45 protein-coding genes and 1 tRNA gene (2 of these 46 cut by a window edge) are annotated in these 57,671 nt (G+C 65.7%); 34 read left to right on the top strand and 12 right to left on the bottom strand.

The window, feature by feature from the left end:
• On the bottom strand, positions 1 to 1,691 hold the beginning of the coding sequence (locus tag QP413_RS04460) for a multifunctional oxoglutarate decarboxylase/oxoglutarate dehydrogenase thiamine pyrophosphate-binding subunit/dihydrolipoyllysine-residue succinyltransferase subunit (RefSeq protein WP_284780804.1). The gene continues 2,008 nt to the left of window position 1, outside the view; 1,691 of the gene's 3,699 nt are visible here — the first part of the coding sequence; its start codon is at positions 1,689 to 1,691; its stop codon lies off the left edge, out of view.
• A 118-nt stretch (positions 1,692 to 1,809) separates the two neighbouring features.
• Positions 1,810 to 5,400 (bottom strand): ABC transporter ATP-binding protein, encoded by a 3,591-nt coding sequence (locus QP413_RS04455; protein ID WP_284780803.1) that lies wholly within the window; start codon positions 5,398 to 5,400, stop codon positions 1,810 to 1,812.
• A 166-nt stretch (positions 5,401 to 5,566) separates the two neighbouring features.
• Between QP413_RS04455 and QP413_RS04450 the strand changes: the two genes are divergently transcribed.
• Positions 5,567 to 6,394, top strand: coding sequence for a hypothetical protein (locus QP413_RS04450; RefSeq protein ID WP_284780801.1), 828 nt, complete (start codon positions 5,567 to 5,569; stop codon positions 6,392 to 6,394).
• A 153-nt stretch (positions 6,395 to 6,547) separates the two neighbouring features.
• Complete coding sequence (locus QP413_RS04445; RefSeq protein WP_284780800.1) at positions 6,548 to 7,855, top strand: FAD-dependent oxidoreductase; 1,308 nt, start codon at positions 6,548 to 6,550, stop codon at positions 7,853 to 7,855.
• A 101-nt stretch (positions 7,856 to 7,956) separates the two neighbouring features.
• Here QP413_RS04445 and QP413_RS04440 read toward each other — a convergent pair whose 3' ends face one another.
• Positions 7,957 to 9,387, bottom strand: coding sequence for an amino acid permease (locus QP413_RS04440; RefSeq protein ID WP_284780798.1), 1,431 nt, complete (start codon positions 9,385 to 9,387; stop codon positions 7,957 to 7,959).
• 191 nt (positions 9,388 to 9,578) lie between these two features.
• Here QP413_RS04440 and QP413_RS04435 point away from each other — a divergent pair, with 191 nt between their 5' ends.
• The gene (locus tag QP413_RS04435) at positions 9,579 to 11,930 is read left to right on the top strand and encodes a DEAD/DEAH box helicase (RefSeq protein WP_284780797.1); all 2,352 of its coding nucleotides are present in this window, start codon (positions 9,579 to 9,581) and stop codon (positions 11,928 to 11,930) included.
• A gap of 178 nt (positions 11,931 to 12,108) precedes the next feature.
• Here QP413_RS04435 and QP413_RS04430 read toward each other — a convergent pair whose 3' ends face one another.
• The 3 genes from QP413_RS04430 to putP all read right to left on the bottom strand — a co-directional run bounded on the left by QP413_RS04430 (position 12,109) and on the right by putP (position 14,954).
• Complete coding sequence (locus QP413_RS04430; protein ID WP_070759262.1) at positions 12,109 to 12,594, bottom strand: hypothetical protein; 486 nt, start codon at positions 12,592 to 12,594, stop codon at positions 12,109 to 12,111.
• A 46-nt stretch (positions 12,595 to 12,640) separates the two neighbouring features.
• The gene (locus QP413_RS04425; RefSeq protein WP_284780796.1) at positions 12,641 to 13,195 is read right to left on the bottom strand and encodes an HNH endonuclease family protein; all 555 of its coding nucleotides are present in this window, start codon (positions 13,193 to 13,195) and stop codon (positions 12,641 to 12,643) included.
• Positions 13,196 to 13,379: 184 nt separating this feature from the next.
• Positions 13,380 to 14,954, bottom strand: coding sequence for a sodium/proline symporter PutP (gene putP, locus QP413_RS04420; protein WP_284780794.1), 1,575 nt, complete (start codon positions 14,952 to 14,954; stop codon positions 13,380 to 13,382).
• 260 nt (positions 14,955 to 15,214) lie between these two features.
• Here putP and QP413_RS04415 point away from each other — a divergent pair, with 260 nt between their 5' ends.
• Genes QP413_RS04415 through QP413_RS04400 form a run of 4 tightly spaced genes read left to right on the top strand, consistent with a single transcriptional unit; the run spans position 15,215 to position 23,512 of the window.
• Positions 15,215 to 18,394 carry a DEAD/DEAH box helicase gene (locus QP413_RS04415; protein ID WP_284780793.1) on the top strand — a complete coding sequence of 1,060 codons (3,180 nt, stop codon included), beginning with the start codon at positions 15,215 to 15,217 and terminating at the stop codon, positions 18,392 to 18,394.
• Positions 18,391 to 19,323, top strand: coding sequence for an SWIM zinc finger family protein (locus tag QP413_RS04410; protein WP_284780791.1), 933 nt, complete (start codon positions 18,391 to 18,393; stop codon positions 19,321 to 19,323). The genes QP413_RS04415 and QP413_RS04410 overlap by 4 nt, the downstream gene beginning before the upstream one ends.
• Positions 19,324 to 19,336: 13 nt before the next feature.
• A complete protein-coding gene (locus tag QP413_RS04405; protein ID WP_284780790.1) occupies positions 19,337 to 20,605 on the top strand; it encodes an exonuclease SbcCD subunit D in 1,269 nt (422 codons plus the stop codon).
• 12 nt (positions 20,606 to 20,617) lie between these two features.
• Positions 20,618 to 23,512 carry an AAA family ATPase gene (locus QP413_RS04400; protein WP_284780789.1) on the top strand — a complete coding sequence of 965 codons (2,895 nt, stop codon included), beginning with the start codon at positions 20,618 to 20,620 and terminating at the stop codon, positions 23,510 to 23,512.
• A gap of 64 nt (positions 23,513 to 23,576) precedes the next feature.
• Here the strand turns inward: QP413_RS04400 and QP413_RS04395 are convergent.
• Positions 23,577 to 23,649 (bottom strand) — tRNA-Arg (locus tag QP413_RS04395).
• A gap of 123 nt (positions 23,650 to 23,772) precedes the next feature.
• Between QP413_RS04395 and argS the strand changes: the two genes are divergently transcribed.
• The 4 genes from argS (at position 23,773) to thrB (ending at position 29,287) form a co-directional block, all read left to right on the top strand.
• On the top strand, positions 23,773 to 25,437 hold the full coding sequence (argS, locus tag QP413_RS04390) for an arginine--tRNA ligase (protein ID WP_284780788.1): 1,665 nt from the start codon (positions 23,773 to 23,775) through the stop codon (positions 25,435 to 25,437).
• Positions 25,438 to 25,449: 12 nt separating this feature from the next.
• Positions 25,450 to 26,838 carry a diaminopimelate decarboxylase gene (gene lysA, locus QP413_RS04385; protein WP_284780786.1) on the top strand — a complete coding sequence of 463 codons (1,389 nt, stop codon included), beginning with the start codon at positions 25,450 to 25,452 and terminating at the stop codon, positions 26,836 to 26,838.
• Between the two features lie 182 nt (positions 26,839 to 27,020).
• Positions 27,021 to 28,361: a homoserine dehydrogenase gene (locus QP413_RS04380; protein WP_070760904.1), complete on the top strand. Its 1,341-nt coding sequence runs from the start codon at positions 27,021 to 27,023 to the stop codon at positions 28,359 to 28,361.
• A gap of 5 nt (positions 28,362 to 28,366) precedes the next feature.
• The gene (gene thrB / locus QP413_RS04375; RefSeq protein ID WP_284780784.1) at positions 28,367 to 29,287 is read left to right on the top strand and encodes a homoserine kinase; all 921 of its coding nucleotides are present in this window, start codon (positions 28,367 to 28,369) and stop codon (positions 29,285 to 29,287) included.
• 15 nt (positions 29,288 to 29,302) lie between these two features.
• Here the strand turns inward: thrB and QP413_RS04370 are convergent, their stop codons facing one another.
• A complete protein-coding gene (locus QP413_RS04370) occupies positions 29,303 to 30,355 on the bottom strand; it encodes a ThiF family adenylyltransferase (protein ID WP_284780782.1) in 1,053 nt (350 codons plus the stop codon).
• 173 nt (positions 30,356 to 30,528) lie between these two features.
• On the opposite strand from QP413_RS04370, the gene QP413_RS04365 reads away from it, so the two are divergent.
• Both QP413_RS04365 and QP413_RS04360 read left to right on the top strand, forming a co-directional pair.
• Positions 30,529 to 31,056, top strand: a complete 528-nt coding sequence (locus QP413_RS04365; protein ID WP_284759402.1) for a molybdopterin-binding protein — start codon at positions 30,529 to 30,531, stop codon at positions 31,054 to 31,056.
• Between the two features lie 28 nt (positions 31,057 to 31,084).
• Positions 31,085 to 31,339, top strand: a complete 255-nt coding sequence (locus QP413_RS04360) for a MoaD/ThiS family protein (protein WP_284780780.1) — start codon at positions 31,085 to 31,087, stop codon at positions 31,337 to 31,339.
• A 77-nt stretch (positions 31,340 to 31,416) separates the two neighbouring features.
• Here QP413_RS04360 and QP413_RS04355 read toward each other — a convergent pair whose 3' ends face one another.
• The 4 genes from QP413_RS04355 to QP413_RS04340 are packed head-to-tail and all read right to left on the bottom strand — an operon-like array spanning position 31,417 to position 36,270.
• Positions 31,417 to 32,094, bottom strand: coding sequence for a molybdenum cofactor guanylyltransferase (locus QP413_RS04355; protein ID WP_284780779.1), 678 nt, complete (start codon positions 32,092 to 32,094; stop codon positions 31,417 to 31,419).
• An 18-nt stretch (positions 32,095 to 32,112) separates the two neighbouring features.
• The gene (locus tag QP413_RS04350) at positions 32,113 to 33,411 is read right to left on the bottom strand and encodes a molybdopterin molybdotransferase MoeA (RefSeq protein WP_284780777.1); all 1,299 of its coding nucleotides are present in this window, start codon (positions 33,409 to 33,411) and stop codon (positions 32,113 to 32,115) included.
• A gap of 1 nt (position 33,412) precedes the next feature.
• Complete coding sequence (gene moaA / locus QP413_RS04345; protein ID WP_284780776.1) at positions 33,413 to 34,456, bottom strand: GTP 3',8-cyclase MoaA; 1,044 nt, start codon at positions 34,454 to 34,456, stop codon at positions 33,413 to 33,415.
• A gap of 44 nt (positions 34,457 to 34,500) precedes the next feature.
• Positions 34,501 to 36,270: a long-chain fatty-acid--CoA ligase gene (locus QP413_RS04340; RefSeq protein WP_284780775.1), complete on the bottom strand. Its 1,770-nt coding sequence runs from the start codon at positions 36,268 to 36,270 to the stop codon at positions 34,501 to 34,503.
• A gap of 539 nt (positions 36,271 to 36,809) precedes the next feature.
• On the opposite strand from QP413_RS04340, the gene rho reads away from it, so the two are divergent.
• From rho to QP413_RS04235, 21 genes are all read left to right on the top strand, one after another.
• Complete coding sequence (gene rho / locus QP413_RS04335; protein ID WP_284758700.1) at positions 36,810 to 38,534, top strand: transcription termination factor Rho; 1,725 nt, start codon at positions 36,810 to 36,812, stop codon at positions 38,532 to 38,534.
• 62 nt (positions 38,535 to 38,596) lie between these two features.
• On the top strand, positions 38,597 to 39,712 hold the full coding sequence (gene prfA, locus QP413_RS04330) for a peptide chain release factor 1 (RefSeq protein WP_070760888.1): 1,116 nt from the start codon (positions 38,597 to 38,599) through the stop codon (positions 39,710 to 39,712).
• The gene (locus QP413_RS04325; protein WP_284780774.1) at positions 39,713 to 40,723 is read left to right on the top strand and encodes a HemK/PrmC family methyltransferase; all 1,011 of its coding nucleotides are present in this window, start codon (positions 39,713 to 39,715) and stop codon (positions 40,721 to 40,723) included. It abuts the gene before it with no gap.
• Positions 40,724 to 40,812: 89 nt separating this feature from the next.
• The gene (locus QP413_RS04320; protein WP_148812465.1) at positions 40,813 to 41,472 is read left to right on the top strand and encodes an L-threonylcarbamoyladenylate synthase; all 660 of its coding nucleotides are present in this window, start codon (positions 40,813 to 40,815) and stop codon (positions 41,470 to 41,472) included.
• A 15-nt stretch (positions 41,473 to 41,487) separates the two neighbouring features.
• Positions 41,488 to 42,669 carry an MraY family glycosyltransferase gene (locus QP413_RS04315; protein WP_148812463.1) on the top strand — a complete coding sequence of 394 codons (1,182 nt, stop codon included), beginning with the start codon at positions 41,488 to 41,490 and terminating at the stop codon, positions 42,667 to 42,669.
• A complete protein-coding gene (locus QP413_RS04310; RefSeq protein ID WP_284780772.1) occupies positions 42,662 to 43,174 on the top strand; it encodes a hypothetical protein in 513 nt (170 codons plus the stop codon). Before QP413_RS04315 ends, QP413_RS04310 begins: the two co-directional genes overlap by 8 nt.
• A gap of 347 nt (positions 43,175 to 43,521) precedes the next feature.
• Positions 43,522 to 44,322, top strand: coding sequence for a F0F1 ATP synthase subunit A (gene atpB / locus QP413_RS04305; RefSeq protein ID WP_012359961.1), 801 nt, complete (start codon positions 43,522 to 43,524; stop codon positions 44,320 to 44,322).
• 100 nt (positions 44,323 to 44,422) lie between these two features.
• On the top strand, positions 44,423 to 44,665 hold the full coding sequence (locus QP413_RS04300) for an ATP synthase F0 subunit C (protein ID WP_012359962.1): 243 nt from the start codon (positions 44,423 to 44,425) through the stop codon (positions 44,663 to 44,665).
• Positions 44,666 to 44,813: 148 nt separating this feature from the next.
• Positions 44,814 to 45,374, top strand: coding sequence for a F0F1 ATP synthase subunit B (locus tag QP413_RS04295; protein WP_012359963.1), 561 nt, complete (start codon positions 44,814 to 44,816; stop codon positions 45,372 to 45,374).
• Positions 45,375 to 45,379: 5 nt separating this feature from the next.
• Positions 45,380 to 46,198 (top strand): F0F1 ATP synthase subunit delta, encoded by an 819-nt coding sequence (locus QP413_RS04290; RefSeq protein WP_284758696.1) that lies wholly within the window; start codon positions 45,380 to 45,382, stop codon positions 46,196 to 46,198.
• A 57-nt stretch (positions 46,199 to 46,255) separates the two neighbouring features.
• The gene (gene atpA, locus QP413_RS04285; RefSeq protein ID WP_070759289.1) at positions 46,256 to 47,893 is read left to right on the top strand and encodes a F0F1 ATP synthase subunit alpha; all 1,638 of its coding nucleotides are present in this window, start codon (positions 46,256 to 46,258) and stop codon (positions 47,891 to 47,893) included.
• Between the two features lie 64 nt (positions 47,894 to 47,957).
• Entirely contained in the window at positions 47,958 to 48,935 is a 978-nt protein-coding gene (locus tag QP413_RS04280; RefSeq protein WP_070759290.1) for a F0F1 ATP synthase subunit gamma, read from the top strand.
• Between the two features lie 2 nt (positions 48,936 to 48,937).
• A complete protein-coding gene (gene atpD / locus QP413_RS04275) occupies positions 48,938 to 50,386 on the top strand; it encodes a F0F1 ATP synthase subunit beta (RefSeq protein WP_012359967.1) in 1,449 nt (482 codons plus the stop codon).
• A gap of 11 nt (positions 50,387 to 50,397) precedes the next feature.
• Positions 50,398 to 50,772, top strand: a complete 375-nt coding sequence (locus tag QP413_RS04270) for a F0F1 ATP synthase subunit epsilon (RefSeq protein WP_070759292.1) — start codon at positions 50,398 to 50,400, stop codon at positions 50,770 to 50,772.
• A 252-nt stretch (positions 50,773 to 51,024) separates the two neighbouring features.
• On the top strand, positions 51,025 to 51,456 hold the full coding sequence (locus QP413_RS04265) for a DUF2550 domain-containing protein (protein ID WP_141759456.1): 432 nt from the start codon (positions 51,025 to 51,027) through the stop codon (positions 51,454 to 51,456).
• 294 nt (positions 51,457 to 51,750) lie between these two features.
• Positions 51,751 to 52,491 carry an endonuclease NucS gene (nucS, locus tag QP413_RS04260; RefSeq protein ID WP_284758694.1) on the top strand — a complete coding sequence of 247 codons (741 nt, stop codon included), beginning with the start codon at positions 51,751 to 51,753 and terminating at the stop codon, positions 52,489 to 52,491.
• Positions 52,492 to 52,580: 89 nt separating this feature from the next.
• Positions 52,581 to 53,618, top strand: a complete 1,038-nt coding sequence (locus QP413_RS04255) for a tetratricopeptide repeat protein (protein ID WP_284780771.1) — start codon at positions 52,581 to 52,583, stop codon at positions 53,616 to 53,618.
• A gap of 66 nt (positions 53,619 to 53,684) precedes the next feature.
• Positions 53,685 to 54,545 carry an ABC transporter ATP-binding protein gene (locus tag QP413_RS04250; RefSeq protein ID WP_070759297.1) on the top strand — a complete coding sequence of 287 codons (861 nt, stop codon included), beginning with the start codon at positions 53,685 to 53,687 and terminating at the stop codon, positions 54,543 to 54,545.
• Between the two features lie 50 nt (positions 54,546 to 54,595).
• Entirely contained in the window at positions 54,596 to 55,510 is a 915-nt protein-coding gene (locus QP413_RS04245) for an NUDIX hydrolase (protein ID WP_070760874.1), read from the top strand.
• Positions 55,511 to 55,517: 7 nt separating this feature from the next.
• A complete protein-coding gene (locus QP413_RS04240) occupies positions 55,518 to 56,789 on the top strand; it encodes a hypothetical protein (protein WP_284780770.1) in 1,272 nt (423 codons plus the stop codon).
• A gap of 190 nt (positions 56,790 to 56,979) precedes the next feature.
• Positions 56,980 to 57,671, top strand: partial view of an electron transfer flavoprotein subunit beta/FixA family protein gene (locus tag QP413_RS04235; RefSeq protein ID WP_148820430.1) — the 5' portion only. It continues 97 nt past the right edge of the window; the window shows 692 of its 789 coding nt (coding positions 1–692); it begins with the start codon at positions 56,980 to 56,982; its stop codon lies beyond the right edge, outside the window.

Genomic DNA, 57,671 nt, shown 5'->3' with positions numbered 1-57,671 from the left:
TTGCCCACGATGTTGGCGAGGACGTTCAGGCGGCCACGGTGGGCCATGCCGATGACGACCTCGTTGAGCTTCGAATCCGCAGCGCGGTCGATAGCCGCATCCATCAGTGGGATCAGGGTCTCCGCGCCCTCCAGGGAGAAACGCTTCTGGCCGATGTACTTGGTCTGCAGGAAGTTCTCGAAGGCCTCAGCGGAGTTCAGCTTCTGCAGGATGTACTTCTGCTCTGCGGAAGAGTACTTCGGCTGGCCGCCCTCGACGTGCTGCTGCAGCCACAGGCGCTCATCCTTGTCCATGACGTGCGCGTACTCGTAGCCGACCTTGCGGGTGTAGGCCTTACGCAGGGTGTCGAGCACCTCGCGCAGGGTCATGGTCTCGCGACCGTTGAAGCCACCGACGTTGAAGGTGCGGTCGAAGTCCCACAGGGTCAGGCCGTGGGATTCGATGTTCAGGTCGGAGTGGTCCGGCATTGGCAGACCCGGCTGTACCCAGTGCAGTGGGTCGATGTCCGCGATGAGGTGACCGCGGGAGCGGTAGGCCTCGATGAGCTGCGCAACACGGGTGGACTTGTCCACGCCGGTGTTCGGCAGATCCTGGGACCAGCGGATCGGCGCGTAGGGGACGTGCATGGCCTGGAAGATCTCGTCCCAGAAGCTGTCGTTGATCAGCAGGCGGGACATGGTCCGCAGGAACTCGCCGGACTCCGCACCCTGGATGATGCGGTGGTCGTAGGTCGAGGTGATGGTGACGAGCTTGCCGATGCCCATCTCGCCGAGGCGGTCGACGGAGGTGCCCTGGAACTCGGCCGGGTAATCCATCGCACCAACGCCGATGATCGCGCCCTGGCCGTTGGTCAGGCGCGGCACGGAGTGGCGGGTACCGATGCCACCCGGGTTGGTCAGGGAGATGGTCACTCCCTGGAAGTCGTCCATCGTCAGCTTGCCGACGCGGGCGCGGGCGACGATGTCCTCGTAGGCGTCGACGAACTCGGAGAAGTTCATCTTCTCCGTCTCCTTGATCGCTGCCACGACCAGGCTACGGCTGCCGTCCTTGTTGTTCATGTCGATCGCCAGGCCCAGGTTGATGTGCTCCGGGGTGACGACGGTCGGCTTGTTGTCGACGACCTTGTAATTCAGGTTCATGTCCGGGTGAGCCTGAACCGCGCGGATCAGGGCCCAGCCGATGATGTGCGTAAAGCTGATCTTGCCACCACCGCGGGCAAGCAGCTGCTGGTTGATGATCGCACGGTTTTCGAACATGAGCTTCGCTGGCATGTCGCGGACCGTGGTTGCGGTCGGGATGCTCAGCGAGGCGTCCATGTTCTTAGCGATGGCGCGGGCGGTACCACGCAGCACCTGCTCGCCGGCCTCGGGGGCCTCTACCGGCTGCTTCGGCTCCGGCGGGGCGACGCGCTTCGGGATGGCGTCATAAGTTGCGACGACGCGCTCGTCGGCGTCGCCACGCAGGCCACCACGTCGGCCGGAAGCGGCGGTGGCGGCGCCAGCGGAGGCGGCTGGGGTGCTCTGGGCGCTCGTGGCGGCACCGTTATTTGCGCCCGCCGAGCTGCCGGCGAGTTCGCCGTTCTTCTCGAAGTACTTCCGCCATTCGGGGTCAACCGACTCCGGGTCCTTCTTATACTGCTGGTACATCTGATCGACCAGCCATTCGTTCTGACCGAAATTCGCGCTGCTCACAGCAGGTCCTCGCCTCTTTTCATCATGACTTCAGTCTCGCTGTAACAGCCTACACGATGTGCTATGCGATTTCGCTTCCAGGTGGCGCGTCACCGACCGGCGAAAAACGGCGTGTGACCTAGCGAGATTCCCGGGATGCGGCGACGAGGTCCGCGTATCTGCCGCTGGATTCCAAAAGCTCCTGATGACGGCCTTGTTCAACAATTTTTCCAGCGCTGACGACCGCAATATTGTCAGCCAACTCCGCGGTGGAGAGTCGGTGGGCGATGATGATCGCCACCCGCGAACGCGTAGCCAGTGCGATGGCCCGAACCACGTCAGCCTCGACCGCAGGATCGATATTCGCCGTCGCCTCATCCAAGACCATGATGTCCGGGTCGATGAGCTCCGCGCGAGCCAACGCGATGATCTGCTGCTGGGCAGAGGACAATCCCCGGCCCCTCTCACCGACCTCGCCGGCGAAGCCGCCGTCGATGCCGGCGATAATGTCCCTGCCTCCGATGGCAGCGATGGCCGCGGTGATCTCCTCCTGGCTCGCAGTCGGTCGACCATAGGCGATGTTCTCGGCCACCGTGCCGCGAAACAGGTGCGCCTCCTGGGGGACGTAACCTACCCGCGTACGCCAGGCCCGCAAGGGGAGCTGCTGGAGGTCGAGGCGCTGCACTTCGGGGTTATCCGTGTCGAACACAGCGGTGATGGTGCCCGCCGACGGCTGGTACCACCGGGTGACCAGCTTCGCGATCGTCGACTTCCCGGCGCCCGTCGCGCCAACGAGGGCGGTCGTGCCACGGAAACTTAAGCATGCGCCCCGCAGGGAGTCCTGCTCGGCACCGTCGTAGCGGAAATGCACGTCAGAGAAGTCCACCGCGGCGACCTTGCCCGGCAACCTCGCATCGGCGCCGGCGTCCCCAGTGCTGGGCTCGGTAGGGACGGCCAATAACTCGGAGATTCGCTCGAAACTCACCGCGGCCTGCTGGAACTTATCGAAGATCTGCGAGAGCTGCTGGACGGGGCCGAAGAAGAAGGTCAGATACAGGCTGAAGGCGACCAGCGCGCCGTGGCTCGTCGTGCCTTCCGCGACCCGAGCGGTACCGAAAAATAGGACGGTCGCCTGGGCGAGCTCGGTGATGAAGGAGATGCCGGGGAAGAAGATGCTCACCGCTGCCTGCGCGCGGGTGCGCAGCCCCACGTACCGCTGCGACTGCTCCTCGATGCGCTCGGAAAGCACCGGGCCGAAGCCGTAGGCCGCCGCGGTGTTGAGCCCGTTGACCGCCTCCTGGAAGTGGGCGTTGACCGTGGAGACCTGGGAGCGGGCGGCCCGGTAGAGGCGCGAGGAGTAGCGGCGGAAGACCCACGCGCCCACCCTGATGACCGGCAGGAACAGTGCGGTGATGCCCGCCAGCGCAGGGTCGGTCCAGATGAGCATGCCCAGCACACCCAGCAGCATCGTGGTGGAGACGATGGCCTGGGAAAGCCCGGTCTGCAGGAAGCTGGAGAGATTGTCGATATCCGTCGTCATTCGGGTCATGACCCGGCCCGAGGCGTTCTGCTCGAACCAGCTCATGGGCAGCCGGTGGAGATGCTCGAAGCTGCGCACGCGAAGGGCGTAGAGCAGGCGCTCGCCGGTGTGCGTGGTGAGCACCGTGTTCCAGGCGCTGGCGGCCCAGGAAATACAGACCAGGAGCAGGGCGCCGAGCCCCAGGGAGAACAGTGCGCTGCGGTCTGACCTGCTGATTCCTTCGTCGATGGCCTTGCGCACCAGGGATGGCAGGGCAATATCGGCGACGAGCCCCAGCAGGAGCGTTGCCACGATGACCGCGGTCGCGACCGGGACGAGCCCCACCAGGGTGCGCAGCCGCAGTGCGGGGGTCGCGTTCTCCGACTCCGGGCCGGCGGGCGTGGCGTTGTGAGAAGTCGGCTCCTGCTGTGACGGGGTGACGCGGCGCAGCGCTGCGGCGTCGGCCTCCAACATGTCCGTGAACCTCGCAGCGTCGGCCGCTCGCGCGCGCTCCTCGTCGTCGCCAGTGCCATCGGCGAGGCCGAGCAGCTCCTGATTCGTGCTTTCCTGGATCTCCTCCCAGCTGCGCGGCCACAGCGGACGGGCCGAGGGAGCGGGCAGGCTGATGACGCCCGTTTTCTCGGCGTCAGCGTTAGTCGCGCCCGTGTCTTCGGGCGCTGCCCGGTGGTCGACGATCATCATCGTCAGGTTTCCCTCGCCCGCGCGCTGATGGAGATTGGCGATGATCTTCTGTTCGGTGACGGTATCGATGGCGCTGGTGGCACTGTCCAGGATCAGGACCCTAGGGTTGCGTAGCACCGCGCGGGCCAGCGCGATGCGCTGCCGCTGCCCACCCGATAGTGTCAGGCCGCGCTCACCCACGATGGTGGAATAGCCCCCGAGCTCGTCGATGAAGTCGGCGGCACAGGCGATGCGGGCTGCCTCCGCCACCTCGGCGTCGCTCGCCTGAGTTCCCATACGGATGTTCTCCGCGATGGACATGGAGTAAAGGAAGGGCTCGTCGAAGACGATCGTCGGCCACTGCGTGAGGGGCAGGTCTCCCAGCCGGATCGCGGTGCTGCCCGCGTAGGCCTCAAAGTCGGCCGTAACGTCCGCCGATTGCCCAGCCAGAGCCAGCGCCAGCGCCGACTTCCCGGACCCCGCAGGACCCGTGATGTACGCGGTCGACCCGGGAGTGACATCCACGGCGAGGTTCTCGCCCGCCCGGGTGCGGAAGGTGCCCCGGACCCCGACGGGGCCATTCGGGAGCTTTCCCGGGTTCTCAGGCGCCTGCCGTTGGGGGAGGGCGAGGATGTCCTGCACGCGGGAGACGGCGGCGTTCGCCAGGTGCAACATCACCAACATCCCGGCGCCCATGCGCGTCATCCGTGACAGCAGGGTGACGTAGGCCGACGCCGAGAGGAACTCTCCGATGGTGATCGCGCCCCGCATCGCGAGCAGACCGCCGGTAACCACGGTGGCGATCAGCGCAATCTGTGGGACGGCAGCCAACGCCGGTTGGAAGCGAGCAGTGAGCTGCCCGACGTGCAAGCGCATTCCGAAGAGCCTGCGGGCCCGAGCCATAAAGCTGGTCTGCTCGCGCTCCTCCTGGACGAAAGCCTTGACGATGCGCACGCCCGTCACGGTCTCCTCCACCTGGCTGGCGACGTCCGCGGCCTGCTGTTGGGCCTCCCACGTCGCGTCGTAGAGCCGGCGGCGGGAGAAGAAGGCGATGGCGGCGAGCACCGGAAGTTGAATGCTGAGCAGCACCGCCAGCGGCCAGGAGAGCCAGAACATGATCCCTAAGATCAGCACGACCTCCACGAAGATGCTGCCCATGATGGGCAGCATCGCCAGCATCCCCTGGATCTGGTTCAAATCCGAGATGGTTCGGGAGACCACCTGCCCGGTGCGCACCTGGGCCATCGCCGCCGGTGATGCGCCCTGCAGGGCTGCGAGGCAACGCATCCGGATGTCGTGCTGGACGTCGACGGAGAGTTTCCCGGCGAAGAAGCGCCGCGCGCCGTGGGTGCAAAACCGGGCGAAAGCCGCCGCGATGAGCAGGCCGATCGCGCCCCGGCTGCCATCGATCGCCCGGCCGGCGAACAGCGGGATCAGCACGGCCGCGGCGGGCATGAGAACGCTCAGCAGGGTAATGATGCCCAGCTGCATGCGGTGAGCGCTCAAGGGGGCGCGGAGGAAAGCAAACACGATAGCTATCAGCCTATCGCTTGCACCAGGTAGGAAAAGCCCGCCACCACGGCAGCGGGAGACGTCGAAAAGCGGGAGCCGGGAGAAACGGCCCCGGCGCGAGGCAAATAAACCGGGTTAAGATCAACGCAGGAGACGAACCGCGCCGCGGAGAGAGGATTCCTCAATGGGATTTTTGGAAAACATCGCCCAGGCCCTCGACGTTGAGGGCATCGAGTCCCGAGCCACCGATGGAACGCTGTTCGTTCCAGTCTCTGCGGAAGTGGAGATCCAGTTCGAGCTGATCGAAGGGGTAGCCGGGGTCAGCACACCGGCCGCGAACGTCTTCGTCGCGCTCGCCGACGTCACCGATGAGGATGAGGACTTCGACGCCGCCCTGGTCGGTGTGGTCTTCACCCCGGAGGCCGCGGTCGAGGCAGTGAACCGGCACATGGCCACCGACGAGGTGATCACGGTGCTCAATGAACTGCTTGATGGGCAGGACCCGCGCGTCGAGGACCTCGAGTTCGAACAGGATGATTACGACCCCCTTGTCCTGCGCGCGAACCTCAGCGCTAACTCCAAGGTCACCGTGAAGATCTCGGAGGGCCAGGGGGCGCCGACCGCTGCAGTGAGCTTCGTGGTGCTGCCCGATAGCGTCTTCGATCTCGCGGAGAACATCGCCGCGGAGATCCTCGTCGATGAGGAGGACGAGCAGGACCCGGCGAAGCTGGACATGCTGGACGCCACCCTGGACGAGCTGCGCACGCAGTACCAGGAGGTGCTGGACCTCGGCGTATTCGAGGATTTCAACCAGCTCTTCGACGTGCTCGCTTATGTCTCGCAGCAGGCCGAGGACTGGGAGGACCTCCTGGTCACCCTCGACGACGGCTCCGAGGACCCGTTCTTCGAGTGGGTCGAGGTCGAGGACAGTGATGTTGAGGACGATGACGCCGACGACGTCGCTGCCGACGGGGAGGACGGCGACGTGACGGCAGACGGTGAGGAACGCTAGCTTTCCACGCACCGCGACTGGCGGGGCGCGGGTGGTCAGGCGCGGCCGGGGTGTGGGCTAGCATGGCTAGCGTGATGATGGGCACAGCCCCCGGCACGGCGCCGGGCACATGCTGTGCCACCCAGCGTTGAGCGAGGACCGCAGGAGGGGCACGTGACCGAGGTAGCCATCATTGGGGCCGGCATGGCCGGCCTTGCAGCGGCCCGCACGCTCTCTCAGGCCGGGGCGCGCTGCACCCTCTTCGACGCCGCTGACCGAGTGGGCGGGCTGGTGCGCTCGGAGCAGCACGGCGAGATCACCGTGGACCGGGGACTGCAGTTCTTCAATACCTGGTACCCGGCGGTCAAGGAGATCCTGAACCCCGGGGAGTACTCCGCCCTCAAGATCAAGAACTTCCAGCCGGGGATCAACACCGTCACGCGTGCGGGTTCCGCGCTGATCATCGACCCCGTTCGCGCGCCATCGATGGTGCCGAAGCTGCTGCGCTCGGAATTCAGCTCCGCGCTACGGCTGGGTGAGCTCGTGCGCATGCGCAACTGGCTGCGCAGCGAGCTGATGCACCGCTCCTCACTGGAGCTGCGTGGCCCCAGCCGCTTCGGGCACGCCAGCGACGAGCCGGTCGCGGAGTCGCTTACCAAGGCCGGCATCACCGGCCCGGTCCGCCAGAACGCGGTCGACCCAATCCTGCGCGCCTTCCTCTATGACCACGGCGGGGAAACCTCCGCGGAGTTCGCGAAGTGGGTGTTCGTCACCCTGTTGCGCGGCACGCTGGCCCTGCCGGAGCGCGGAATGGGGGACCTGGCGGCGACGATGGGGCGCCTCGGCGGCGTCCGCGTCGAACTGAACTCCCAGGTCAGTGCGGTGGACGTCCAACCGAATGGGGTGGAGCTCACGGTGAACGGCAAGACCGAGCGCTTCTCCCATGCGATCGTGGCCACCTCTGCGCAGGCGGCCCACGAGCTGATCGGCACTGCGGTGCCCGAGCATCGCGGGCAGAGTACCTGGTGGTTCACCGTGAGCGACGAGGTGCACAGCGACAGGCTCGTGACCGTGGACGGCAGTGGTGAGCTGTGCATCGACCTGGCCGCCGAGGTCACATCTGTGGCCCCGGCCTACGCGCCGGGAAGCCAGCTGATTGCTGCAGCGACCTCCCAGCCGCACAGCAACGGCGATTTTCACGCGGCCCGCGATCTGCCCACCGAAATGCAGGTCCGCCGTGACGTGGCCAGCATTTACGACTGCAGCCCCGAGGCCCTGGAGTTGGTCACCCGCCACGACATCCCAGACGCCCTGCCACTGGTCGGGCCCAATCACGCGATCCAGGCCCAACCGGCAGCCGAGCTGCTCGATGGGCGCGTGGCGGTCGCCGGCGCTCACACCGCGACCTCAACCATCGATGGTGCTATCCGCTCCGGGCAGCGTTCTGCCCGGGCTATCGCGGAGCTGCTGGCAGAAAAATAGCCCCGTGCCGGGCGGGGCGACTCTGGGGCTACCGCCTGGTAACAGGGTAATAATCCGCAAAAATCCCCGCACTCTGCGGGGATTCATTGCTTCAGGGGGGATTAGGCTGCGGCGGCCTCGGCTTTGTTCCTCCGGTCGATGAAGTAGTAGCGGATGGACATTGCCACCGTGAACACCACGCCTGCGATGAGGGCGGAGTGGAAATCCGACATCCAGAACATCGTGCCGAAGGTCAGCAGGATCATGGCGATTGCGAAGTATTGACCCAGCGGCCATAGCGGCACCGTGAAGTGCGCGTGGGCGACGTCCTCGGAGTTCAGGTGCTTGCGGTAGGCCAGGTGGCTGATGAGGATCATCAGCCACACGAAGATTGTGGCGAAGGTGGCCAGCGCGGCGATGTCCTGGAACAGGCGCTCAGCGGTCGGGTTGATCAGCTGCAATACGATGCCGATGACCAGCACGATGAGCAGGGCACTGATCGTGGAGACCGGCACGCCATTGCGCGGGTCGATCTTGGCGAACATCTTCGGGGCGAGCTTCTGGCGAGCCATGCCGTGAATCACGCGGCCGGCGCCGTAGAGATCCGAGTTGATCGCGGACAGTGCCGCGGAGAGAACCACGACGTTCAGGAGGGCAGCGGCCCAGCCGATGCCCAGGGAGCTGAAGATCTGCACGAACGGGGACTGCTCGCCGGTGATCTCGCGCCACGGAATCACCGCGACGATGACGAAGATCGCGAGCACGTAGAACAGCAGGATGCGCATCGGCACCGTGTTGATGGCCTTCGGGATCGTCTTCTCCGGGTCCTCGGCCTCGGAGGCCGTCACGCCGATGATCTCCGTGCCACCGAAGGCGAAGAGCACCAGAATGAGGGCGGACAGCACGCCGGTGACGCCGTTCGGGAACAGGCCGCCGTCGTTCCACAGGTTCGAGATGCCGACGGTGCCTCCGGTGTCCACGTTGAACACGAGGATGGCCGCACCGCCGAGGATCATGGCGACCACCGCGGTCACCTTGATCGTCGTGAACCAGAACTCCAGCTCACCGAACCAGCGGGCGGAGGCGAGGTTCGCCGCCCCCACGATGATCAGCGCCACCGCGACCCAGACCCAGGAGGCCGTCTCCGGGAACCAGAACTTCATATACAGCGCCACGGCCGTGAGGTCGGCCAGGCACACGATGATCATCTCGAAGGCATACATCCAGCCGGTGATGTACCCGGCCCATCCGCCCAGGTAGCGGCGGCAATATTCCGCGAAAGAGCCAGCGACGGGGTGGGCCACGGACATCTCGCCCAGGGCGCGCAGCATGAAGTACACGATCGCGCCGCCGAGCAGGTAGACGAAGATGACACCGGGGCCCGCCGCGCCGATCGCGCCGGCGGAACCGTAGAACAGCCCGGTGCCGATGGCCGAACCCAGCGCGATGAAGTGGATGTGTCGGTGGCGCAGCGCGCGCCGCAGCTCGCCCTGGTGGCTGTCAGTCGTGGATTCGCCCGCCGTGGCGGCCTCGGGCGCTGGTTGTTGCGACATGGGATTGTCCTCCGGATTCCGTCAAGCCGCGAAAGTCAGATCGATATCAGCCGTAGTATGCCACGTCACACTCTGGGCGAAAGATTCGGGTCGGCGCTGCCAATGGCCACAATCGGAGCAGGCTGCGATCTGCCTTCCACCGGGTGGCGCGGTATGGCTTTTGCTGGCCGCAGAGCGTACTGTCAAGTGCGATGAGTGATACTGATAGCGTCTCCGGCGACGTCAACAAGCCGGTGGATAACGATTACTCGGTAGCTCAGAACAATCTGCAGGAAGAGGCCCAGCAGGCGCCGGTCAACGATGCGCCGCTGAATATCTCTGATGTGTTGGGGGAGAACACCGAAGATTCCGCGATGGAATCCGCCGGTGGCTCCGCTGTAGCCGAGGGCGCAGAAGATTCTGGGAAGACCGACAATCTCAACAACGAGAAGAACAAGAACGAGAACCCAGAGGACACTGTGGCCGATCAGCAGGCGGAAACCGTAGAAAACAACAACGACAACGACACCACCCCGACCGCGTCCATCCAGGACGTCGCCGTCGCGAAGGACGACGAGCAGGCAGACAACGCGCAGGAAGACAAGGACGACGACGGTGCCGGTTTCGGTGACCTGGGTCTGTCGCCGGAGGTGCTCGACGCCGTCCGTGCCGTCGGATTCACCTCGCCGTCCCCAATCCAGGAGCAGACCATCCCGCTGCTGATGGCAGGGGAGGACGTGGTCGGCCTCGCGCAGACCGGTACCGGTAAGACCGCCGCCTTTGCGCTGCCGATCCTGTCCCGGCTGAACCTGAAGTCCCGCAAGCCGCAGGCCCTGGTGCTGGCACCGACCCGTGAGCTGGCGCTGCAGGTCGCGGAGTCCTTCGAGGACTTCGCGGGGAAGATGGGCGGGGTCAACATCCTGCCGATCTACGGCGGCCAGCCTTATGGCGCGCAGCTCTCGGGCCTGCGCCGCGGCGCGCACGTCGTCGTCGGCACCCCGGGTCGCGTGATCGATCACCTGCAGAAGGGCAGCCTGGACATCTCCGAGCTGCGCTTCATGGTGCTCGACGAGGCCGACGAGATGCTGAACATGGGCTTCCAGGAGGACGTGGAGCGCATCCTGGAGGACACCCCGGAGGAGAAGCAGGTCGCGCTGTTCTCGGCGACGATGCCGTCCGCGATCCGCCACCTGTCCAAGCGCTACCTCAACGAGCCGCAGGAAGTGACGGTCAAGTCCACCCAGCGCACCGCGGAGAATATCGAGCAGGACTACCTGATCGTGCACCACCGCGAGAAGCTGGACGCGCTGACCCGCATCCTCGAGGTCACCGACTTCGACGCGATGATCATGTTCGTCCGCACCAAGAACGACACCGAGGAGCTTGCGGAGCGCCTGCGCGCCCTGGGCTACGAGGCTGCCGCCATCAACGGCGATATCGCCCAGGCGCAGCGCGAACGCACCGTGGACCAGCTCAAGGACGGTCGCCTGGACATCCTGGTCGCCACCGACGTCGCCGCTCGTGGCCTGGACGTCGAGCGCATCACGCACGTGTTCAACTACGACATTCCGCGTGACACCGAGTCCTATGTGCACCGCATCGGCCGCACGGGGCGCGCGGGGCGTTCCGGCCGCGCCGTGCTGTTCGTGACCCCGCGTGAGCGCCGGATGCTGAAGTCCATCGAGCGCGCGACGAAGTCCCGCCTCAACGAGATCGAGCTGCCGAGCGTTGACCAGGTCAACGAGGCCCGCAAGGCGAAGTTCAACCGCGAGCTGACCAAGAACCTCGAGGATCCGCAGGTCTCCGTGTTCCGCGAGCTGGTGACCACCTACGCGGAGGACAACGGAGTCACCCTGGAGGACATCGCTGCGGCATTGGCAGCCGGGGCCCAGGGCGGGGAGAAGTTCCTCATGGAGGAGGCTCCGCGCCGCGAGCACAAGCGCCGCAGCGACGACCGTTACGGCGATGCCGATCGCCGTGGTGGCGGGGCGTACCGCTCCTTCGAGGAGCGCTTCAACAAGCCAGCCCCCCGGTTCACGGATCGCAACGGCAACGAGATGGAGGTCTACCGCCTCTCCGTCGGCCACCGCCAGCGCGTGCGCCCGGGCGCAATCGTGGGTGCCCTGGCCAACGAGGGCGGGCTGAACTCCCGCGACTTCGGCCGCATCAGCATCTTCTCCGAGCACTCCCTGGTGGAGCTGCCGGCGGACCTGCCGAAGCAGGTCTTTGAGGCCCTCGACCAGACCCGCGTGTCCGGTCAGCTGATCAATATCGAGCCGGACCCGGGTGCCCCGAAGGGCCGCCCGGGCTCCCACCGTGGCAACCGCCGCGACCGCGATGGTCGCCGCGGTGGCTACCGCGACGACCGGGGCCGGGGGGAGCGCCGGGGCGGCGGACGCTTCGACCGCGACCGCGACCGCGGTGGGCGTGGGCGCGGCCGTGGGCACCACAACCGCTTCGAAGACTCCCATGGGGATCGCCGTGGCGGTGGCCGCCACCGGGACGACCGCGGTTTTGAGGGGCGTGGCGGCCGCGGTAATAACCGCCGCGGGGGACGCTACTAGCCGAAACCTGTAAATCCGGCTGACGTGGAAGAGGCCACGTCAGCCGGATTTTTCGTAGGGGTCGGCTGGGTTAGGTGGCCAAAGCAAGGCATAGAGAAATAGCCGTGGGAGTGAGTTTCACTCCCACGGCTATGTGGCATTCGCGCGCTGCATGCGAGCGCCTGCGAAAATGCGTGGACTAGACGAACATCAGGACCGCGGTGATCAGCCACAGCAGGTTGAAGATGCCGCCGAACATGGCAGCCTTGCCGGGCAGGCCCTTGGCCGCATCGCCCTGGACGGCGGCGAGCTCGTCCTCGCTCGCCGGGGTGTCGGATTCGTCGAGGCCATCAACGGAGATCAGGCCGCGACGCTGCTGCGGGATCACCGCCAGCAGCAGGACCAGCCAGGCTGCCAGAGAGGTGAGGATGGCGGCGTGGAAGGCGTAGTTCTGCATTGCGCCGTCCACGGTCATGAAGGCGACCAGGCCCAGCACGGGGACCAGCAGGGAGATGTAGCCGTAGCGGCGGGTCATGCCAGCCAGGGTTGCCACGGAGCCCACCGCCTTGGCGGAGCCGGACTGCGCGGCGCGCAGGGAAGGTGCGAATGCCGAGGTAGCGATCGCGACCGGTCCGATGAGGAGGATCGCAGCGATGACGTGGAGAGCAGTAATAAATTGATCCATGTGAACCACTCTGTCAAAAAATTCGTGACTAGTCACAAAACCCCCGTCAGCGGGGCAGCTGGCAGGCCTCGCGGGCAGTAGCAGCGTCGCCGGCGGTGATCGCCAGCCCGTAGCGGGCCACCACCTCCAGGTAGCGGGCCACGTAGGGGCAGCGGGCCGCAGGGTTGGGCGGCAACCAGGCCTCCAGCGTCGCATCAGACTTCTCCCGGTTCAGCTCCGAGGCGGTGACCGCCAGGTTGTAGTGCCAGTCATTGGCGAAGCGATGACGCTTCTCTGCTGTCCAGGCGTGTGCCCCCAAATCCCAGGCCGCGGCGAGTGGGACAATGTGGTCGATATCCGTGCCCTGCGGGCGTACCGGTTCGGCGGAGTACTCATCGGATGCCTCGCCGGTGGCCCGCGGGCAGGGGCTGGCGGGTTCGGTGGGGAAGTTCAGGTTCAGCACCAGCTCACGGGTCGAGCAATAACTGCCATCCGGCGCGATGCTGTGCGACCAGCCCTGCAGAAACCGGGTGCGGTCGTAGCCCACCACCCGGATTCGCTGGGGCACGACCTCCACCTGAACCAGCGCGCGGCGGGCCAACTCCTGCGCGCGCTGATCCACAGAGCGGCCCCCAGGCAACCAACCAGTTGGCACCGGAACCGACGTCGTGAAAAACAACAGACCAGCCACGGCGGAGAGAAAGACTAGAGAGAAAAAGAAACGTCGCCCCATGTTGTCTTAGACAACGCGAGGCGACGTTTGGTTCCCGAGGTTGCGGAAAAATTTTCCGCAGGGAGGGGAGGGGCTACTTAGCGGCCTCCTCCACGAACTCCTTCTCGGTGAGGCGATCGGCCTTGTTGCTCAGCTCGATGGACTTGTCGAACTCATCCAGAACCTTCGCGGAAGGCTCCTTGGTCATCAGGGTCACGCCGACCATGAAGACCACGTTGGCCAGCACGCCCGGGATCATCTCGTAGAGGCCGAACGGCTTATCGGCGATGCCGAAGTTAGCCAGGCCGCCCCACAGGAAGCTGACGATCGCACCGGCAGCCAGGCCGGCGATCGCGCCCGGGGCGTTCAGGCGACGCCAGTACAGGGAGGCGATGATGACCGGGCCGAATGCGGAACCGAAGCCGGCCCACGCGAACTCGACCAGGCTCAGCACGCCGGAATCCGGCTTGGCCGCGATGAACACCGCCAGCAGGGCGACGACGAGAACTGCGAAGCGGGAAAGAACCTGCAGCAGGCGATCGGAAGCGTTCTTGTTGAACAGGCCCTTGTAGATGTCCTCGATCAGTGCGGAGGAGACCACCAGCAGCTGGGAAGAAATCGTGGACATGATGGCCGCCAGCACTGCGGTGAGCACCAGACCAGCGATCAGCGGGTGGAACAGGATCTGGCCCATGTCCAGGAAGATCGTCTCGAAGTTGATCTGGTCGACGATCTTGATGTCCGGGTTCTCGGTGAAGAATGCCGGGCCGATGATCGCCACGAAGACGGTACCGATCATGGACAGACCCATCCAGGTCACGCCGTAGAACATGCCCTTGCGAGCAGACCGCGGGGTACGCAGCGCCATGAAGCGCACGATGATGTGCGGCTGGCCGAAGTAGCCCAGGCCCCAGGCCAGACCAGAGATGATGGTCACGAAGCCCACGCCGTTGACCAGGGAGAACCAGTTCGGGTTCGGCTCCAGGCCGGAGGCAGCGTAGGCGTTCTCCGTCTGGAAGCTGAAGATGGCGCTCGGGTCCTCCATGTGCAGAACCGCGAAGATCGGCACCAGGATCAGGGAGATGAACATGATGCAGCCCTGCACCGCGTCCGTGTAGGACACAGCGAGGAAGCCACCGACGAAGGTGTAGATCACGGTCACACCGGCGATCACGGCGATGCCGACGGCGTAAGAGGAGTCAAAGGTGGACTCGAAGTAGCGACCACCGGCGACCATGCCGGACGCCACGTAGAAGGTGAAGAACAGCAGGATCACGAGGCCAGCGACCACGCGAAGCACGTGGGACTTGTCCTCGAAGCGGTTCTCCAGGAAGCTCGGCACGGTGATGGAGTTGTCCGCGATCTCGGTGTAGGCGCGCAGGCGTGGTGCGGTGAACCACCAGTTGAGTGCGCAACCGAGCAGCAGGCCGATGGCCACCCAGAGCTCAGAGAAGCCGGATACGAAGATCGCGGCGGGAAGGCCCATCAGCAGCCAGCCGGACATATCGGAGGCGCCAGCGGACAGGGCTGCGACGAACGGGTTAAGGTTTCTGCCGCCCAGTATGTAGTCCTCGTACTCGTCGGTCTGCTTATAACCGAGGAGTCCAATGAACATCATGGCGATCAGATAGATCACCATTGCTGTGACGAACCATGCTTGGTCTGTCATACAGAATGTCTCTTTCTTTGTAGGGTCGAGACTTCCTGAAAGACCACCCGGGGCCGATGAAGAGCCGGCCGAATGGTTAGTCGAAGTCAATATTTAAAACTTGAGCATGGCCATGATGCCAGAATTCTCAACGCTTTTCTGCCAAAATCCTGAAAAAAGACCGAAAGAATGCCGTGTTGCTGGGCTTTAATGAGAGGAAAATGGGCAGTCTACGTGCGCCGATTCGGTGTGTCCGCGGGGCATGGTAGACCCTTATAACTATGGGATCTGCTTTTCTGCTGCACGCGCTCGTGCCGGCCGGGGGCGGCGTGCAGCTGTGGGCCGAAAAGGTGGCCGGCCGCCAGATCGTCATGCGCGCCGAGGACATCCCCGACGGGCAGTGGCCCGCAGAGCTGCGCGCCGTGCTGGCTGCTAAACCGCTGCGCTCCCGAGGCCAGGTGCTCGTCTCCACCCCGAGCGGTAAGCCCACCACCCTCGCCATCCCCACCGCGGCGTGGGTGCCAGAACAATCCATCGCGCTGATGGAGCAGCTGCGCCGGATCGCCACCGATCCCGAGGTTCGCGAGGGCCTGGGCCCCGAGGTGATCTTCCTCATCGACCTATTCGAATACGTGGAAGCCACCGTGAAGGCAGGGCGGGTCATGGTTCGGATGGAGCGGCAGGATCAACAGTGGCACCCTCGCTTCACCCTGGCTACCGCCGGGGAGCATTCCGCGGTGCTCAATGAGTTCCGGGCGCAACTCCCCGGAGTGCTGGCGCGCAACGGCAACGGGGACGTGGTGGGGGATGCTGCCGACGACTGGGCGCATTGGATGGCCGTGAGCCTCGTTACCGACCGCGCCCGGCCGCCGGACTACGAGGAGCTGCACAGCCCGCTGGTCACCGACCTCCTCGCCGGGCGGGCCACCGCGAAGGCGGGGCCCGCAACGGTGAGCGCGCTCAACGAGTGGCGCAGCAGCGCTAGGGATGCAGCCACCCAGCTGGTCTTCCGGCTCACGGATCCGGCTGATGCCCGGGAGCTTGGGGAGCCGGTGGCGTCGTCGTCCCTGGCGGAAGACCGCTCCACCGCCAACCGGGAACGCGAGCAGGAGCAGGCAGCCGATGATGCGGCGAAGCAATTCACCTGGCGGCTGGAGGTGGGGCTGTCGGTGGACGGGGCACCCGCCGAACCGGTCAACACCACGACCGCCGGCAATGAGCAGGCGCGCAAGATCCAGCAGCGGCTACACCAGGCGGCGAAGGTATGGCCGCGCTTGGGCAGGCACCTAGGCCCCGTCGACCGGTGGGCAACCGTGGGCCGCTGGGTCCCACCGGAAGCTGCCTATACCGGGGACCCCGCCCTCGACCGCCAGCTGGCGTTCAGCGTGGACCTCGACGACGTGGCGGATTTGCTGGACACCAAGGCTAGTCGGCTGCAGGAGGCGGGTTTTCCCGTCATGATCCCACGGGCTTGGGCGCCGAAGACCACGCAGGTGGGGGCCAAGTTTCAGGCGGTGGGCTCCGGGCCGGGTTCCGGGAAGCTCGGGATGGACCAGCTCCTGGACTTCGAATGGAACCTCTCGGTGGACGGCACCCCGGTTGGGGAGTCTGACAAGCTGGAACTCATCAGCTCTGCCCACCAGATCGTGCAGGTCAACGGGCAGTTTGTCTTCCTGGACAAGAGCTCGCTGAGCAAGGCCCGAGGGTGGCTCAGCGCGCTCACAGACGCGGCGGAGAAGGACGCGGCGGAGCTCAGCGAGGTCACGCTGGCGGAGCTGCTGGAGGCGGAGGCCACCGCCGAGGCTCACGGGGGCGATGACCCGGACCACAACATCCGGGTGGATATGGACGGCTGGGTGCGCCAGCTCTTCGACCGCGAGAACGTGGTCGCGCCCGCCCGGCAGGTGGAGCTGCCCGCGACGGTGCTGACCGAATTGCGCGAACACCAGCGCCGCGGTGTGAACTGGTTGGCGTGGATGGCGGAGCACGGCCTGGGGGCGATCCTTGCCGATGACATGGGGCTGGGGAAGACCCTGCAGGTGCTGGCCCTGCTGGCCTGGGAAAAAGAGAATGCATCGGAGGAGGGAGCAGGTCCGGAGGTCACGGGACCTACCCTCGTGGTTGCGCCAACCTCGGTGTTGGCCGCCTGGCAATCGGAGGCCACCCGTCACATCCACGGCTTCTCCGTGCTGGTGGATCACGGGGCAGGGAAGGTGACCGACGCCGAGTTCCCGGAGCATGCCCGGCAGGCGGACCTCGTCGTCACCAGCTACGGGACGGTCGCCCGCAACCCGGAGCGCTATCAGAAGATTCGGTGGCGCCGCGTGGTCGCCGACGAAGCGCAGAACATCAAGAATCCCGCGACGAAGCAGTCCCAGGCCGTGCGCGGGATCCCCGCCAATCACCACATTGCGCTCACGGGCACGCCGGTCGAAAACCGGCTCTCCGACCTCTATGCCCTCATGGACTTCGCGAATCCCGGGATTCTGGGCTCGGCCGCCGCGTTCCAGAACCGCCTTGCTATCCCCATCGAGCGTTATCAGGACGTCGGCGCAACCGAACGTCTCAAGCGGATCGTGGAGCCTTTCATCCTCCGGCGTCTCAAAACAGACCCTGCAGTGGGGGTGGCGCTGCCCGAAAAGCGGGAACACGTGGAAACCGTGCCACTGTCCGCCGAACAGGCAAGCCTCTACCAGGCCTATATCGCGCAGGTCGAGGAGGCCCTGGAGCAGGGATCTGCCAGCCGCCGTGGCCTGATCCTGGCCTCCTTGGTCAAGATCAAGCAGATCTGCAACCACCCCGCGCACTTCGCGGGAGATGGCTCGGGGATCCTGCGTGGCGGGAAGCACCGCTCGCCGAAGATCGAAAGGATTTTCGAGCTCATCGGCCAGGCCGTGGCGGAGGGCAAGAAGGTGCTTCTATTCACGCAGTTCCCCTCCTTTGGTCGGATGCTGGCACCCGCGATCGAGGCCGAGTACGGGATGCCCGTCCTCCAACTCGACGGTTCAGTGAGCAGGTCGCGGCGCACGGAGCTGGTGGAGCAGTTCCAGCGCGATACCGGTCCGGGGGTCATGCTGCTTTCGGTGCGCGCCGGAGGTACTGGAATCACCCTGACCAGGGCTTCCGTGGTGATTCACATCGACCGCTGGTGGAATCCGGCGGTGGAGGATCAGGCGACGGACCGCGCCTATCGCATCGGTCAGGAACGTGACGTCGATGTGTATAAATTTGTCTCGGCGGGCACCCTCGACGAACGCATCCATGAGATCATCACCGGCAAGCGGGACCTCGCGGGAGCCGTTGTGGGTGAAGGCGAAGGCTGGATCGCGAGCCTGAGCGACGAGGACCTGGCCGAGCTCTGGCAGCTACGAGAGTCCTCGGACGTGTCTGCTGCGGATGCTACATCTGTGGCTACCAAGGTTCCCGGAGCGGATAACCAGTCGGAAGGAGGCAGCAGATGAGTAGGAAGAACACTCCTCGGACCACCTGGGAAGGCAACGTCATCCTCGCGGATTTCGGGGCCCGCCGCCGTGCGGAGGCAGTCACCCCGCGCCCGTCGATTCCCATTCCTGCCGATCCGCTAGGCCCAGAAAGCTGGGCCGGGGCGCAGCTGCTGGAAGCCGTCGCTGGCGCCACCGACCGCGGTCGGCTGGAGCGAGGCCGGGATTATCACTGGGGCGGCCACGTCCAGAGCATGGAGCTGAGCACCAACACGGTGGTGGCGTTAGTCGCCGGCACCCAACCACAGCCCTTTGAGGTGGTGATCAAGGTGGCGGCGCTGAGTGCGAAGAGAAGGGACTTCATCGCCGCGGAGGTCGCCGCCGACCCAGCGCTCCTGCGCACCATCATCCGCGGAGATGCGCCCCCGACGGATCTCGCCGCGATGCTGCTGCGGCCCGATCAGATCCGCTTCGAGGGCTGCACGTGCCCGGATGGGGCGCCGGTGTGTAAACACGCGGTCGCCGTGGCCTATCAGCTGGCGGATACCTTTAACCACGATCCCGCAGCCATCCTGCAGTGGCGTGGGGTCGAAGCAGCCGAGGCGCTGCGCAGCGTCCAGCTCAGCCACGCCGGGGAGCAGGAGAGCAGCTCAACCCAGCCGAACTCGGGAAGCTCCGCCCAACAGGCCCCGGAGGTGCTCGACCAGGCGGAGTTCTGGGGCTCGGAGGAACGCCGGGTGAGCTGGTCGGCGCCGCCCGTGGAAAGCGGGCTGGAGCTCGGGGATCGCGATGCCCTGATGCGGGCGCTGCGCAGCCTGAGCTGGACCAGCGTTGATCAACTGCAAACGATGCACGAACTGGAATTGTGCCTGGAGATGATCACCGATGACTCCGGGTGTTTCGACCCCACCCCGTGGGCCCGCCCGGTGACGGGCACGAGGATGAAGTGACAAGGTGAAGAACATGAGCGATGCACAGCTGACAACGGCGTCTTCCCGGCCAACCGAAGGTGGTGTGGGTGCGCACTCGGTGCGCTTCCTGCACACCTCCGATTGGCAGATCGGGATGGGGCGGCGCTTCCTCGGCGAGGATAACCAGCGGCTCTTCGACGAGGCGCGGCTGGCAGCCGTGGAGAAGCTCTTCGCGGTGGCTGCCGACCGGAAGTGTGAGGCCATCGTCGTCGCCGGGGATGTTTTCGACGACAACCTCCTGGCGGAAAAGACCTGGACGCGGATCCTTGATGTCCTGCGCAACGCCCCGGTTCCGATCTACCTGCTGCCCGGCAACCACGATCCGCTCAACCCGGCGAGCATTTACCATCAGCCGAGCCTGCAGCAGCTGTTCCCAGAAAATGGCGGGAAGGTGACTGTCCTGCGGGACTCGACCCCAAGGCCACTGCGCGAGGGGGTGGAGATCATCGGCGCGCCGCTGCTGAGCAAGGTGGCCAGCGAGGATCTGGTGTACCGGGCGCTTGCAGACCTGTCGCCGGCAGAGAATACAATCCGCATCGCGGTGGGCCACGGGCACACGGAGTCGCGGGACAGTGTCGCGGATCCGTCGGTGATCGACGTCGCCCGGCTCAGCGAGCTCGCCCGGCAGCGCGTCGTCGACTACGTGGCCCTGGGGGACACGCACTCCGCGATGCCCCTCGATGACCGTGGCGTGGTGTGGTACTCCGGCGCTCCGGAGGTCACCGACTTCAAGGAGCCCGACGGCGGTGGCGAGTCCAACTCGGGTAAGGCGCTGGTCGTGGAGGTCGGCATCGACTCGGAGAACCCGGCTGCGCCCGCGACCGTTGCAGTGGAGCAGGTTGAGATCGGCCAGTGGCGTTTCCTGGCGATGACGGAGGACATCAACTCCTCAGAGGAGGCCGAGGACTTCCTGGCGAAGCTGGCCAGCCTGCCGCAGCCGCGATCGACCGTGGTCAAGTACGCGCTGCGGGGGAGCATCGACCTGATGACAGACATCCGGTTGGAGACCGCGCTGGCCGAGCAGCGCCCTCGCTTCGCCGCGCTCTACGAGCGCACCCGGCTGATGGATCTGCACGTGTCCCCGGAACTGTCAGAGCTGCGTGGGGCCCTCCAGCTGCGGGGCTACCCAGAAATCGCGATGGAGAAGCTGCTCGCACTCGCTGAGGATCAGCGTCAGGCCCAAGGAACTCGAGGTCAAGCCACGGATGCCCTGAAGCTCCTTTACCGCTTGGCCGCCAGCGTGCAGGCCAAGGAAAGCTAGGTGACGAGGACAATGACAAACTCACAGCAGCACAACACCGGGGCCGGCCTGGCCATCCACCGCCTGACCTTGGACGACTTCGCGGGAGTGCCGCACGTCGACCTCGACCTGGCGGATTCCGGGGTCACCGTGGTGCACGGGCGCAACGAATCCGGAAAATCGACCCTGCTCACGGCCATGAAGCTCCTGCTCAACACGAGCGTGAACACCAAGACCCGCAAGCAGGAGGTCATGGCGCTCAAGCCGGTGGGCAGCAATGGCAAGCCCACGGTCGCCGCGGAGATGAGCATCGGGGCGTACCGGCTGCGGATCGAGAAGAGCTTCGGCACCGGCCGACACGCGGCCACACTCGATGTCTCTGCGCCCGCTGTGGAGAACCTGGTGGACCGGGAGGCCGAGGAACGTTTCGCGGAGATCCTCAACGAGACGGTGGATCGCACCCTGTTGGATGCGCTGACAGTGGAGCAGGGCGCGAGCCTGGAGGCTTTCTCCGCTGGCCGAATCCAATCCCTCAGCACCGTTCTGGCGGCACAGAGTGACCAGAGCGCGGAGGCCGATACCGGCCACGAGGTGGACGCCACGGCCGCGGAACTGCTCGCGGCGATCGAGAAGGAATACGATCGCTATTTCACCGCCAAGGGGGCTGTGAAGAAGAATGGTGAGCTGCAGAAGGCCCGTGACGAGCGCGAGGCCGCAGAACAGGCCCTAGCAGAAGCCACCGACATCTATGACGGAGCACAGCGGCAGATCCGGGCGATCACGGAACTGGAAGAGGAAGAGCGCCAGGCTGCGGCGGAGCTGCCCGAGGCGAAGCGGGCCGTCGAGGAACTCGAGGAACAATTGCAGACCGCCCGGGCGGCACAGGAAAAGCTCCGGGGCTTCGAACGCGAAGTCAAGAACGCGCACCAGGCGCTCGATCTAGCGAAGTACCGCCATGACGCGCGGAAGAAGCAGGTTGATGCGGTGGCGGTCAAGCGAGCCGAGCTCGAGAAGGAACAAGAGCGGCGCGATGAGCTCGCAACGAAGGCGGCCAAGGCTGAGGAAGAACAGCAGAAGCTGAAAGCGGAATACTCCAGCGCTGCCGAGCAGCAGCGATTCGCACGAGGCTACGTTGCGTGGGCGCAGGCGGGCGCCGAATATCGCGAGGCGGAGAAGAGCCACAAGAACGTCGCCGAGCGCGCAGCGGAGGCAGAAAAGACGGTGGAGAGGCTGCGGAAGCTTGAGAATAAGCTCGCGGAGAATCCGGCGACCCAGCAGGCCCTGGACGCGCTGAGTAGCGCCAACACCCAGCTTGCCGTGGCCACCGCGCAGCAGGAGGCAATCGCCACCGAGGTGAAGATCACCGGTCCCGCTGGCACGGTGCGCGACGGCGAGGAGGATGTCGAACTCACGGCGGAGGGGTACCGCACCCTGGTGAGCTCCCCGCGTCAGTTCGCACTCGGGGACTACCGCGTTGCGGTCACTCCGGCCCGCGACACCAGCGAGACGGAGACTGCGGTGAGCCGTGCTCGGGAGCAGGTCGCCCAGGTATCGAAGGCCCTCGGCATCGAGGACGGGGACACGGAGGCCGCTCACCGGCTGGCCCAGCAACGGCGCGCCCTGGAAAACGATCACGACGAGGCACAGCTGGAGCTGCGCGGGATCACCGGGGGCGTCAGCTCCCAGGACCTGCAGTTCAGTGTGGAGCAGTCCAGCCGGGAGCTGGTCGCCGCAGGTGAGAAGCTATCCGACCGGGCCCGCGCCGCGGCCAATATCTGGCGGGAGCTGGGCGGGAATGCAGAGCGGGCCGAGGAATTCGGCCTTGAACCCGAGCTGGAAGAACAGCTCGCCCAGTTAACGCGGGACTCGTCGCGAGAAGCGACGGAGGACACAGAGCCGCAGGTCGCTGAGGCCCGGACTGCGGGGGAGCAGGCCCCAGGGCACAACGGCGAGCTTGCGGGGCTCGTGGTCGATCTGGAAACAGCACAACTGTTCCTCGAGCGCAGCGAGGCGCGGTACACCGCAGCTCAGCAGGCCAAGGATGCGACGGAGCACTCGCAGATCCTCCAGGAGCACAAGCTGGCAGAACTCAATGCTACGCAGCAGGCGCAGCAGCTCGCGGCCGCAGAAGACGAGTTGGCGCAGCAGCGCGAAGAGGCCAGCGACGAGCAGCTGGCGGAGGCCGTCGCCGTGCAGAACAGCGCGTTGGTGGAGGCTGCCGCGATTCGGGATAAGGAGAAGGAGAAATACGAGTCCGCCGCCACCGCCGAGCAGCTTGAGGGCCTCCTTAACGGTGAGAAGGCGGGCCTCGGGGTGCTGCAGAAAAACGCCACGCAACGCGGCCAGGAGCTCGTCCGCCTGCGCACCGAGTTGGCCGGCCGCGAAGGCGCTGCGGAGGCCAAGCGTGAAGCGGCAGCCGAGGCGGAACGGGCCGCCCGCGCCCTAGCTGCCGTCACTGCCCGAGCGGAGGCCGCCCAGCTTCTGTGGGAGACGATGAATGAGGCTCGTGCCGAGCTACGGGGTCGCTACTCCCGCCCGCTGTCCGAGGCCTTCCACGTCCTTGCTCGCACCATCTACGGTCCGGGCGTCCAGTTCGAATTCGACGAGGACCTGCAGGTCAGCCGCCGCATTGACGACGGCGTGGCCCTCGACGTGTCCTCCCTGTCTGGTGGCGCGAGGGAGCAGATCAATCTGCTTTCCCGTCTCGCGGTGGCATCGCTGGTGGCCCGGGGCGGGGGAGTGCCGATCATTATCGACGACAGCCTCGGTTACAGCGACCCGCAGCGCAGCAGGGACATGAACGTGGTGCTCTCCCAACTGGGCGAGCAGCACCAGATCATCGTGCTGACCTGCGATGCGCAGCGCTTCTCCCGCGTGGTGGGCGCCAAGCAGGTGGACATGGTTCAGCTGCGCCGCGGCGGGGAATAGCCCCTGCGGCATGAAAAGCCCAGGTGGGGCGCACTGTGTGCGCCGCCACCCGGGCAATAAAACGTGCCCCCGAGACGATTCGAACGTCCGACCGCTGGTACCGGAAACCAGTGCTCTATCCCCTGAGCTACGGAGGCATCAGATCGGTAGTCTAGCACCCTGGGTGCAAGGGGAGGCAAAAACACCCCACCGGCCAGCGCGCCCCGCGCAGACGGATGGGGGCGACGAACCCGCATTACGTGCTGATAAAGTCTTTAGGCGTGACTCCAGCAGAACTTTCCGAATTCATTGCACGCATCGCCCGCGAGGTCCTCACCGAGCGTGGCCTGGACGCCTCCGTCGTCCCCGATAACCCGACGGTCGAGCGCCCGCGCAACCCAGAGCATGGCGACTACGCCACCAACGTCGCTATGCAGACCGCCAAGAAGGCGGGAACCAACCCCCGCGAGCTGGGCACGTGGCTCGCTGAGAAGCTGGCCGCCAGCCCGGAGATCGACGAGGCCAGCGTCGCCGGCCCTGGATTCATCAACATTCGCCTGGCCGCTGCCGCGCAGGGCAAGATCGTGGAGAACATTCTCGCCGCTGGCCAGGACTTCGGCCGCGGAGATGCCTACAAGGGCACGAAGATCAACCTGGAATTCGTCTCTGCTAACCCCACCGGTCCGATTCACCTGGGTGGTACCCGTTGGGCCGCCGTCGGCGACTCTCTTGGCCGCCTGCTGGCCGCCCAGGGTGGCGAGGTGACCCGCGAGTACTACTTCAATGACCACGGCGGCCAGATCGACCGCTTCGCGAAGTCCCTGCTCGCCGCCGCGCGCAACGAGCCCACCCCGGAGGACGGCTACGGTGGCCAGTACATCCAGGACATCGCCGCCCAGGTCGCCGAAGCGAACCCGACCTGGGGCGAGCTCTCCGACGCGGATGCCCAGGAGCTCTTCCGCGCCCAGGGCGTGGAGCTGATGTTCGACCACATCAAGACCACGCTGAAGCAGTTCGGCACCGAGTTCGACGTCTTCTTCCACGAGAACTCCCTGTTCGAATCCGGCGCGGTGGACAAGGCCATCGAGGAGCTGAAGTCCAACGGCAACCTCTACGAAGCCGACGGTGCCTGGTGGCTGCGCTCCAGCGACTTCGGCGACGACAAGGACCGCGTCGTCATCAAGTCCGACGGCAATGCCGCCTACATCGCCGGCGACATCGCCTACATCGCGGACAAGATCAACCGCGGCCACGACCTGTGCATCTACATGCTGGGCGCGGACCACCACGGCTACATCGCACGCCTGCAGGCCGCCGCAGCGGCACTGGGGTACGACCCGAAGCAGGTGGAGGTCATGATCGGCCAGATGGTCAACCTCGTCCGCGACGGCGAGGCCGTGCGTATGTCCAAGCGCGCCGGCACCATCATCACCCTCGACGACCTGGTCGAGGCCATCGGCGTGGACGCGGCACGCTACGCGCTGATCCGCTCCTCGGTGGACTCCTCCCTGGACATCGACATGGACCTGTGGGCCTCCCAGAGCAACGAGAACCCGGTGTTCTACGTCCAGTACGCCCACGCCCGCCTGTGCTCCCTGCAGCGCAAGGCAGACGAACAGGGCGTGGACTTTGGCGGCGCCGATCTCTCGCTGCTGACCCACGACCGCGAGGGCACGCTGATCCGTTCCCTGGGCGAGTTCCCGAAGGTGGTCCGCACGGCCGCTGAGCTGCGCGAACCGCACCGCATCGCCCACTACGCGGAGAAGCTGGCCGGGGATTTCCACCGCTTCTACGACGCCTGCCAGGTGCTGCCGAAGGCCGACGAGCCGACCGGTGCGGACGCAGCCCCGATCTTCTACGCCCGCCTGGCCCTGGCCGCCGCCACCCGCCAGGTACTGGAGAACGCACTGAGCCTGGTCGGCGTGTCCGCACCAGAAAGGATGTAAGGCTACACCCGCATGGATCCGGTCACAGCACAACAACCCACACCACTACGCCGGCGCACCGCCACCACCGAGGAATTCAACCTCATCCCGGCTCACGTCTTCCCACGCACCACGCGCCGGGCAGAGAACGGGGAGGTGGCGATCGGCGGCGTGAGCCTGCCCGAGCTCGCCGCCACACACGGCACCCCGAGCTTCGTCATGGACGAGGCCGACTTCCGCTCCCGCTGCCGGGAGATGGCTGAGGCCTTCGGCGGGGGAGAGCGCGTGCATTACGCCTCCAAGGCCTTCATCTCCACGGCCGTGTGCCGCTGGGTGGCCGAGGAGGGGCTGAGCCTGGACGTCGCGAGCCTCGGTGAGCTGCGTATCGCCCTGCATGCCGACTTCCCGGCCGAGCGCATCACGGTGCACGGCAACAACAAGAATGAAGAGTTCCTCCGTGCCGCCGTCGAAGCGGGCGTGGAGCTCATCGTCATCGACTCGCTCCAGGAGATCGCCGAGCTCTCCCGCGTGGCCCGCGACCTGGGCACCACCCAGGACGTCCTGGTGCGCGTGACTCCGGGCGTGCACGTCGATACCCACGAGTTCATCGCGACCTCCCACGAGGATCAGAAGTTCGGCTTCTCCCTGGCCTCTGGCAAGGCTAAGCAGGCAGCGGAGGAGTGCCTCGCCACCGATGGCCTGGTCCTACGTGGCCTGCACTGCCACGTCGGATCCCAGGTTTTCGACGCCGACGGCTTCGTGCTCGCCGCCGAGCGCCTGCTGGGCCTGTGGAAGCAGCTGCTATCCCACGAAGCCACGGGGGCGGATTTCAACGTCCTCGACCTGGGCGGCGGCTATGGCATCGCGTATACCCCGGACCAGGAGGCGCTTGACGTGGCCCCCGTGGCACGCAACCTGCTCGCGAAGGTCGCCGAGGTGGCCGAGGAGGTCGGTGTTCCGACCCCGATCGTCAACGTCGAGCCGGGGCGCGCGATCGCTGGCCCGGCCATGGTGACCATTTACCGGGTCGGCACCGTCAAGGACGTCGAGACCAGCGACCACACTGTGCGCCGGTACGTCTCCGTCGACGGCGGGATGAGCGACAACATCCGTCCGGCCCTCTACCAGGCGGAGTACGACGTCCGGGTGGTCAATCGCGAGGTCGCCGGCACGCTGGTCCCGACCCGCATCGTCGGCTCCCACTGCGAGTCCGGCGACATTCTGATCAACGATGTCCCGGTTCCCGACGACGTCGCGCCGGGCGACCTGTTGGCCATCGCGGCGACGGGGGCGTACTGCTACTCGATGTCCTCCCGCTACAACATGTTCCTGCGCCCGCCGGTGATTACCGTGGCGGATGGCCAGGATCGGGTGATGATTCGCCGGGAGCGCCTGGAGGATATTTTGGCCCTCGAGGGCTAGGGAAGGTCTGCCCCGGCAACGCTGGGGCGCACCCGCAAAACATAAAACTAGACAGCTTGGTCTAGATGGGTTAACCTCTGACCTAAGCGATACACAACTTGGCATTCTGCTGCTCGCTAGAATGGCTAACCGACGCCACCAAAGGCGAGCACAAGACTAACAACAACATTGGGAGAAAACTCATGACTGACGCATCGGCGCCCACCATCCGCCCGGGTAAAGGACTCGACGCCACCATTGGTGTTGCACTGCTGGGCATGGGCACAGTCGGTGCTGAGGTTTACCGACTGCTCAACGAGCGTGCCGACGAGTTCGCCGCCCGCATCGGCGGGCCGCTGGAGGTCCGCGGCGTCGCGGTCTCCGACCTGTCCCGCCCGCGCGAGGGAGTCGACCCCGAGCTGCTGACGGACGACGCGCTCTCCCTGGTGCAGCGCGACGACATCGACCTCGTGATCGAGGTTATCGGCGGCATCGACTACCCACGCCAGGTCGTCAACGCGGCCCTGAAGGCCGGCAAGTCCGTGGTCACCGCGAACAAGGCCCTCATCGCCGCCCACTCCGGCGAGCTCTCCGAGGCCGCCGAGTCCACCGGCGCTGACCTCTTCTTCGAGGCAGCCGTCGCCGCGGCCATCCCGGTCGTCGGCCCGCTGCTGCGCTCCCTGGCTGGCGACAAGATCGAGTCCGTCATGGGCATCGTCAACGGCACCACCAACTTCATCCTCGACGCAATGTACGAGCGCGGCGCCAGCTACGACGAGATGCTCGCCGAGGCCACCGAACTGGGCTACGCCGAGGCTGACCCGACTGCGGACGTCGATGGTCACGACGCCGCCTCCAAGGCCGCGATCCTGGCATCCCTGGCCTTCCACTCCCGCGTCTCCAGCGAGGATGTCCACACTGAGGGAATCCGCAACATCACCACCCAGGACATCGAGGCCGCCCGCGCCGCAGGCTGCACCATCAAGCTGCTCGCCCTGTGCGACCGGGTCACCCAGGCCGACGGCACCCCAGGTGTCTCCGCCCGCGTCTACCCGGCGCTCGTCCCGCTGTCCCACCCGCTGGCCAGCGTCTCCGAGTCCTATAACGCCATCTTCGTCGAGGCCGAGTCCGCCGGTCGCCTGATGTTCTACGGCAACGGCGCCGGCGGTGGCCCGACCGCCTCCGCCGTCCTCGGCGACGTCGTCGCCGTGGCCCGCAACATCATCCACGGTGGCCGCGGTCCGCGCGAGTCCACCTACGCCGCCCTTCCGATCGCTGATTTTGGAGACGTCGTGACCCGGTACCACGTTGACATGCTGGTGGAGGATCGTGTGGGCGTGCTCGCCGAGATCTCCAACGCCTTCTCTAAGCACAACGTCTCCCTGAAGACGGTGCGCCAGGAGAACAAGGACGACCTGGGCGCCCGCCTCGTCGTCGTGACCCACAGCGCCACCGAGAAGGACCTGGAGGAGACGGTCGCCACGCTCAACGAGCTCGACGCCGTCCGCGAGGTCCACTCCGTCATCCGTATGGAAGGTAAGTAACAGCAATGGCGACTGAGATCCCCGTCGGCCGCAAGGTTCGGGTCAAGGTTCCGGGTTCTTCCGCGAACCTGGGCCCCGGATTCGACTCGCTGGGTCTGGCCTTGAGCATCTACGACCATGTCGAGGTCGAGGTCATCGACTCCGGCCTCGAGGTGGAGGTCACCGGCGAGGGGCAGGGCGAGGTGCCGCTGGACGAGCGACACCTGGTCGTCCGTGCCATCCGCGCCGGGCTGAAGAAGGCCGACGTCATCGCCCGCGGCCTTCGGGTGCGCTGCAATAACTCCATCCCGCAGTCCCGCGGCCTGGGTTCCTCTGCTGCCGCCGCCGTCTCGGGCGTGGTGGCCGCCAACGCGCTGGCCGGGGACGTCCTGGACACGGACACGATCATCCAGCTCGCCTCGACCTTCGAGGGCCACCCGGATAACGTCGCGGCCTCCGTCCTCGGCAGCGCCGTCGTGTCCTGGACGAACATCCCGGTCGACGGCACCGAGCCGACGTACCACGCCGCCCCGGTCACGGTGCACCCGGATATCCGCGCCACCGCGCTGATTCCGAACTCTCACGCCTCCACCGAGGCCGTGCGTCGCGTGTTGCCAAGCGATATTCCGCACCTGGACGCCCGATTCAACGTCTCCCGCACCGGCGTGCTGCTCGTCGCCCTCTCCCAGGACCCGAGCCTGCTGTGGGAGGGAACCCGCGACCGGATGCACCAGCCGTTCCGCGCCGAGGTGCTGCCGATCTCCTCCGAGTGGGTCAACCGCCTGCGCAACCAGGGCTACCCGGCGTTCCTCTCCGGGGCGGGTCCGACCGTGCTGGTACTGTCCACCGAGCCGGTGGAAGAAGCACTCCTGCAGGAGGCCCGCGACCGGGGCATCCGCGTCGAAGAGCTGACGGTGGCCGGGCCGGTGACCGTCGAGGAGGCCTAAGCGGCTGACCGCGGGCTAGCGGAAGCGGGTCAGCCCGCCGCGCAGGCTGGCCAGCCCCGCGACGCCGCGTCGCTCCAGCGCATCCACCGCGTGGGCGGAACGAGCCCCGCGCGCGCAGACCACGACCGCCCCGTTTTCCACCTCCGGCGGGGTGTAGCCGCCCAAGATCGCGGCCAGCGGCACATTGATCGACCCGGGCAGGTGGAATTCCGCAAACTCCCTGGGCTCCCGCACGTCGATGACCGTGCTCCCGGGCGGAATCTCGGTGACCTCCACCGGACCATGCGGGGGAGTGCCCGTGCGCACCTGCTCGGTGACCTCCGGGTTGGCTGCCACCGGGATCTCCTCCCAGCTTGCGGTCAGGCTGTCGTAGTAGGCGAGCCGGCCGACCAGCGGGCGGCCCACGCCCGTGATGAGCTTGATGGCCTCCAGGGCCATCGCCGAGCCCACGATGCCCACCAGCGGTCCCAAGACACCCGCCTGCGAGCACGAGGGCACCGCGCCCGGCGCGGGCGGGGTGGGGAAGAGGTCCTCGTAGATCGGCCCGTGGCCTGCCCAGAACACCGATAGCTGCGCCTGATAGCCCAGGATCGAGGCCCAGACGTGCGGGATCCCCAGCCGGGCGGCCGCGTGACTGGCCACGTGCCGGGTGTCGAAGTTATCCGTCCCGTCGAGGACGAGGTCCGCGCCCTCCAGGACCCTCAGCGCGTTCTCCCATGTCAGTCGCTCGACGACTGGCTCGAGGTGAACATCGGGGTTGAGCTCTGTCAGCCGCGCGCGGGCGGAGTGGGCCTTGGACTCGCCGTTAGCGGCAGCCGCAGAGCTGTGGATCACTTGGCGGTGCAGGTTGGATAGCTCCACGGTGTCGTCGTCGATGAGCGTGATGTGGCCGATGCCCGCCGCGGCGAGGTACAGCAGCGCGGGGGAGCCCAGCCCACCGGCTCCGATCACCGCGACCCGCGAGGCAGCCAGCTTCTCCTGGGCCTCCGGGCCCATGAGGGTGACCTGGCGGCTATAGCGTTCGCTGGCGCTCGGCGAGCCCGCAGGGTCGATGGAGTGCGAGGACAATCTTCATGCTCCTTGGGGTTAACGTGCGGCCGAATGTCGCGAGGATTCGTACCCCGCAGGCGACCTCCCACTGTAGCCCTAAAATGGGATCCGGTAGCCCAGGGCAGCCCGGCAGAAAACGGTGTTTCTTGTGGTCTCTGCGGGCGCCGCCGAACAGCAGATGAGGAGCACAGATGAGCGGTACAACCCCACACGACAACACGGCCCCGCGCAACAATCCGGCCCCGCGCCAGAACGCGAAGATCGTCGTCGTCTCCGACCGCATCGCCGGCGGGGAGCGGGAGAACACCATTGGGCAGGACGCCGCGGCGATGCTGCAGGAAGCCGGGTTCACCGTCACCGACCTCATCGTCGTGCCCGAGGGTGCCGAGCCCATCCGGCGCGAGCTCGAACAGGGAATCGCTGATGGGGTGGCGCTGTTGCTGACCTGCGGCGGAACGGGGCTGGGGCCGCGGAACCTCACCCCGGAGGAAACCCTCAAGGTCATCTCCACCCGGCTGGAGACAGTGGAAACCCAGGTGCTCGTGGAGGGGCTGAAGAACACGCCCAAGGCTTCGATGTCGCGTGGCGTGATCGGTCTGAGCTCTCGGGAGCCGGGCGGCACACTCGTGGTCAATGCCTCCTCGTCCTCGGGCGGCATGCGGGACTGCCTGAAGGTCATCCTGGCTGTCTGGCCCAGCATTTCGGGCTGGATCCGATAGCGCCCGGGGACGGGCTAGCATGGAGCGCATGCGTATCCACTATTTCGCCGCCGCCCGCGCCGCCACCGGGGTCAGCGAGGAACCCGCTTCGGCCTTCGACACCCTCGGCGAGCTGCTCGATGATGCGGCAGCGCGGCACACCGGGCGCACAGACTCTGGCCTGAGCCTCGCCGACATCCTGGAACGCTGCACCTTCCTCGTGGACGGCCAGCGGGCCGAGCGCGCGACCGGGCTCGCCGGGGCGCAGCGCGTGGACGTCCTGCCACCTTTCGCCGGGGGATAGGGTCTTTTTCGGCGGCTCGCTTTCGGCCGCGCCCGGCCGCGCGGATGAGCCCGGCCCGGTCTCAGACCAGTAGGACGTCACCCAAGTCCGGTGTCGCCCAACTCAGCTTGGTCACCCAGTTCGACGTCACCCAGCTCCGCGAGTTGCGCCGGGGTATCGAAGTCCCGCTCCGCGCCCGTTCCCGGCACCCGCACCACCTGCCGAGCGGCCCGCAGCAGGGCACCGGCAGGTACGTCGCGGTCCCCGGTCCGCGCTATCGCGGTGAGCAGGCTGGCCCGGCGCCAGAGCGCACACAGCGGCTCGTCGAAGCCCGCGGCGTTGACCACCACCGCGCAGTCAGCCCCACCGATGTCCTCGGCGAGCCGGGGCAGGAGCATGGCAGAGCCGGGGGCATCGACGGCTAACACCGCCACCCATTCGGTATCCAGCTCCCGCAGCCCCGCCGCAATACCCGCCACCGGTCCGCCGAAGGGAGGGCTTTCGCTGACCGTCGGCACCCCCAGGTTCTGAGGTGCCACAGCCACCCGCGGACAATTGGGTGGCAGAGACCCCCACAGCCGGTCGATGAGCCTGCGCCCGTCCACTTTGACCTGGGCCTTATCGGCGCCCATGCGGGTGGACTTCCCGCCCGCCAGCACCACGATGCCGAGGTTGGCGAAGACGCATTCCGGGGACGGCGCCGGCGCGCCGGGGGACGGTGCCGGTGCGCTGGGGCTCACGGTCGTGGGCTCGCTGTTGCTTCTAGGGCGCGACATGTTCGAACCTGCTCAGACTCATCGCCCGGTTGTTCCGCGGCCGAGCAGGTGGACGAGCAGCGGATCCCCCTCGGCCGGGGCTGCAGCCCTCGCCACGCCGCGTTCTGCCGCACCACCCGCGGCGGCCTCGCTTGAGGGCTCAATGATCGTGAAGCCATCGATGCCGGTCAGCGCGGTGACGTCGCTGGAATTATGCGAGCCCGTAGAAAACGGCACCGCGACCGGGGCGTCGTCGCCGTCGGATAGTCGGACAGGAACCACCAGCGAGCGGCCCTTGCGCGGGGCGGCGAAGCCGGGGCCGGCCACCGCCTGGAGCGGCCGAAACGCCCGGGCCTCCCGGTTGCCCGTGCCCAGCACCGCCAGCAGCGGGGCCACGTAGAGCAGGAAGGACACGTACGCCGCCACAGGGTTCCCCGGCAGGCAGACCATCGTGGCCTCACCCCAGGAAGCGACCCCTTGTGGGGTGCCGGGGCGCTGCGCGACCGGGCCGAACCACGATCCCTCGCGCGGGCCCACCACCTCTCGCACCACGTCGAAAGCCCCGGCGCTGATGCCGCCAGTGGTCACGATGACATCGCACGCGCTCGCCTCGTCCAGCAGCTCAGCCAAACCCCGCCCACGGTCCCCGCTGTGGAACCGCCGCACCTCGGCAGCACCGTGCTCCACGGCCAGGGCGGCGATCATCGGCAGGTTGGAATCCGGCAGCTGGGAGGCACCCGGGACATCCGGCCAGGGCACGAGCTCGTCCCCGGTGGAGATCACCGCCACCGTGGGCCGGGCGTACACGTCCACCGCCTGCACCCCCGCCGAGGTCAGCGCGGCGAGCGTGCCCGCATCCACCCGCGTACCCGCGTCAGCCACCACCGCCCCGGCGGGGTGTTTGCCCCCAGCAGGGCGGATATGGCTGCGGTGCAGATCCACCGTGCGCACCGTGATCTGCTCGGGCAGCTCTAATGGCCCGGCGGGGACGTCCGTCTGTTCCACCGGGACGACGAGGATGTCGGCTCCCGGTGGCACCGGGGCGCCCGTCATGACGCGGACCGCGTGGCCGGGCGGGCACTCGACGCGCGGGGCGCCGGCTGGGACATCGCCGGCCACCGGCAACGCCCAGGGGCCTGTGCCAGCCACGTCCGCCGCGTGCAGCGCGAAGCCATCCATCGCGGAGTTATCGAAGATCGGATTCGCCAGGATGGCGTGAACCTCGCCCGCCAGCACGTGCCCGTAGGCCTGGTCGAGCGGTACACCGGAAAGCACTTTTGGTTGAGCCAGCGCGAGCACCCGCTCGCGGTGCTGCGCGATGGAAACGAGATCCGCCACGCTAGCCGCCGATCTTGCTCATGGTGCGCTCCGGCTGGAGGAAGCCGGGGTCGTCGATGCCATGGCCCGGCTTCTTGCGTGCCATCGCGCCCGCCCACGCATCGGCGAGCTCCTCGTCGCGTGCACCCTGCCGCATCATGTCCCGCAAGGAGACCTCGTCGGCTGCCTTGGAGAACAGGCAGGAGCGAATCGCCCCGTCGGTGGTCAGTCGGGTGCGGTCGCACGCCCCGCAGAAGGGGTGGGTCACACTCGCGATGATGCCCACCTGCCCGGAATACTTGCCGTCGGTGACGTCCCACAGCTCGGCGGGCGCAGAGCCGCGGGGCTCGGTGGCGGGAGTGAGCGTGAATTCGGTTGCCAGCCGCTGAAGCAGTGCATCGGCCGTGACCATACCCTCTCGGGTCCACTGGCCGCGCGGCCCCAGGGGCATCTGCTCGATGAAGCGCAGCTGCAGGCCCCTGCGCAGGCAGAAGCGCACCAAATCCGCGGCCGAGTCCTCGTTTTCGCCGGGCAGGACGACCGAGTTGATTTTCACGGGATTTAGCCCGGCCGCCAGTGCAGCGTCGATGCCGCGAAGCACGTCCTCGTGCCGATCCCGCCGGCTGAGCGCCGCGAAGGTCTGCGGATCCGTGGTGTCCAGCGAGATATTGATGCGGTTCAGGCCGGCCGCCGCAAGCCCGGCTGCCCGCTTGTCCAGGCCGAGCGCATTCGTCGTGATGGCGATGCCCGGCACCTGGCCCTCGTCGGTGCGCAGCTGGGCGGTGGCCGCCACCAGTTCCTCCAGGGACTTGCGCAGCAGTGGCTCGCCGCCCGTGAAACGCACCGCCCGGATGCCCAGCGTCTCCACGCCGATGCGCACCAGCCGGATGACCTCCGCATCGCTCAGCGAGTGCTCCGTGGGCAGCCACTCCAGGCCATCAGCCGGCATGCAGTAGGTGCAGCGCAGGTTGCAGCGATCAGTGAGGCTGACCCGCAGATCCCGGGCCACGCGACCGAAGGAGTCGACCAGCTGGCGGGGGCGGGGAGCAGAGGAATTTTGAGTCATCGTGGGGCTCATTCTAGTGGGGCTGTCAACGCCCGTAGCAGCCACTAGTCCTCGCCGAACTCAGCTTCTTCGTTGGGATCCGGCAGGGTCATGATCTCCAGCTCGTCACGGCGCATCAGCCGGCGCAGCTCCTTCTTGTCGAACTTCTCCACGCTCGTGCGCTCGATGTTCTCCACGAAGCAGAAGTTCTCCGGGGCCATCCACGCGGGAACCTGCGGCAGCATGGAGTTGCGGATATCCGTCGCGGTTTCCTCAGTCGGCTCGTAGCCCGCGGCCAGGACGACGACGGCCAGGGGTCGCTGGCCCCACTTATCGTCCGGGATGCCGATGACCGCCGCCTCGTTCACCCCGGGGTGGGCTAGCAGGTAGTTCTCCAGGGAGGCGGAGTAGATCCACTCGCCACCCGAGCGGATCACGTCGTTCTTCCGGTCGTGGATGACGAGGAAACCGTCCTGGGTCACGGTGGCGATATCGCCGGTGCGCAGCCAGCCGTCGACCGTGAAGCGGCTGGAGCCATCGTCCACCGCCTCGCCCCGGAAGACGCTGGCCGCACCGTCACCGGTCTGGCTGGGGGACTCGTAGTAGCTGGCGGCGACAGTATTCCCGCGAACCTGCAGCTCGCCGGCATTGCGGTCGTGGGATTCCAGGGCGCGACCCGCGTCGTTGACGATGCGGTATTCCAGTCCCACGGGGAAGCGCCCCTGGGAGTAGCGGTAGGCGGCACGCGCCTGGCCGGCAACACCGGCGGGCGGGTGCGCGACCGTGCCGATCGGCGAGGTTTCCGTCATTCCCCAGCAGTGGATCATGTCCACGCCGTAGCGGGCCTCCCAGGCGTCGATGAGGGCCGGGGGAACCTGGGAGCCGCCGGAGTAGATCGTCTGGAGGCTCATGCGCCTCGGCGGAGTCTTCTCGTAGTGGACGATCAGGCTCATCCACACCGCCGAGGCTCCGTGCGCCTGGCGGGGCATGGCGTCCTCGATGACGTGCGCGAGGTGCTCGGGATCCGTGGTGTGCCCGGTCATCACCATCGGCGCGCCGGACATGAACGCGGCCAGCGGAACGCCCCAGCTCAAGACGTGGTAGATCGGCACTCCCAGGAGGAAGGGGGTGTCGTTCTGGATGCCGAAGCTATCGGCCGTGCGCAGCCCCAGGGAGTGCAGCCACAGGGAGCGGTGCGAGTACACCACGCCCTTCGGCGCCCCCGCCGTGCCGGTGGAGTAGCACAGCGCCGCCGGCGCGGTTTCCGGCAGATCCGGCCAGTCATAGATCGCAGGCCGTTCATCCAGCAGCGGCTCGTAGTCGGCCACGTGGATCCGGCGCTCGGGGTCAGCCTCGGCGAAGGTGAGGGTGATCCGGTCCTGGATTCGGGTGATATCCGCGGGGCTGGCTCCGACGAGGATCATGCCCTCCACGGTGGGGCAGTGGGGGAGCATCTCGACTAGGCGGTCGGCGTCCACCGCGTCACAGACGATGACGCGGTCCTCGGCGTGATTGATCGTGTGGATGACCTGGTCGTCGGCGAGCTGCCGGTTCAGCGGCTGGAAGACTGCACCCATCGACGGGGCCGCTAGCAGCACCTCGAGGTGCTCGGTGCGGTTGACCATCAGGGTTGCCACCCGGTCGCCGATGCGGATGCCGAAATCCTCGGCAAGCGCGTGCGCGAGTGCAGCCACGCGCGCCCCGATCTCCTTGAAGGTCGTGACCTCAGGCTCGGTTCCCAGGTACGTGGTCACCGTGCTGTTGCGGTGCGCGTTGGTGCCGTAGGTCAAGATTTGCGATACGGAAAAGGGGCGTTCCTGCATCGTAGATTCCATGCCGTCCACCTTAGCCCGCGGTTGCGGTTGCTTATTCTTTATGACGCCACCATCTCAACAAACCGGAGCCTCGGCCGATGATGATGCACCCTGGCCATCAGGGAACGAGACTCAAGGCCGGGGTTTAAAAGTGTGTGAGCTATCGCCGGGTGTTACACTTGCAGCTGCTTCGAGGGCGCCGTGCGAACAGCCGGGGCCCAGGAGGATTCCAGGGTGTGGGGCGTTCAATCGCCAGCGCCGCTTCATGGGCCGGGTTGTTATTGGCCCCGCGGCAGCCGCACCGCCACCGCGATTCCCCGGCCGGCCCCAGGCAGTGGGCGTCTGCCAGATGTGCGGGATCGTGGGAGGGCAATTTCTTTTAATACTCAAGAATAATTCCGGGTTGTTGCCTGCTTGGCGCATCTGTTGAGTGGCCGCCACCTGGGCCGGCGTGTGTCGTCGGCCAAAATCAATGAAAATTCTGCGCAGCGCGTGAGATGCACTGGCCAATAGTCCTGGCTGGTGTCGACCAAGGATGCTGCGCGACGGAAAGGACTTTCGTGAGCTTGTCCGACATCATCGAGCGGGGTCAGGCCAATGGGCTGGCCTCCCTCAAGCTGGCCGAGCTGCGGCAAGTTGCAGCGGCCCAGGGGCTCAAGGGAACGTCGAAACTGCGCAAAGGAGACCTCGTGGCAGCCATCGAGAACGCTGGCAAGGGTGGCGGCGCTGTAGCCAGCGACCGGCCCGAACAGAAGGCCGAGAAGAAGGCTGAGCAGCGCAGCGAGCGCAGCGAGCACAGAGAAGGCAAGCAGGCCGAGCGTCGCGAGGATCAGCAGGACGGGCGCCCATCCTCCAAGGAACCAGAGAACAACTCCGGCCAGCAGGAGGAACAGAACTCGGGCAGCAACGAGCGGGAGGATCGTCGCAACAACCGTCACAACGATGGCGGCGATAACCACCAGGGGCGCCGGCGTCGTCACCGCCGGAACCGCCGCAACCGCCGTGGGGGAGACCGGGGCCACGACCGCAACAACGGGCACCGGAACAACGGTGGCCACGGCGATGGCGGAAACCACGAGGATGGTGGCGAGAACCGCAAGGACCAACAGGACCACAAGCCGGAGCCACAGGAGGCCCCGGTCGCGGGCATCCTCGACTTCGCGGACGCCAACACCGCCTTCATCCGCACCACTGGCTACCACGCGGGGCCGACGGACGTGTACGTCCCGATCAACACGGTGCGCAAGTACGGCATGCGCCACGGCGACGCCATCGTCGGCACCATCCGTCCGAACGCAAAGCAGGGCGGTGGCCGAGGCCGCAACCGCCAGAAGTTCACCCCGCTGCACTCCGTAGAGACGGTCAACGGCCTGTCCCCAGAGCAGGCAGCGCAGCGCCCGGACTTCTCCAAGCTGACCCCGCTGTACCCGAATCAGCGCCTGCGCCTGGAGACCACCCCGAAGGTGCTGACCACCCGCGTGATCGACCTGATCATGCCGATCGGTAAGGGGCAGCGCGCGCTCATCGTCTCCCCGCCGAAGGCCGGTAAGACCACGATCCTGCAGGACATCGCCAACGCGATCTCCACCAATAACCCGGAGTGCTACCTCATGGTCGTCCTCGTCGACGAGCGGCCGGAGGAGGTCACGGACATGCAGCGCAGCGTCAACGGCGAGGTCATCGCCTCGACGTTCGACCGCCCGCCGAAGGAGCACACCGCCGTCGCGGAGCTCGCGGTGGAGCGCGCGAAGCGCCTGGTCGAGCAGGGTAAGGACGTCGTTCTCCTGCTCGACTCCATCACCCGACTGGGCCGTGCGTACAACAACTCCTCGCCGGCCTCCGGGCGCATCCTGTCCGGTGGTGTCGACTCCAACGCCCTGTACCCGCCGAAGCGCTTCCTGGGGGCTGCGCGCAACATCGAGCACGGCGGCAGCCTGACCATCATCGCCACCGCGATGGTGGAGACCGGCTCCGCTGGCGACACGGTGATCTTCGAGGAGTTCAAGGGCACCGGTAACGCCGAGCTGAAGCTGGACCGCAAGATCGCCGAGCGCCGCGTGTTCCCGGCCGTGGACGTCAACCCGTCCGGCACCCGCAAGGACGAACTTCTGCTCGGCCCGGACGAGGCACGTGTCATGCACAAGCTGCGTCGCATCCTCTCCGCCCTGGATCCGCAGGCCGCGATCGACCTGCTCATCAAGCAGCTGCGGAAGAACAAGACGAACCGCGACTTCATGATCCAGATCGCCAGCTCCGCCCCGCTCGCGGATGAAGAGGATGACTAGTCCGCACGCCAACCGGCTAGCATTGACCAGTGGACCAGGACTATTAGGAAGAGACTAAAAGCATGTCCAAGGCAGGCAAAGACTCGAGCAAGGATTCGGCGCTCGACCACACCCCGTCGGTGATGGATGACATCCTCTCGGAGTACCAGGGGCTGGAGGCCCAGCTGGCGGACCCGGAGCTGCACAATGACCCGAAGGCGGCGCGCCGGGTTGGCAAGCGCTTCCAGGAGCTCCAGCCGGTGATCCAGACCTACGAGCGGCTGAACACTGCGCGGGAGGATCACGAGGCCGCGGCCGAGATGGCCAGCGAGGATGCGGAGTTCGCTGAGGAGGCCACCCGCCTGGAGGCGGAGATCGAGGAGCTGCAGGAAAAGCTCACCGATCTACTCGCCCCGCGGGACCCCAAGAACGGCGACGACATCATCATGGAGATCAAGTCCGGCGCCGGTGGCGAGGAGGCGGCCCTCTTCGCTGGAGAGCTGGCGCGCATGTACCAGCGCTACGCGGAGCGTCACGGCTTCGCCACGGAGATCCTGGGCCTCAACGAGACCGACCTGGGCGGGGTCAAGGACATGACCATGTCCATCCGCTCCAAGCAGCCCTCCCGCGACGGCGCATGGGCCGACTTCAAATTCGAGGGCGGCGTCCACCGCGTGCAGCGCGTGCCCGTGACCGAGTCCCAGGGCCGCATCCAGACCTCCGCCGCCGGTGTGCTGGTCTACCCGGAGCCGGACGAGGTCGAGGACGTCCAGATCGACGAGAAGGACATCCGCGTGGACGTCTACCGTTCCTCCGGTAAGGGCGGCCAGGGCGTGAACACCACCGACTCCGCGGTCCGCATCACCCACCTGCCGACCGGCGTGGTCGTGACCTGCCAGAAAGAACGCTCCCAGATCCAGAACCGCGCCCGCGCGATGCAGGTGCTGGCAGCTCGCCTGCAGCAGATGAAGGAAGAAGAGGCCGAGGCGGAGGCAGCGGAGGGCCGCGCGGCACAGATCCGCACCATGGATCGCTCCGAGCGCATCCGCACCTATAACTTCCCAGAGTCCCGCGTCTCCGATCACCGCATCGGTTACAAGGCCAATAACCTGGATTCCGTGCTGGACGGGGACCTGGAGTCCCTCTTCGCGGCGCTGAAGGAAGCCGAGCGCATCGAGCGCCTCGAGGCCGAGGCCTAAATGGCCACCGTCAGCGAGGCGGTGCGCACCGCTGCGCGGCAGTTTTCCGACGCCGGACTGGCGTCTCCGCTCAACGACGCTCGCTGGCTCATGGCTTACGCCCTGGCCGGGGAGGGCAACGCGGATTCGCCGCGCACCCCGGCCGGACTGACCGAGGTCTTCTCAGCCGGTGGTGACCCGGAGCCAGCGATTTTTGCCGAGTGGGTGGCTCGCAGGACGCGTCGCGAGCCCCTGCAGCACATCGTGGGGGCCGCGCCCTTCTTCGGCTACGACCTCTACAGCGACTCTCGCGGCTTCATCCCGCGGCCTGAAACCGAGCTGCTCACCGAGTACGCATTGGGGAAGATCCGTGGCTGGCTTGAGCGCGCCGCCGCCGAGCCAAACCTGCGTCCCGCAGACGGAGTCGTGCGCGTCGTGGACCTGTGCGCCGGTCCCGGCACCATCGGCCTGGCGCTGGCCGCGCAGCTCGCCGAGTTCCTCCGCGGGCAGGCTACGTCCAGCCCCGCCGACTACCGCTGGCTCCGCACAATTGAGGTGACCGGCATCGAGCTGGACCCGGCGGCCGTCGAGCTAGGGCAGGAGAATCTCTCATACTTCCGCCGGGCGGGGCTGCTCGACGAGCAGCTGGACGTCCGCCTCGTGGAAGGCGACGTCCGCGACCTCGAACTCCTCGACGCCCTGGGGCTTGCCGGTCGCGCCCAGCTCGTCGTCGCGAACCCGCCCTACGTCCCCAGCGGCAGCCGAACGGACGTCGAGACCGGGGCCGACCCTGCGATTGCCGTCTTCTCCGGCGACGACGGCCTCGAACTCATGCCCCACGTTGCCGCCGCGATCGTGCGCGCCGCCGCCCCCGGGGCGCCAGTCGCCGTCGAACACGACGACGCCACCGGGGATCAGACCCGGGAGATCCTCATTGCCGCGGGACTGAGCGACGTCGAGAAGAAACAAGATTTTGCTGGCCGCGACCGCTTCGTCGTCGGGCGAGCGACTGTGCCACAGGCAAGCCAATAACAGCCACCGCGCGGGCGGCACCGGGCGGGGCACTACACTCTAGAAGAAGAAAACAGCGCACAATTCCCACGTAAGGGAGAAGGAAGCACATGGCCCAGCGAGTAGACGCGACAAACCCCGGAGACCGGGAAGGCGCCATCGTCACAGCGGAGAACGCGGTAAAGGGCGGTCGGTTGATCGTCATGCCGACAGACACGCTCTATGGCATCGGCTGCGATGCCTTCGATAACGCCGCCGTCGAGGCGCTGCTGCAGGCCAAGCACCGCGGCCCGGACATGCCGGTGCCCGTGCTGATCGGTTCTTGGGACACCGTCGAGGGGCTGGTCGCAGAGTTCAGCGCGCACCTGCGCCGGCTGGTCGAGGCATTTTGGCCCGGTGGGCTTTCCCTGGTCGTGCCACAGGCTCCGAGCCTGCCGTGGAACCTGGGGGACACCCGCGGCACCGTGATGCTGCGGATGCCGAACCACCCGATCGCCATCGACCTGCTGCAGCGCACGGGGCCGATGGCGGTCTCCAGCGCGAACGTCTCCGGCCAGCCGCCGGCGACCACCGTGGCCATGGCTGAGGAGCAGCTCGGGGATTCCGTGGCGGTGTACTTGGACGGCGGGGAGGCGACCATTGGGGAGCCCTCCACGATCGTTGACCTGGCTGGCCACCGCCCACGCATCCTGCGCGAGGGCGCGATCAGCGCCGAGCAGATCGGCGAGGTGCTTCAGATGCCAGCCAGCGAGCTGCGCTCGAAGTCCTAAAGGTGGGCTAACAGGATGCTTGTGGCTCAGGGACTCACGCCGGTGGCCGGTGCCGGCGTGCCGCTGCGTGAGCTGGCGCTCGTGCTGCTGGTCGGCTGTACCGTGACCTTCCTGACCACTGGCGGTGTGCGCTACCTCATGGTCCGCTACGGCACCATGGCCATGCCACGGGAGCGCGACGTGCACACGGTTCCCACACCTCGCTTGGGTGGGATAGGGATGTTTACCGGCGTGGTCTTCGCGATCGTCGCCGCAGCACAGCTTCCTGCCTTGAATCGTGGTTTCCCGCCGGTCACACCGGATATGACGGCGGTGCTGGCCTCGACCTTCGTGATCGTCATCGTCGGTATCCTCGACGACCTGCGCGACATCGCCTGGTGGGTCAAACTCGGCGGACAGGTCGTGGGGGCGACGCTGATGAGCCTGCTGGGCTTGAGTTGGTATCTGATCTACTGGCCAGGCGGGGAGGGGACCACCCTCATTCTTGACCAAGTCCAGTCCACGATCTTGACCGTTCTTCTCACCGTCACGATTATTAACGCAATGAACTTCGTCGACGGCCTGGATGGGCTGGCCGCCGGGCTGGGGCTGATCGCGGCAGGCACCGTGCTGATTTACTCACTGACGATCCTGCACGACCAGGGTGGGGCGGTGTCCGCGTACCCGCCGGCGATCATCTCTGCCGTGCTCGCTGGGGTGTGCATGGGCTTTCTGCCGCATAATTTCTCGCCTGCGCGGATCTTCATGGGGGACTCCGGGTCAATGCTCATCGGCACGCTGCTCTCCGCTGCCTGCGTGTCTGCCTCCGGGCGCATCAACCTTTCGCTCTATGGAGTGGCGGACATGTTCGCGCTGCTGTCTCCCGTGATCGTGGTGCTAGCTGCGCTGTTCATCCCGCTGTTGGACCTCGTGCTCGCTGTGGTGCGGCGCGTGGCGGCTGGCAAGAGCCCGTTTGCACCGGATAAGAAGCACCTGCACCACCGCCTGCTGCGGCTGGGGCACACTCAAAAGCAGGTGGTGCTGGTGCTTTATACCTGGGTCGGGGTGGCCGCATTCAGCGCGGTGGGTTCCACGGTCTTGCCGACGAACTTGACCGCGATCCTGGTCGGGGTGCTGCTGCTCGTGGCCGTGGCTAGCACGGCGATTCCGTTGTGGAAATCTGGGGAAGCGGAAGATAGAGTAATCCGACGTGAGTGAAGATTTTGCAGGTCACAATGACCGCCAGCCAGACCAGACCGGGGCGTCCGACCCTCAAGATGCGCAGTCCCCGCTGCCTCCCGTTGAGGACGACCCGGACGTCGGTGATTCCCGCCGTCCGCTGATCCGTGCCGCCCGGGGAGGTCTCATCGCGTTGGCTGCGGTGACGGTGTTCTCGCTGGCCCTGTGGGGCGCGACCCGTGACCTTCCGGGGATCTATGGCGCACTCATCGGCGCGGCTATCGGTGGTGGCTTCCTGCTGATGACGATCGGCGTGGTGCTGGTGACTGCCAACTCCTCCCCGCAGGTCACCCTGGGGGCGGTGCTGGGGTCCTGGCTCCTCAAGGCGGCGCTGCTGCTGGTTGTGTTGATCGTGATTAAAGACAAAACCTTCTATGACAACACTGCACTCGGGGTGACGATCATTCTGGCGCTCGTGGCGATGCTCGGCTCGGAGATTATGGCAATTACACGCACGAAGCTGATGTATATCCCCGAGAAATAGGCCGCGAATCCAGCCGTCGGCACGCGGCGCAAGGGGGCTGTTCGGAACGGTAATCCGGCGCAACGGGAATAAGCGAAACTCCACAGGTGAATGTGATCACAACCTGTGGGGTTTCGCTTATGGTTTCTTGGGGGTTTCCTGGTAGAGTCGTAGCGGGCCAACTGGGCTGCTGGGCGTTTTGCCACAAAGGCAGCGTAATTCGGCACCGACCCACCCTCATGGACGTGCGACGGAGTCCTGGGGGAGAGGTAATACCAAGAAATAGACCTCCATCGCACCGCCTAACTTTTCTAAAAGTTCACGCGGCCCAATCACGGGAGAGAACGCTGAGTGTAACAACCTTGGCAATGAAGGGTGAGTTTCATCCCCCTTCATTGGAGCACGAATTCTTCCCGGGGCAGGTGGATCCAAATCAGCTGTGGCTGACCGGTTTCGCGGGCGATATCTTCGCCCTCGACCGTCTCATGCTCGTGCGTATCCTGATGATCGCCATCGTGGTGATCTTCTTCCTGATCGCTATGCGCAAGCCGAAGCTGGTTCCCCGCGGTATCCAGAACGTTGGCGAAATCGCTCTGGACTTCGTGCGGATCCACATCGCGGAGGAAATTCTAGGCAAGAAGGAAGGTCGCCGGTTCCTGCCGGTGATTGCGGCAATCTTCTTCACTGTCGTGGCTGCGAACCTGCCGACCCTCATCCCGTTCCTGAACATCTCCCCAAGCGCCCGTGTCGGCCTCCCGCTGGTACTGGCGCTTGTGGCATATGTGGTGTTTATCTACGCGGGTGTGAAGCGTTACGGGTTCGGTAAGTACATGAAGTCCTCGCTGGTCATTCCTGGCCTGCCGACCTTCATCCACTTCATTGTTGTACCGATCGAATTCTTCTCGACCTTCATCCTCCGTCCGGTAACCCTGACCATTCGTCTTATGGCCAACATGCTGGCCGGTCACATCATCCTCGTCATGCTTTTCAGCGCCACGAACTTCTTCTTCTGGCAGCTGAACGGCTGGTCGTTGGTGGCTGGCGGCACGATGGTCTTCGCGATCGCATTCTCGCTCTTCGAGCTCATGATCGTCTTCCTGCAGGCGTACATCTTCGCCCTGCTGACGGCTGTGTACATCGAGCTGAGCTTGCACGCGGACGCACACTAACCCCGGTTAGTAACTCTGAAATCTGAACAACTGAACCGATCGCCACAAACCACCCGCAACAAGCGGGAAGATCGGTCACCAGAAAGGTAATGGAAACCAAATGAACGACATCCTCTTCCTGGCTCAGGACACTGTCACCAAGTTCGAGGGCTTCGGCACCATCGGCTACGGCCTCGCAGCAATCGGTTCTGCAATCGGTGTGGGTAACGTCGCAGGCAAGACCGCTGAGGCTATGGCACGTCAGCCGGAGATGGCTGGCCAGCTGCGCACCACCATGTTCCTGGGTATCGCGTTCGCTGAGGCCCTGGCCCTGATTGGTTTCGTCGCCGGCTTCCTGTTCTAAGACAGTCCGCTCAAGAAGCGGTCGGGGATTGCTCGGGCTCTCAAGGCTCCTCCCTGCGAGGAGCCAGCGAACCGGCACCGATCGTGAGAAAAAGTTTTAAAAACTTAGGACTTTCAAGAACAACGCACTAAAGCGAAAGCTGGAGACTATGACGAACACCTTTTTCTTGGCAGCTGAGACGCTGCCGTTGGAAGAGCCGATTAACCCGCTCATTCCACCGCTTTATGACATCGTCTGGTCCATTATCCCGTTTGCCGTCATCCTGTTTGTCTTCGCGAAGGTCGTCCTTCCGAAGTTCCAGGAAGTGCTGACTCAGCGTGAGGACAAAATCGAGGGTGGCATTCAGCGTGCCGAGGCCGCTAAGGCCGAGGCTCAGGAAGCCCTCGAGAAGTACAACAAGCAGCTCGCAGAGGCACGCACCGAAGCGGCTCAGATCCGTGATGATGCTCGCTCCCAGGGGCAGAAGATCATCGCTGACATGAAGACGCAGGCAACCGAGGAGTCCAACCGCATCGTTGAGGCTGGTAACAAGCAGCTGGAGGCCAACCGCGCTTCCGTCGTTGCTGACCTCCGCAAGGAGATGGGGGAGAACTCCATCAACCTGGCTGAGCGCCTGCTGGGCGAGCAGCTGAACGATGACGTCAAGCGTTCGGGCACCATCGACAACTTCCTCGCCGGGCTGGACAACGTCGGCACTGCTGGGAAGTGATCGGTATGCACGCAGCGAGCCGCGAGGCATTTGAGCGACTCATCAAGACCTTGGACCAGGGTCTGAAGGAGTCTGATAACGCAGTAGGCAACGGAGCAACGACCGGCACCGAGCTTTTCGATGTCGTCGACGTCCTGGATCAGGAGCGCAGCCTGCGCGTCGCAATGGTCGACGCCGCTGCAAACCCGGAACAGCGTGTCGAACTCGTCAAGACCCTGCTGTCCGGCAAGGTCACGGCCTCTACTGAAGAGATCGTGTCCGCTGCGGTATCCCAAAACTGGTCAAACTCGCAGGACTTCCGGACCGGCCTGGAGCGTCTCGGCCGCCGAGCACTGCTTCGTTCGGCTGAGGCCCAGGGCCAGCTCGAGCGCGTCGAGGAAGAGCTGTTCTCCCTCGCCCGCATCCTCGAGCGCGAGTCCGAGCTCGAGCTTCTGCTCTCCGATCGAGCAGCAGCTGTGGACGACCGCCGTGATCTTCTCGCGAAGGTCATCTACGGCAAGGTCTCCTCGGTGACTGAAGCTCTGGCCCTGCAGGCAGTCGGTCGCGCCCGCAAGGCGCCGGTCGAGCTGTTGGATGACCTGTGCCAGGAGGCAGCTTCCCTCAACGGCTACGAGGTCGCGCGCGTTACCAGCGCCGGCCCGCTGTCCGAGGAGCAGAAGGCAAGCCTCTCCGAGAAGTTGCACAAGATTTATGGTCGCAAGATTGCGGTTCACACTGAGGTTGACTCCAGCCTCCTCGGCGGTGCCGTAGTCCGGGTCGGCGACGAAGTGATCGACGGAAGCACAGCTGGCAAGCTGGAGCGCATGCGTCGTTCCCTCGCATAACGACCGACCAAGCGAGAACACGAATTGCTGGAACACGAAACCGAGAGCAGGAAAAACATGGCGGAGCTGACGATCTCCTCCGATGAGATCCGTAGCGCGATTGCGAACTACACCTCGAGCTACTCCCCGGAGGCCTCCCGCGAGGAGGTCGGCGTGGTCACGACGGCAGCCGACGGCATTGCCAACGTGAGCGGCATGCCATCGGTGATGGCTAACGAGCTGCTCGAGTTCCCAGGCGGCGTCATTGGCGTCGCACAGAACCTGGACACCGACTCTGTCGGCGTCGTGGTCCTGGGTAACTACGAGACCCTTAAAGAGGGCGACGAGGTAAAGCGGACCGGAGAAGTCCTTTCCATTCCGGTCGGGGAGAACTTCCTCGGCCGCGTTATCAACCCACTGGGTGAGCCGATCGACGGCCTTGGCGACATCACCGACACGGAGGAGCGCGCACTTGAGCTGCAGGCTCCATCCGTCCTGATGCGTCAGCCAGTGAACGAGCCGATGCAGACCGGCATCAAGGCTATCGACGCAATGACGCCGATTGGCCGCGGTCAGCGCCAGCTGATCATTGGTGACCGTAAGACGGGTAAGACCTCCGTCTGCATCGACACCATCCTCAACCAGCGTGACAACTGGGAGTCCGGCGACCCATCGAAGCAGGTGCGCTGCATCTACGTTGCGATTGGTCAGAAGGGTTCGACCATCGCGTCGATCCGCCAGACCCTGGAAGAGCACGGCGCGCTGGATTACACCACCATCGTTGCCGCACCGGCATCCGACTCCGCAGGCTTCAAGTGGCTCGCACCGTTCGCAGGTGCAGCCCTCGGCCAGCACTGGATGTACCAGGGCAAGCACGTCCTCGTCATCTACGATGACCTGACCAAGCAGGCTGAGGCCTACCGCGCGATCTCCCTGCTGCTGCGCCGCCCGCCGGGCCGCGAGGCATACCCAGGTGACGTGTTCTACCTGCACTCCCGTCTTCTCGAGCGTGCTGCAAAGCTGAACGACGAGCTGGGTGGCGGTTCCCTGACCGCACTGCCGATCATCGAGACGAAGGCAAACGACGTGTCTGCCTTCATTCCGACCAACGTTATTTCCATTACCGACGGTCAGGTCTTCCTTGAGTCTGACCTGTTCAACCAGGGTGTCCGCCCGGCAATTAACGTTGGTGTTTCCGTCTCTCGTGTCGGTGGTGACGCACAGACCAAGGGCATGAAGAAGGTGTCCGGTAACCTGCGTCTGGACCTGGCCGCATACCGCGACCTGGAGGCATTCTCTGCCTTCGCATCCGACCTGGATGACGCTTCCAAGGCTCAGCTGGAGCGCGGTGAGCGCCTCGTCGAGCTGCTGAAGCAGACCGAGCACGCGCCGCAGTCCGTCGAGCACCAGATGATCTCCATCTGGCTGGCCGGCGAGGGCGAGTTCGACGACGTCCCAGTTGAGGATGTCCGTCGCTTCGAGGCTGAGCTGATCGAGCACCTGCGCTCCAACGCATCTGGCGTCTTCGACCAGATCGCTGGCGGCACCCCGTTCACCGAGGAGTCCCAGGCGCAGCTGAAGCAGTCCACCAGCGAGTTCAAGCGTGGTTTCCAGACCACCGACGGCACCCCGATCATCCGGGAGCCGGAGGCTCGCGCCATGGAGCAGGACGAAGTTAAGCAGTCCGAGATCACCGTTACCCGCAAGACCGTTTAAGGCCGCGGAAAGGGATCGACAAAGCACCATGACTAACTACGGACAAGAAGGGAGGCGGTAGCGCATGGCTAATCTTCGCGAACTCAGGTCACGTATCAAGTCCGTGAACTCGACCAAGAAGATCACCAAGGCCCAGGAGCTTATCGCCACCTCGAGGATCACGAAGGCGCAGGCTCGCGTCGACGCTTCGCAGCCTTACGCTCACGAGATCACCAAGGTGATCGAGCGTCTGGCGTCCGCCAGCTCCCTGGATCACAAGATGATCCGGGAGCCGAAGGACCCGAAGCGCGCAGCCATCCTCGTGGTTTCGAGTGACCGTGGCATGTGCGGTGGCTACAACAACAACGTCTTCAAGACCACTGCGGAGCTCCGCAAGCTGCTTGAGGACGAGGGCAAGGAAGTTGTTCTCTACATCCTTGGAAACAAGGGCGTGACCTATTACAACTTCCGCAACGAAGACATCAGTGGAGCGTGGACCGGGCACTCTCAGGACCCGGTTTACGCCGAAACCGCGAACCTGCGTAACCACCTGATCGGCGGCTTCCTCGCCGGTTCGGAGGGCACTGTCGACGTCGTCGACGGCGTTAACGCCGAGGGTGACCAGGTGCCGGGCTTCGACGAGGTCCACATGGTTTACACCGAGTTCCACTCGATGCTTTCCCAGGTGCCAAAGGCACACCGCCTACTGCCAATCAAGACTGTCGTCGAAGAGGAGAAGATGGAGCTGGGTTCCGACATGGTGTCGGACTCCGCAGACCAGGTCTCCGCTGAGGTGGATTTCGAACCGGACGCAGACACGCTTCTCGCGAACCTGCTTCCGCAGTACGTATCCCGCGGCATCTTCGCCGCGCTGCTCGAAGCAGCAGCCTCCGAGTCGGCCGCGCGTCGTACCGCTATGAGTGCGGCGACGGACAACGCGAGCGAGCTGGTGGAGAACCTGTCTCGTATCGCAAACCAGGCTCGCCAGGCGCAGATTACCCAGGAAATCACAGAGATCGTCGGTGGCGCGTCTGCGCTCGGCGATAGCGGAGAGAGTGACTAATAATGACTACAGCAATTCAGGAGCAGCAGAACTCTGCTGCACCGACTGCTGCCGGCCGCGTCGTTCGAGTGATCGGCCCGGTTGTCGACGTGGAGTTCCCGCGTGGGCAGCAGCCAGCACTATTCAACGCACTGCACGTCGAGGTTGACCTCGAGGCAGTTGCGAAGACCATTACCCTGGAGGTCGCACAGCACCTGGGTGACAACCTGGTGCGCACCGTCTCCATGGCCCCGACCGACGGCCTGGTCCGCGGTGCAGAGGTCAAGGACACCGGTAAGCCGATCTCCGTGCCAGTCGGCGACGTCGTCAAGGGCCACGTCTTCAACGCCCTGGGCGACTGCCTGGACGAGCCAGGTCTCGGCCGCGACGGCGAGCAGTGGGGCATCCACCGCGAGCCACCGGCATTCGACGAGCTCGAGGGTAAGACCGAGATCCTGGAGACCGGCGTTAAGGTCATCGACCTGCTGACCCCTTACGTCAAGGGTGGCAAGATTGGCCTCTTCGGTGGTGCAGGTGTGGGTAAGACCGTCCTGATTCAGGAGATGATTACCCGTATCGCCCGCGAGTTCTCCGGTACCTCCGTGTTCGCCGGCGTCGGCGAGCGTACCCGTGAGGGTACGGACCTCTTCCTCGAGATGGAGGAGATGGGCGTGCTCCAGGACACCGCCCTGGTGTTCGGCCAGATGGATGAGCCGCCGGGAGTCCGTATGCGCGTGGCTCTGTCCGGTCTGACCATGGCGGAGTACTTCCGCGATGTTCAGGGCCAGGACGTGCTGCTGTTCATCGACAACATCTTCCGTTTCACCCAGGCAGGTTCTGAGGTCTCCACGCTGCTCGGCCGCATGCCGTCCGCAGTGGGTTACCAGCCGACCCTGGCTGACGAGATGGGTGTTCTGCAGGAGCGCATTACCTCCACGAAGGGTAAGTCCATTACCTCCCTGCAGGCTGTCTACGTGCCGGCCGATGACTACACCGACCCGGCACCGGCGACGACCTTCGCCCACCTCGATGCAACCACTGAGCTGGACCGTGCGATCGCTTCCAAGGGTATTTACCCGGCAGTGAACCCGCTGACCTCCACCTCTCGTATCCTCGAGCCGGGCATCGTCGGCGAGAAGCACTACGAGGTTGCACAGCGCGTGATCAACATCCTGCAGAAGAACAAGGAGCTCCAGGACATCATCGCCATCCTTGGTATGGACGAGCTGTCTGAGGAGGACAAGATCACCGTCCAGCGTGCTCGTCGTATCGAGCGCTTCCTGGGCCAGAACTTCTTCGTCGCAGAGAAGTTCACGGGCATCCCAGGCTCCTTCGTTCCACTGGAGGAGACCATCGACGCCTTCGAGCGCATCTGTGATGGTGAGTTCGACGCTTACCCAGAGCAGGCCTTCAACGGCCTGGGTGGTCTGGATGACGTCGAGGCCGCCTACAAGAAGCTCACGGACAAGTAAGAGGAGCACACATGGCTGAGATTGCCGCTGAATTGGTGGCTGTGGAGAAGGCGTTGTGGTCTGGCACCGCAACGGCCGTCATCGCGGAGACCACCGAGGGCGAGATCGGCGTGCTTCCAGGTCACGAGCCACTGCTCGGCCAGCTGGTCGAGAATGGCGTCGTGATCATCCGGACCACTGAGGGTGAGAAGCTGGTGGCCGCGGTACAGGGCGGGTTCCTGTCCGTGTCCACCCAGAAGATCACCGTTCTCGCTGATAGCGCTGTGTGGGCCGATGAGGTCGACCAGGCTGATGCTGAGGCTCGGGTGCGTGAGGCGTCCTCCGAGGAGGAGAAGTCTCGCGCAGAGTCCGAGTTGCGCGCTGTGAAGCGTTCCAAGGAGAAGTAGACCGAGGTTTTCGGACTACCGGCCAAAGGCCACGTCGCGTGGGGTGACCCGCGCGGGGTGGCCTTTGTGCTTTTCGCCCTAAGGATGCGGTTTTCTCCCGCTGAGTGCGGAAGGCAGCCCACCGGTGGGAGGGAATTGTTAATATCCAGGCATGGGGCTAAATTTTGTTTAAGGTATTGCAGCCTTGAAACACTCCTGGTTTTCCTGCCCGCCGGGTTGGCGGGATGATGCGACGGCGAAGAGGCGGAAACGTTGACCACGATTCTTGTGCTTTTGGGAATTGTTCTTCTTCTGCTGCTCGTTGGCGTCATCCTGTGGCGCTTCTTCTACCTGCGGAGCGAAGGCTACCCCGTGCTGCTGCGTGCGCTTCCCGCCGAGGAGGCAAGGCACTGGCGACACGGGGTTTTGGTTTATTCGAGGACCTCGGCTCGGCTGTACAAGTTGCGCAGCCTGCGGCCCGGGTCGGATCTGGTGTTGACCCGGTTGGGGACCACCGTGGTGTCCCGCCGGGACATTGTGGATAAGGAGCGCCCCTTCATCGAGGGCTACTGCCACGTGATGAAGATTTCCCACCGTGGCGAGGAGTACGAGATCGCCATCGACGAGCAGGGGGATAACGCCTTCGTCTCCTGGCTGGAGTCCGCGCCTTCAGAGCGCTGGGTGCGCACGACGCGATTCTCTTGAGTCTTCTTATCGTTTTCTACCCCGACCGGGGCTACCCGGGCGGGGTTTTTGCGTTGGCCAAAGAAAACCAAGCTGACCAGCTGCCCACCGCGCCGTCCGGAGAGAAGGGGTAAGACGAATAGCGAGGAGGTCCAGGTGGGTATCGACGTCACCGCCGATAAGACCATCCGCCAGACACTGAGCTCGGGGCATCGACCGGCTCTGCGATCGCCGCCTGTACCTCCACCACGGAGTGCTGACCACGACGCCCTATGAATAGCCCGTTGCTGCCAGGCGTGGGGTAGCGTTGGAAAAATGCGTCTCATCATCGCCACGTGTGCCGTCGACTACGTCGGTCGACTGGAAGCTCATCTGCCGCGCGCCGATCGCCTGATCATGGTGAAGTCGGACGGTGCGGTCTCCATCCATGCTGATGACCGGGCCTATAAGCCCCTGAACTGGATGACCCCACCCTGCACGACGACGGAATACCGCCGCGCGGAGGTACTCGCCGAGGCCACAGACGGCAAGGACCCCTTCCTCACACTTCCTGAGCTGGAGGACGAAGACGTCGAGGCCCTGTGGGTCGTCGAGAATCCGAAGGGCGAGCAGCTGCGCATCCAGCTCTTCGCGGTGCACTCCGACCAGAACTTTGACCTCGGCGAAGACCCGGGGCTGCAGAAGGACGGCGTAGAGGCCCACCTCCAGGAGCTGCTGGCCGAGCAGATCGAGATCTTGGGGGAGGGCTACTCGCTGGTGCGCCGCGAATACCCGACCCCCATCGGGCCGGTGGACATCCTCACCAAGGACGCGACGGGGGCGACCGTTGCGGTGGAGATCAAGCGCCGCGGGAACATCGACGGAGTCGAGCAGCTGACCCGTTACGTCGAGCTGCTCAACCGTGACGAGCTGCTTGCCCCGGTGACCGGTGTCTTCGCCGCGCAGGAGATCAAGCCTCAGGCCCGCACCCTGGCCGAAGACCGGGGAATCCGCTGCGTGACCTTGGACTACGCGGCGATGCGTGGCACCGATGATTCGGAGTTTCGGCTGTTCTAGGCCCCGGTGCTCATGGGGGCGAAGCGCCCCAGTCGGCCGGGGGATTGGGCGCGGTCGCCCCGCGGTCGGAAGCCGTTACTATGGAGGGCATGACTGTACCGCACGATCCTTCCTCCCAACCGGCCTCTCGTCCGCAGAGCGGCGCCCCGCAGGCGCAGCCATCCTCCCCTCGGCAGCCGCAGGCGCCGCAGCGTTTTGTTTCGGGGGCGATTGACCTGGGGACGGTGAAGCAGCAGGCCGTGCAGCGCGAGAAGCACGCACAGCAAGCAGCGGAAGCTGGAGTGGGCGTGGACTACGTCGCCCGCTCGGCGGACGTCACCCCGGAATCCTTCGAGCAGGACCTGGTGGTCCGCTCCACCCAGGTTCCGGTGATCCTCCTGGTGGGTAGTGCCCGCTCGGAGGCCAGCGCAGAGCTGAAGAACTTCTTCGCCCGCCTGGTGGAGATCCCGGATGTGCCGCAGGAGCAGCTGAAGTGGGTATTCCGCTACATCGACGCCGATGCGGTGCCGGAGATGGCCCAGGCGCTCGGGGTACGCGGCGTGCCCACGGTGCTCGCCCTGGTGGCTGGCCGCCCAGCGACGTCCTTCCAGGGAGCCCAGCCGCAGGAGCAGGTGGAGCAGTGGCTGGAGTCGGTGATCCAGGCCGTCGACGGTAAGCTGCCGGGCCTGCCTGCGGATTCGGGGGCCGCCGCTGAAGAACAGGACTCCCGCCTCGATGAGGCTGCGTCCCTCATTGAACAGGGGCAGATCCAGGAAGCGATCGCCGCCTACGACGCCATCCTCGCCGACCCGAACACCGACCCCGAGCTCGCGGCGACGGCACGGGCCGCACGTGCCAATGCCATCCTCGCGGAACGCGCCGGGGATCCAGCTGCCGGAGAGCAGGCACTGGAGCAGGTGGCTGCAGACCCGGGCAACGTCGACGCCGCGATGGCCGCCGCCGAGCTGCTCGCCCTGCGCGGTGAGAAGGCCCAGGGCTTCGACGTTCTCGTCACCGCGATGCGCCACACCGCGGGCGAGGAGAAGGACCGCGCGAAGCAGCAGCTGCTGCAGCTCTTCGAGCTTTATGATGCCGCCGATCCGGAGGTCATCGCGGCCCGCACGAACATGGCCAGCGCCCTGTTCTAGAACCGCGGTTATCCGCCGGAGTAACCCGATCCGATCCCACGAGCCCCTGAGGTAACGAGAACCACCATGCAACGCAATGTCATTTCCACCCCGGAAACCCAGCCGGCGGCGCCGGAGGACCTGATCCTGGACATGCGCGGTGTATCGCTGCGCCGGGGCGGCAACGAGATCCTGCACGAGCTGGACTGGCAGGTCGAGCTTGACGAGCGCTGGGTCATCATGGGGCCCAACGGCGCCGGGAAGACCTCCCTGATGCGCTTGGCCAGCGCGCAGCTTTTCCCGACGACCGGCACCGTGGACATCATCGGCGAACGATTGGGCTCCTCCGACGTCCGCGACATCCGCACCGCCGTCGGAATGTCCAGCTCTGCCCTGGCTCACCGCATCCCAGACGACGAGGTGGTCTCGGACATCGTCATCTCCGCGGGCTACGACGTCATGGGACGGTGGCGGGAGGCCTACGACGAGATGGACTACGAGCAGGCCGTCAACACCCTCGAGGTCGTGGGGGCGTATCACCTGGCCGACCGCACGTGGGGCACGCTGTCTGAGGGAGAGCGCAAGCGCACCCTCATCGCGCGCGCCTTGATGACCGACCCGGAGCTGTTGCTGCTCGATGAGCCGGGTGCCGGGCTGGACCTCGGTGGCCGCGAAGATCTGATCGAGCTGCTCAGCCAGATCGCGATGGATCCGGATTCCCCGGCGACCGTGTTGGTCACCCACCACGTGGAGGAGATCCCGCCGGGATTCACCCACGGGATGCTGCTGGACGAAGGCCACATCGTGGCCCAGGGCCTGTTGACCGACATCATGACCAGCGAGAACCTCACCAAGGCCTACCACCAGCCCATCGAGGTTAAGCAGGAGGACGGCCGCTGGTTCGCCCGCCGTCTTCGTCGCGGTGGAGCCCACCGGGCGCGGGATTAGCTAGAGTCTTTTAAGTACCGATTTAGGTGGAAAGCGAGGTCCGGCTCGAGATGGGATTTGCAGAGCAGTTGGGTCCGGTAGAGCCACGGCATGCCTCCACGGTCATTCTGCTGCGTGACACGCTATCCGGCCCGGAGGTCTACGTGCAGGAACGCGCGTCAACCATGGCGTTCTGCGCGGAGATGACTGTCTTCCCGGGCGGTGGGGTGGATGCTCGCGATATGCCCGGTGACGTCGACGGCGACGGGGTGGACTCGCCCGATGTGCGCTGGTCCGGCCCGGACGTTCGTTGGTGGGCCCACCGTCTGCGCAAGGATCCCGCGATTGCCCGCGCCCTCGTGTGTGCCGCGGTGCGCGAGACCTTCGAGGAGGCAGGCACGCTCCTGGCCTCCAATGAGGACGGAGATATTGTCGCGGACACCACGCGCTTCCAGCACGAGCGCCAGGAACTGGAGAATCACCTGCTCCCGTTTTCTACGTTCATGGACCGGCACAAGCTGATCCTGCGGGCCGATCTGCTGCGCCCCTGGGCGAACTGGGTGACCCCAGAGGGGCAGCCGATCCGCTACGACACGGCATTTTTCGTGGCCCGTCTGCCGGAGGGGCAGGACACGACCGGGGACACGCGAGAGGCCACGTCCACGGGCTGGTTCCGCCCGTCGACGCTGCTCGACGGGTGGCGTTCCCGGAAGATTAGCCTGATGCCCCCGACGTGGGCGCAGCTGAAGTTGCTGAGCACCTTCCGCACGGTCGACGAGGTCATGGACTTCTCGTCGGGACTTTCGGTGGACCCCGTGCTGGACGAGCCGATCGACGAGCCCTATATGGCCGAGTACTACCTCATGGAATCCAAGATGTACGGTCGCCCGAAGCGCGTCTTCGCCCCGGGGATGAAGTTTGCGGTGGACCCGGCGGAGCTGCCGGAGCACCCGTTCGAGCACCGTCCGGGCTCCTATCTGCAGTAGGTCGCGGTTGTCTTTTAGCTTTGAGGAGCTTCAGTGGCTCCAGTCCTCTCCCGACGCCGGCACCGCCATCGCGCAGGCCGGCGAGCTTGAGCTCAGCCAGCGCAGCGTGGTGTCCGATATGGCAGCGTTGCGCAAAGCCTGGGGTGACAACGCCCGGGCGGTGGCCGAGCTGGTCGAAGCCCGCCGGATTGTGGCGGTGAAGCTACCTGGGGAACTCGCGGCCGGGTGGTGGACCGATAAGGATGCTGCCCAGCAGTCCACCCCGCTGGCCGTGGCGCGCTTCCGTGCTCGGCACCTCGCAGCACTGGGGGTGGCGGTGGCGCGCGACGTCACCTGCTCGGTGGGGACCGAGCTTGTGGCGCTTAAGGAGGCCGGGCTGACGTGCAGCGGCTCCGACATTGACCCGGTTCGGGTGGCGATGGCTCGCACAAACTGCCCGGGCGTCGAGGTGCGGGTGGCCGATGCCCTCGAGCCCTGGGAAGGAACACCGGGGGAGAAGCCGGTGATCCTTGCGGACCCGGCTCGGCGCAACTCCTCGGGGCGGATTCACCGGCTCGAGGACATGCAGCCCCCGGTGAGTGACCTGGTTGGGGCCTATCCCGGACACGAGTTGATGGTGAAACTCGCCCCGGGCGTGGACTTCGCAGAGCTCGAGGACTGGGCCGGCCAGGTGGACGTCATCAGCGTGGATGGCCAGGCCAAAGAGGCTTGTGCCTTGACCTCCGGGCTGGTTTCCCCGGAAGCCCGGGATGGTGAGGGGCTGGCGCGCCGGGCCGTGGTGATCAGCACCAGCGACCAGGGGGAAGGCGTCGACATCCTGGCCAGCTGGGAGCCGGAGCTGTCAGATGACGACGTCGCAGCACGCGCGGGGCAGCCTGGCCGGTACATCATGGAACCGGATGCAGCGATCATTCGCGCCGGGCTCGTGCGCCACTTCGCGGCCCGGGAGAGGCTGTGGCTGGTGGACCCGAACCTGGCCTATGTCACGGGTGAGCACGTCCCGGCGGGGATGCGGGCCTTCGAGGTGCTGGATACCGTGCCGGTCAAGCAGTTGCGCAAGGCCTTGCAGCAACGAGGGGTCGGCAAGCTGGAAATCCTCGTGCGCGGGGCGGACATCAATCCGGATCAGCTGCGCGCGAAGCTGAAGCTCAAAGGCAAGGGTAAGGCCACGGTCGTCATTGCACGGCTGGGGGAGCGGAATACAAAGCAGCGCGGGGGTGGGTTGAGCAGCGGTGTGGTGGCCTATATCTGCCGCGCGGTGGCCCCCGAAAAGCACTAATACTGCGAATTCGCTGCGGGTTGGCGCAAAGCTCAGGCGCGGGTCATGCCGGTTGGGTAGAACGGACGGTGACACGCCCAGCCCGCGCGGTGGGGTGGTTCTAGAAAAATATTAATGTGTTGTGGCGAAGCTCACGTTTTTCAAGCTAAGCTGAACTGGAAACCAACACGCAATCACGAAAGGCCAACGCATGTCGAACATCGTTGTTCTGGTTAAGCAGGTGCCGGACACGTACTCCGAGCGCAAGCTCCGTGAGGACGACTTCCGTCTGGACCGTGACAGCGCCGACGCTGTTCTCGATGAGATCAACGAGAACGCTGTCGAGGCTGCACTCCAGCTGAAGGAAGCAGACTCCTCCCGCAACGTCATCGTGCTCTCCGTGGGTCCGACCCGCGCGACCGAGGCGCTGCGCAAGGCACTGTCCCTGGGCTGCGACGAGGCAATCCTGGTCACCGACGAGGCCCTCGAGGGCTCCGACGTCCTGGGCACCGCCTGGACGCTGAGCAACGCGCTCAACCAGATCGAGGACATTGAGCTCATCATCGCTGGTAACGCCTCCACCGACGGTGTCGCCGGCGCTATCCCGGGCCTGCTGGCCGAGTACCGCCAGATTCCGGCTCTGACCCACATGGAGGAGCTGGCTGTCGAGGGTGGCACCGTCACCGGTAAGCGCGTCACCGAGGAGGGCATCTTCGGCCTCGAGGCGCCGACCCCGGCCATCGTCTCCGTCACGGAGAAGGCCAACACCCCGCGCTTCGCCGTCTTCAAGGGCATCATGGCCGCGAAGAAGAAGGAGATCAAGGAGCTCAGCCTCTCCGACATCGGCGTCGATCCGGCGAACGTCGGCGGTGGCAACGCAACCTCTTCGGTCGCTGGCGTCAC

This window comes from Corynebacterium sp. UMB4614, assembly GCF_030217065.1.
Lineage (GTDB): Bacteria > Actinomycetota > Actinomycetes > Mycobacteriales > Mycobacteriaceae > Corynebacterium.
The sequence above is the reverse complement of the archived record's forward strand: the minus strand, read 5'-3'. Positions and strand labels throughout refer to the sequence as shown.

What these genes read in the sequence shown, in the direction of transcription:
- QP413_RS04450 (WP_284780801.1), top strand. Translation starts at nt 5,567, where the DNA reads ATGGGATTTTTGGAAAACATCGCCCAGGCCCTCGACGTTGAGGGCATC.
- QP413_RS04440 (WP_284780798.1), bottom strand. Translation starts at nt 9,387, where the DNA reads ATGTCGCAACAACCAGCGCCCGAGGCCGCCACGGCGGGCGAATCCACG.
- QP413_RS04435 (WP_284780797.1), top strand. Translation starts at nt 9,579, where the DNA reads ATGAGTGATACTGATAGCGTCTCCGGCGACGTCAACAAGCCGGTGGAT.
- QP413_RS04430 (WP_070759262.1), bottom strand. Translation starts at nt 12,594, where the DNA reads ATGGATCAATTTATTACTGCTCTCCACGTCATCGCTGCGATCCTCCTC.
- putP (WP_284780794.1), bottom strand. Translation starts at nt 14,954, where the DNA reads ATGACAGACCAAGCATGGTTCGTCACAGCAATGGTGATCTATCTGATC.
- QP413_RS04415 (WP_284780793.1), top strand. Translation starts at nt 15,215, where the DNA reads ATGGGATCTGCTTTTCTGCTGCACGCGCTCGTGCCGGCCGGGGGCGGC.
- QP413_RS04410 (WP_284780791.1), top strand. Translation starts at nt 18,391, where the DNA reads ATGAGTAGGAAGAACACTCCTCGGACCACCTGGGAAGGCAACGTCATC.
- QP413_RS04405 (WP_284780790.1), top strand. Translation starts at nt 19,337, where the DNA reads ATGAGCGATGCACAGCTGACAACGGCGTCTTCCCGGCCAACCGAAGGT.
- QP413_RS04400 (WP_284780789.1), top strand. Translation starts at nt 20,618, where the DNA reads ATGACAAACTCACAGCAGCACAACACCGGGGCCGGCCTGGCCATCCAC.
- lysA (WP_284780786.1), top strand. Translation starts at nt 25,450, where the DNA reads ATGGATCCGGTCACAGCACAACAACCCACACCACTACGCCGGCGCACC.
- QP413_RS04380 (WP_070760904.1), top strand. Translation starts at nt 27,021, where the DNA reads ATGACTGACGCATCGGCGCCCACCATCCGCCCGGGTAAAGGACTCGAC.
- thrB (WP_284780784.1), top strand. Translation starts at nt 28,367, where the DNA reads ATGGCGACTGAGATCCCCGTCGGCCGCAAGGTTCGGGTCAAGGTTCCG.
- QP413_RS04365 (WP_284759402.1), top strand. Translation starts at nt 30,529, where the DNA reads ATGAGCGGTACAACCCCACACGACAACACGGCCCCGCGCAACAATCCG.
- QP413_RS04360 (WP_284780780.1), top strand. Translation starts at nt 31,085, where the DNA reads ATGCGTATCCACTATTTCGCCGCCGCCCGCGCCGCCACCGGGGTCAGC.
- QP413_RS04355 (WP_284780779.1), bottom strand. Translation starts at nt 32,094, where the DNA reads ATGTCGCGCCCTAGAAGCAACAGCGAGCCCACGACCGTGAGCCCCAGC.
- moaA (WP_284780776.1), bottom strand. Translation starts at nt 34,456, where the DNA reads ATGACTCAAAATTCCTCTGCTCCCCGCCCCCGCCAGCTGGTCGACTCC.
- QP413_RS04340 (WP_284780775.1), bottom strand. Translation starts at nt 36,270, where the DNA reads ATGGAATCTACGATGCAGGAACGCCCCTTTTCCGTATCGCAAATCTTG.
- prfA (WP_070760888.1), top strand. Translation starts at nt 38,597, where the DNA reads ATGTCCAAGGCAGGCAAAGACTCGAGCAAGGATTCGGCGCTCGACCAC.
- QP413_RS04325 (WP_284780774.1), top strand. Translation starts at nt 39,713, where the DNA reads ATGGCCACCGTCAGCGAGGCGGTGCGCACCGCTGCGCGGCAGTTTTCC.
- QP413_RS04320 (WP_148812465.1), top strand. Translation starts at nt 40,813, where the DNA reads ATGGCCCAGCGAGTAGACGCGACAAACCCCGGAGACCGGGAAGGCGCC.
- QP413_RS04315 (WP_148812463.1), top strand. Translation starts at nt 41,488, where the DNA reads ATGCTTGTGGCTCAGGGACTCACGCCGGTGGCCGGTGCCGGCGTGCCG.
- atpB (WP_012359961.1), top strand. Translation starts at nt 43,522, where the DNA reads ATGAAGGGTGAGTTTCATCCCCCTTCATTGGAGCACGAATTCTTCCCG.
- QP413_RS04300 (WP_012359962.1), top strand. Translation starts at nt 44,423, where the DNA reads ATGAACGACATCCTCTTCCTGGCTCAGGACACTGTCACCAAGTTCGAG.
- QP413_RS04295 (WP_012359963.1), top strand. Translation starts at nt 44,814, where the DNA reads ATGACGAACACCTTTTTCTTGGCAGCTGAGACGCTGCCGTTGGAAGAG.
- QP413_RS04290 (WP_284758696.1), top strand. Translation starts at nt 45,380, where the DNA reads ATGCACGCAGCGAGCCGCGAGGCATTTGAGCGACTCATCAAGACCTTG.
- atpA (WP_070759289.1), top strand. Translation starts at nt 46,256, where the DNA reads ATGGCGGAGCTGACGATCTCCTCCGATGAGATCCGTAGCGCGATTGCG.
- QP413_RS04280 (WP_070759290.1), top strand. Translation starts at nt 47,958, where the DNA reads ATGGCTAATCTTCGCGAACTCAGGTCACGTATCAAGTCCGTGAACTCG.
- atpD (WP_012359967.1), top strand. Translation starts at nt 48,938, where the DNA reads ATGACTACAGCAATTCAGGAGCAGCAGAACTCTGCTGCACCGACTGCT.
- QP413_RS04270 (WP_070759292.1), top strand. Translation starts at nt 50,398, where the DNA reads ATGGCTGAGATTGCCGCTGAATTGGTGGCTGTGGAGAAGGCGTTGTGG.
- nucS (WP_284758694.1), top strand. Translation starts at nt 51,751, where the DNA reads ATGCGTCTCATCATCGCCACGTGTGCCGTCGACTACGTCGGTCGACTG.
- QP413_RS04255 (WP_284780771.1), top strand. Translation starts at nt 52,581, where the DNA reads ATGACTGTACCGCACGATCCTTCCTCCCAACCGGCCTCTCGTCCGCAG.
- QP413_RS04250 (WP_070759297.1), top strand. Translation starts at nt 53,685, where the DNA reads ATGCAACGCAATGTCATTTCCACCCCGGAAACCCAGCCGGCGGCGCCG.
- QP413_RS04245 (WP_070760874.1), top strand. Translation starts at nt 54,596, where the DNA reads ATGGGATTTGCAGAGCAGTTGGGTCCGGTAGAGCCACGGCATGCCTCC.